At 65.9% G+C, this 55,563-nt stretch carries 56 protein-coding genes, 1 tRNA gene and 2 pseudogenes (2 of these 59 running past the window's edge); 21 read left to right on the top strand and 38 right to left on the bottom strand.

From position 1 onward, the window contains the following. The 6 genes and pseudogenes from QW887_RS01860 to QW887_RS01835 all read right to left on the bottom strand — a co-directional run. Position 1: a 1-nt sliver of a hypothetical protein gene (locus QW887_RS01860; protein ID WP_316173844.1), read on the bottom strand. It extends 530 nt beyond the left edge of the window; only 1 of the gene's 531 nt is visible here; its start codon straddles the left edge of the window (only 1 of its three bases is visible, at position 1); the stop codon falls past the left edge of the window. Positions 2-46: 45 nt separating this feature from the next. Next, positions 47-700 (bottom strand): tetratricopeptide repeat protein, encoded by a 654-nt coding sequence (locus tag QW887_RS01855; RefSeq protein ID WP_316170392.1) that lies wholly within the window; start codon positions 698-700, stop codon positions 47-49. A gap of 177 nt (positions 701-877) precedes the next feature. Then, positions 878-2,470: pseudogene (locus tag QW887_RS01850) on the bottom strand (class I adenylate-forming enzyme family protein). Positions 2,471-2,637: 167 nt separating this feature from the next. Beyond that, positions 2,638-3,462, bottom strand: coding sequence for a 3-methyl-2-oxobutanoate hydroxymethyltransferase (gene panB / locus QW887_RS01845; protein WP_315749907.1), 825 nt, complete (start codon positions 3,460-3,462; stop codon positions 2,638-2,640). A 2-nt stretch (positions 3,463-3,464) separates the two neighbouring features. After that, positions 3,465-4,052, bottom strand: a complete 588-nt coding sequence (locus tag QW887_RS01840; protein ID WP_316170390.1) for an NnrU family protein — start codon at positions 4,050-4,052, stop codon at positions 3,465-3,467. 189 nt (positions 4,053-4,241) lie between these two features. After that, complete coding sequence (locus QW887_RS01835; RefSeq protein ID WP_316173848.1) at positions 4,242-4,835, bottom strand: hypothetical protein; 594 nt, start codon at positions 4,833-4,835, stop codon at positions 4,242-4,244. A 161-nt stretch (positions 4,836-4,996) separates the two neighbouring features. Here QW887_RS01835 and QW887_RS01830 point away from each other — a divergent pair, with 161 nt between their 5' ends. The 3 genes from QW887_RS01830 to QW887_RS01820 all read left to right on the top strand — a co-directional run bounded on the left by QW887_RS01830 (position 4,997) and on the right by QW887_RS01820 (position 7,096). Further along, the gene (locus tag QW887_RS01830; RefSeq protein WP_316173850.1) at positions 4,997-5,728 is read left to right on the top strand and encodes an aspartate/glutamate racemase family protein; all 732 of its coding nucleotides are present in this window, start codon (positions 4,997-4,999) and stop codon (positions 5,726-5,728) included. A gap of 97 nt (positions 5,729-5,825) precedes the next feature. Further along, the gene (locus QW887_RS01825) at positions 5,826-6,692 is read left to right on the top strand and encodes a S1C family serine protease (protein WP_315712488.1); all 867 of its coding nucleotides are present in this window, start codon (positions 5,826-5,828) and stop codon (positions 6,690-6,692) included. Next, positions 6,689-7,096, top strand: coding sequence for a helix-turn-helix transcriptional regulator (locus QW887_RS01820; protein ID WP_316173852.1), 408 nt, complete (start codon positions 6,689-6,691; stop codon positions 7,094-7,096). The genes QW887_RS01825 and QW887_RS01820 overlap by 4 nt, the downstream gene beginning before the upstream one ends. A 42-nt stretch (positions 7,097-7,138) precedes the next feature. On the opposite strand, the gene QW887_RS01815 is transcribed toward QW887_RS01820, so the two are convergent. The 10 genes from QW887_RS01815 to QW887_RS01770 form a co-directional block, all read right to left on the bottom strand. Next, positions 7,139-7,714, bottom strand: a complete 576-nt coding sequence (locus QW887_RS01815) for a GDSL-type esterase/lipase family protein (RefSeq protein ID WP_316173854.1) — start codon at positions 7,712-7,714, stop codon at positions 7,139-7,141. 209 nt (positions 7,715-7,923) lie between these two features. Beyond that, positions 7,924-9,543 (bottom strand): peptide chain release factor 3, encoded by a 1,620-nt coding sequence (locus QW887_RS01810; protein WP_315749901.1) that lies wholly within the window; start codon positions 9,541-9,543, stop codon positions 7,924-7,926. A 140-nt stretch (positions 9,544-9,683) separates the two neighbouring features. After that, a complete protein-coding gene (locus QW887_RS01805; protein ID WP_315712493.1) occupies positions 9,684-10,691 on the bottom strand; it encodes an anion permease in 1,008 nt (335 codons plus the stop codon). 14 nt (positions 10,692-10,705) lie between these two features. After that, on the bottom strand, positions 10,706-11,350 hold the full coding sequence (locus QW887_RS01800) for a DUF47 domain-containing protein (RefSeq protein WP_315712494.1): 645 nt from the start codon (positions 11,348-11,350) through the stop codon (positions 10,706-10,708). Positions 11,351-11,493: 143 nt separating this feature from the next. Then, positions 11,494-12,462: a branched-chain amino acid ABC transporter permease gene (locus QW887_RS01795; RefSeq protein ID WP_315712495.1), complete on the bottom strand. Its 969-nt coding sequence runs from the start codon at positions 12,460-12,462 to the stop codon at positions 11,494-11,496. A 1-nt stretch (position 12,463) separates the two neighbouring features. Next, positions 12,464-13,327 carry a branched-chain amino acid ABC transporter permease gene (locus tag QW887_RS01790; protein WP_315712496.1) on the bottom strand — a complete coding sequence of 288 codons (864 nt, stop codon included), beginning with the start codon at positions 13,325-13,327 and terminating at the stop codon, positions 12,464-12,466. Between the two features lie 79 nt (positions 13,328-13,406). Further along, a complete protein-coding gene (locus tag QW887_RS01785; RefSeq protein WP_316173856.1) occupies positions 13,407-14,630 on the bottom strand; it encodes an ABC transporter substrate-binding protein in 1,224 nt (407 codons plus the stop codon). Positions 14,631-14,745: 115 nt separating this feature from the next. Beyond that, a complete protein-coding gene (locus QW887_RS01780; RefSeq protein ID WP_315712498.1) occupies positions 14,746-15,492 on the bottom strand; it encodes an ABC transporter ATP-binding protein in 747 nt (248 codons plus the stop codon). Beyond that, positions 15,485-16,240: an ABC transporter ATP-binding protein gene (locus QW887_RS01775; RefSeq protein ID WP_315712499.1), complete on the bottom strand. Its 756-nt coding sequence runs from the start codon at positions 16,238-16,240 to the stop codon at positions 15,485-15,487. Before QW887_RS01775 ends, QW887_RS01780 begins: the two co-directional genes overlap by 8 nt. 275 nt (positions 16,241-16,515) lie before the next feature. Then, positions 16,516-16,872: an ArsC family reductase gene (locus tag QW887_RS01770; protein WP_315712500.1), complete on the bottom strand. Its 357-nt coding sequence runs from the start codon at positions 16,870-16,872 to the stop codon at positions 16,516-16,518. 219 nt (positions 16,873-17,091) lie between these two features. Here QW887_RS01770 and QW887_RS01765 point away from each other — a divergent pair, with 219 nt between their 5' ends. Next, on the top strand, positions 17,092-17,286 hold the full coding sequence (locus QW887_RS01765; RefSeq protein WP_316173857.1) for a hypothetical protein: 195 nt from the start codon (positions 17,092-17,094) through the stop codon (positions 17,284-17,286). A 46-nt stretch (positions 17,287-17,332) separates the two neighbouring features. On the opposite strand, the pseudogene QW887_RS01760 reads toward QW887_RS01765, so the two are convergent. Continuing rightward, a pseudogene (locus QW887_RS01760) lies at positions 17,333-17,681 on the bottom strand (helicase-related protein); the annotation flags it as partial. Continuing rightward, the gene (locus tag QW887_RS01755; protein WP_316194108.1) at positions 17,678-18,271 is read right to left on the bottom strand and encodes a histidine phosphatase family protein; all 594 of its coding nucleotides are present in this window, start codon (positions 18,269-18,271) and stop codon (positions 17,678-17,680) included. The gene QW887_RS01755 and the pseudogene QW887_RS01760, both read right to left, overlap by 4 nt. A gap of 107 nt (positions 18,272-18,378) precedes the next feature. Between QW887_RS01755 and QW887_RS01750 the strand changes: the two genes are divergently transcribed. After that, the gene (locus QW887_RS01750; RefSeq protein ID WP_316194107.1) at positions 18,379-20,007 is read left to right on the top strand and encodes a tyrosinase family protein; all 1,629 of its coding nucleotides are present in this window, start codon (positions 18,379-18,381) and stop codon (positions 20,005-20,007) included. Beyond that, complete coding sequence (locus QW887_RS01745) at positions 20,004-20,408, top strand: hypothetical protein (protein WP_316194106.1); 405 nt, start codon at positions 20,004-20,006, stop codon at positions 20,406-20,408. Before QW887_RS01750 ends, QW887_RS01745 begins: the two co-directional genes overlap by 4 nt. Before the next feature lie 30 nt (positions 20,409-20,438). On the opposite strand, the gene QW887_RS01740 is transcribed toward QW887_RS01745, so the two are convergent. After that, positions 20,439-21,419: an oxygenase MpaB family protein gene (locus QW887_RS01740; RefSeq protein ID WP_315712506.1), complete on the bottom strand. Its 981-nt coding sequence runs from the start codon at positions 21,417-21,419 to the stop codon at positions 20,439-20,441. After that, on the bottom strand, positions 21,416-22,120 hold the full coding sequence (locus QW887_RS01735) for a glutathione S-transferase family protein (protein WP_315749889.1): 705 nt from the start codon (positions 22,118-22,120) through the stop codon (positions 21,416-21,418). Before QW887_RS01735 ends, QW887_RS01740 begins: the two co-directional genes overlap by 4 nt. A gap of 124 nt (positions 22,121-22,244) precedes the next feature. On the opposite strand from QW887_RS01735, the gene QW887_RS01730 reads away from it, so the two are divergent. Then, complete coding sequence (locus QW887_RS01730) at positions 22,245-22,619, top strand: hypothetical protein (protein ID WP_316170380.1); 375 nt, start codon at positions 22,245-22,247, stop codon at positions 22,617-22,619. 2 nt (positions 22,620-22,621) lie between these two features. On the opposite strand, the gene QW887_RS01725 is transcribed toward QW887_RS01730, so the two are convergent. Together QW887_RS01725 and QW887_RS01720 are read right to left on the bottom strand one after the other, a co-directional pair. Further along, the gene (locus tag QW887_RS01725) at positions 22,622-22,849 is read right to left on the bottom strand and encodes a hypothetical protein (protein WP_316164666.1); all 228 of its coding nucleotides are present in this window, start codon (positions 22,847-22,849) and stop codon (positions 22,622-22,624) included. Positions 22,850-22,928: 79 nt separating this feature from the next. Continuing rightward, entirely contained in the window at positions 22,929-24,008 is a 1,080-nt protein-coding gene (locus QW887_RS01720; RefSeq protein WP_316194105.1) for an Acg family FMN-binding oxidoreductase, read from the bottom strand. A 1,142-nt stretch (positions 24,009-25,150) separates the two neighbouring features. Between QW887_RS01720 and QW887_RS01715 the strand changes: the two genes are divergently transcribed. Then, positions 25,151-25,225, top strand: a tRNA-OTHER gene (locus QW887_RS01715). A 176-nt stretch (positions 25,226-25,401) separates the two neighbouring features. Further along, positions 25,402-26,742, top strand: coding sequence for a TROVE domain-containing protein (locus tag QW887_RS01710; RefSeq protein WP_316194104.1), 1,341 nt, complete (start codon positions 25,402-25,404; stop codon positions 26,740-26,742). Between the two features lie 83 nt (positions 26,743-26,825). Here the strand turns inward: QW887_RS01710 and QW887_RS01705 are convergent, their stop codons facing one another. After that, on the bottom strand, positions 26,826-27,806 hold the full coding sequence (locus QW887_RS01705; RefSeq protein ID WP_316194103.1) for a glycerophosphodiester phosphodiesterase family protein: 981 nt from the start codon (positions 27,804-27,806) through the stop codon (positions 26,826-26,828). 195 nt (positions 27,807-28,001) lie between these two features. Between QW887_RS01705 and QW887_RS01700 the strand changes: the two genes are divergently transcribed. From QW887_RS01700 to QW887_RS01680, 5 genes are all read left to right on the top strand, one after another. After that, entirely contained in the window at positions 28,002-29,381 is a 1,380-nt protein-coding gene (locus QW887_RS01700) for a 3' terminal RNA ribose 2'-O-methyltransferase Hen1 (protein ID WP_316194102.1), read from the top strand. A gap of 8 nt (positions 29,382-29,389) precedes the next feature. Continuing rightward, the gene (locus QW887_RS01695) at positions 29,390-31,951 is read left to right on the top strand and encodes a polynucleotide kinase-phosphatase (RefSeq protein ID WP_316194101.1); all 2,562 of its coding nucleotides are present in this window, start codon (positions 29,390-29,392) and stop codon (positions 31,949-31,951) included. Positions 31,952-31,985: 34 nt separating this feature from the next. After that, the gene (locus QW887_RS01690) at positions 31,986-32,399 is read left to right on the top strand and encodes a hypothetical protein (RefSeq protein ID WP_316194100.1); all 414 of its coding nucleotides are present in this window, start codon (positions 31,986-31,988) and stop codon (positions 32,397-32,399) included. Between the two features lie 55 nt (positions 32,400-32,454). After that, entirely contained in the window at positions 32,455-32,730 is a 276-nt protein-coding gene (locus QW887_RS01685) for a hypothetical protein (RefSeq protein ID WP_315749876.1), read from the top strand. 66 nt (positions 32,731-32,796) lie between these two features. Further along, positions 32,797-33,042, top strand: coding sequence for a cysteine rich repeat-containing protein (locus QW887_RS01680; protein ID WP_315749875.1), 246 nt, complete (start codon positions 32,797-32,799; stop codon positions 33,040-33,042). A gap of 800 nt (positions 33,043-33,842) precedes the next feature. Here the strand turns inward: QW887_RS01680 and QW887_RS01675 are convergent. Further along, complete coding sequence (locus QW887_RS01675; protein ID WP_316194099.1) at positions 33,843-34,187, bottom strand: Lin0512 family protein; 345 nt, start codon at positions 34,185-34,187, stop codon at positions 33,843-33,845. Between the two features lie 264 nt (positions 34,188-34,451). Between QW887_RS01675 and QW887_RS01670 the strand changes: the two genes are divergently transcribed. Together QW887_RS01670 and eutC are read left to right on the top strand one after the other, a co-directional pair. After that, positions 34,452-35,837, top strand: a complete 1,386-nt coding sequence (locus QW887_RS01670; RefSeq protein ID WP_315749873.1) for an ethanolamine ammonia-lyase subunit EutB — start codon at positions 34,452-34,454, stop codon at positions 35,835-35,837. Further along, a complete protein-coding gene (eutC, locus tag QW887_RS01665; RefSeq protein ID WP_315749872.1) occupies positions 35,837-36,628 on the top strand; it encodes an ethanolamine ammonia-lyase subunit EutC in 792 nt (263 codons plus the stop codon). Before QW887_RS01670 ends, eutC begins: the two co-directional genes overlap by 1 nt. A gap of 20 nt (positions 36,629-36,648) precedes the next feature. Here eutC and QW887_RS01660 read toward each other — a convergent pair whose 3' ends face one another. The 8 genes from QW887_RS01660 to QW887_RS01625 are packed head-to-tail and all read right to left on the bottom strand — an operon-like array spanning position 36,649 to position 45,034. Next, positions 36,649-37,368 carry an ABC transporter ATP-binding protein gene (locus tag QW887_RS01660; protein ID WP_315712527.1) on the bottom strand — a complete coding sequence of 240 codons (720 nt, stop codon included), beginning with the start codon at positions 37,366-37,368 and terminating at the stop codon, positions 36,649-36,651. Then, positions 37,361-38,116: an ABC transporter ATP-binding protein gene (locus QW887_RS01655; protein WP_315749871.1), complete on the bottom strand. Its 756-nt coding sequence runs from the start codon at positions 38,114-38,116 to the stop codon at positions 37,361-37,363. The genes QW887_RS01660 and QW887_RS01655 overlap by 8 nt, the downstream gene beginning before the upstream one ends. Beyond that, positions 38,113-39,114 carry a branched-chain amino acid ABC transporter permease gene (locus QW887_RS01650; RefSeq protein WP_316194098.1) on the bottom strand — a complete coding sequence of 334 codons (1,002 nt, stop codon included), beginning with the start codon at positions 39,112-39,114 and terminating at the stop codon, positions 38,113-38,115. The genes QW887_RS01655 and QW887_RS01650 overlap by 4 nt, the downstream gene beginning before the upstream one ends. Then, on the bottom strand, positions 39,114-39,986 hold the full coding sequence (locus tag QW887_RS01645; protein WP_316194097.1) for a branched-chain amino acid ABC transporter permease: 873 nt from the start codon (positions 39,984-39,986) through the stop codon (positions 39,114-39,116). Before QW887_RS01645 ends, QW887_RS01650 begins: the two co-directional genes overlap by 1 nt. A gap of 10 nt (positions 39,987-39,996) precedes the next feature. Beyond that, positions 39,997-41,247: an ABC transporter substrate-binding protein gene (locus QW887_RS01640; RefSeq protein WP_315712532.1), complete on the bottom strand. Its 1,251-nt coding sequence runs from the start codon at positions 41,245-41,247 to the stop codon at positions 39,997-39,999. 24 nt (positions 41,248-41,271) lie between these two features. Continuing rightward, positions 41,272-43,647, bottom strand: coding sequence for a xanthine dehydrogenase family protein molybdopterin-binding subunit (locus tag QW887_RS01635; protein WP_315749868.1), 2,376 nt, complete (start codon positions 43,645-43,647; stop codon positions 41,272-41,274). Beyond that, a complete protein-coding gene (locus tag QW887_RS01630; protein ID WP_316164653.1) occupies positions 43,644-44,177 on the bottom strand; it encodes a (2Fe-2S)-binding protein in 534 nt (177 codons plus the stop codon). The genes QW887_RS01635 and QW887_RS01630 overlap by 4 nt, the downstream gene beginning before the upstream one ends. Then, on the bottom strand, positions 44,174-45,034 hold the full coding sequence (locus QW887_RS01625) for a xanthine dehydrogenase family protein subunit M (protein WP_315712652.1): 861 nt from the start codon (positions 45,032-45,034) through the stop codon (positions 44,174-44,176). The genes QW887_RS01630 and QW887_RS01625 overlap by 4 nt, the downstream gene beginning before the upstream one ends. A gap of 264 nt (positions 45,035-45,298) precedes the next feature. Between QW887_RS01625 and QW887_RS01620 the strand changes: the two genes are divergently transcribed. After that, a complete protein-coding gene (locus QW887_RS01620; RefSeq protein WP_315712535.1) occupies positions 45,299-45,937 on the top strand; it encodes a helix-turn-helix domain-containing protein in 639 nt (212 codons plus the stop codon). A 22-nt stretch (positions 45,938-45,959) separates the two neighbouring features. On the opposite strand, the gene QW887_RS01615 is transcribed toward QW887_RS01620, so the two are convergent. From QW887_RS01615 to QW887_RS01595, 5 genes are all read right to left on the bottom strand, one after another. Next, entirely contained in the window at positions 45,960-46,166 is a 207-nt protein-coding gene (locus tag QW887_RS01615; protein ID WP_315712536.1) for a hypothetical protein, read from the bottom strand. Positions 46,167-46,362: 196 nt separating this feature from the next. Next, a complete protein-coding gene (gene ccoG / locus QW887_RS01610) occupies positions 46,363-47,808 on the bottom strand; it encodes a cytochrome c oxidase accessory protein CcoG (protein WP_315712537.1) in 1,446 nt (481 codons plus the stop codon). A gap of 37 nt (positions 47,809-47,845) precedes the next feature. Continuing rightward, a complete protein-coding gene (locus QW887_RS01605; protein WP_409998615.1) occupies positions 47,846-48,049 on the bottom strand; it encodes a DUF2892 domain-containing protein in 204 nt (67 codons plus the stop codon). A gap of 61 nt (positions 48,050-48,110) precedes the next feature. Beyond that, a complete protein-coding gene (gene trxC / locus QW887_RS01600) occupies positions 48,111-48,551 on the bottom strand; it encodes a thioredoxin TrxC (protein WP_315749863.1) in 441 nt (146 codons plus the stop codon). Continuing rightward, positions 48,548-49,834, bottom strand: coding sequence for an FAD/NAD(P)-binding oxidoreductase (locus QW887_RS01595; RefSeq protein ID WP_315712541.1), 1,287 nt, complete (start codon positions 49,832-49,834; stop codon positions 48,548-48,550). Before QW887_RS01595 ends, trxC begins: the two co-directional genes overlap by 4 nt. Positions 49,835-49,954: 120 nt before the next feature. Between QW887_RS01595 and QW887_RS01590 the strand changes: the two genes are divergently transcribed. The 4 genes from QW887_RS01590 to QW887_RS01575 all read left to right on the top strand — a co-directional run bounded on the left by QW887_RS01590 (position 49,955) and on the right by QW887_RS01575 (position 54,953). Then, the gene (locus tag QW887_RS01590; RefSeq protein WP_315827472.1) at positions 49,955-50,254 is read left to right on the top strand and encodes a metalloregulator ArsR/SmtB family transcription factor; all 300 of its coding nucleotides are present in this window, start codon (positions 49,955-49,957) and stop codon (positions 50,252-50,254) included. A 126-nt stretch (positions 50,255-50,380) separates the two neighbouring features. After that, on the top strand, positions 50,381-51,370 hold the full coding sequence (locus QW887_RS01585; protein ID WP_316194096.1) for an efflux RND transporter periplasmic adaptor subunit: 990 nt from the start codon (positions 50,381-50,383) through the stop codon (positions 51,368-51,370). Then, positions 51,367-54,588, top strand: coding sequence for an efflux RND transporter permease subunit (locus QW887_RS01580; RefSeq protein ID WP_316170374.1), 3,222 nt, complete (start codon positions 51,367-51,369; stop codon positions 54,586-54,588). Before QW887_RS01585 ends, QW887_RS01580 begins: the two co-directional genes overlap by 4 nt. A gap of 8 nt (positions 54,589-54,596) precedes the next feature. Beyond that, a complete protein-coding gene (locus QW887_RS01575; RefSeq protein WP_315712545.1) occupies positions 54,597-54,953 on the top strand; it encodes a carboxymuconolactone decarboxylase family protein in 357 nt (118 codons plus the stop codon). 8 nt (positions 54,954-54,961) lie between these two features. Here the strand turns inward: QW887_RS01575 and QW887_RS01570 are convergent, their stop codons facing one another. Next, positions 54,962-55,563 carry the 3' portion of a M20 family metallopeptidase gene (locus QW887_RS01570; protein ID WP_315827452.1) on the bottom strand. 613 nt of this gene lie beyond the right edge of the window, so only the last 602 of its 1,215 coding nucleotides appear in the window; its start codon lies off the right edge, out of view; it ends in the stop codon at positions 54,962-54,964.

Here is a 55,563-nt window from a genome sequence, read left to right as displayed (position 1 = left end):
TGATCGTCGTTCCAATCAACTCGGTTCGCCGTCGCGAGGTTCGCGATCAGCTCTTGGCGACTGCAGGCAATAGAGCCTGCAGCGCTTCGGCGCGCGAGCGCAGGCCCGGCGGGGTCTCACCATCCAGCGCAATCATGTCGAGCCATTGACGGGCCGCCGCGGCATCATTGGCCTTCCACGCCGACAGCGCCAGCAATTCGCGGGCGGCGTGGCGGAACGGCGCGCCAGGCGCCGTTTCGCCTTCGAGGCGCTGCTTGAGGTCGGCGTAAGGCGCCGTATCGGCCAGCAGGCCTGCCGCGCGCAGCCGCGCCATCGACTGCGGCTCGGTCCCGATGCTGCGGTCGGCAGCAAGCTCGTCGTAGATCTTCACGGCAGCCGCCTTGTCGCGCATGGCGGCCTCGGCAGCCTGGTGGAAGCGGGCCAGCATGCGGTATCCCGATGGGGCCCTGGCCGCGACATCGGCAAAGGCCTTCTCCGCATCGGCATGCTTGTTCTGCTCGGAGAGTTCGAGGGCCTTGTTGAAGGCTGAGCCCGCCTCGGCCGCCTTCTGGCCTTCGAGATACTGGTAGCCGCGCCAGCCGCCGACGCCGGCGATGATCAGCACGGCAAGGGCGATGATAAAGATCGAATAGCGGTCCCACAGCTTCTTGAGCTGTTCCCGACGGACCTCCTCGTCTACTTCATCAATAAATTCAGACACCTAAGGACATCCCGTCAGGTTCGCTGCGAGCGCGCGCGCATGCGTTTGAAGTGCCGCGCGAGCGGCCCGTTGCCCGCGCGCCGGCGCCGATACCGCATCGGCATGGCGGTGGCAAGGCGAGTCCAGCCGAATCAAGGCGTTACTCCCCGGTTCTGCCACAGGGTCCGAACGCGGCTATCACGCCGTCAAGGCTTCGCGCAACTGCCGTTTCATCACCTTGCCGTTGGCGTTGCGCGGCAGGGGGTCCGCGGTCACGGTCAGGGTTTCCGGAACCTTGTAATCCGAGACCCGCTCGGCACACCAGCTGCGCAGCGCTTCGGCGCTCATCGGCTCGCGGGTCACGACCACCGCGTGCACGCGCTCGCCGAGCACCGGACATGGCCGGGCGATGATCGCGCTCTCGACCACCGCCGGGTGGCTCGCCAGCACCGATTCGACCTCGGCCGAGTAGATCTTCAGTCCGCCGCGGTTGATCATGTCCTTCTGCCGGTCGAACACCCGGACGAAATTGTCGGCATCGACGGAGCCGAGGTCGCCGGAATGCCTATAGCCGGCGGTGAAGCTCTCGCCGGTGGCCTTGGGATTGTTCCATTAGCCCTTGATGACCTGGCCGCCGCCGATCCAGATCTCGCCGATCTCACCGCGCGGCAGCTCCCGCCCCTGCCCGTCCATCACCAGGATGCTGGCGCCCGGACACGGCAGCCCGACGCTGTCGATATGGCGCGCGGTCAGGCCCGCGGGCATCAACGTCGCCGGCGAGGTGGTCTCAGTCGAGCCATAGGCGTTGACCAGCCGCAGACCCGGGATCTTGGCGGCCAGCCGCTCGATGGTGGCGACCGGCATCGGCGCGCCGCCGAAGCCGCCGATCCGCCAGCATGAGAGATCATGACTGTCGAAGTCGCGCTGCAACAGGCAGAGATTGTACATCGCGGGGACCATGACCGTGTAGGTCACGCGCTCGCGCGCGGCGAGCTTCAGATATTCGCCGGCCTTGAACTCCGGCATGATGATCAAGGTGCCGGCGCAGCGCGCCATGCTGGTGATGTTGGCGACGACGCCGGTGACATGGCCGAGCGGCACGGCGGCGATCGAGCGGTCGGCCCGCGTCAGCCCCAGGCAGGTCTCGTAGATCATCGAGGAGTGGATGATGTTGCAATGGGCGAGCATCGCGCCTTTCGGCCGGCCGGTGGTTCCGGAGGTGTAGAGGATCATCGCGGTGTCCTCTTCGGCCACCTCGACGTGATTTTCGTGCGCGGCATGATCGGCCAGCGCTGCAAAATCGGACCGCGCCGGACGATCGTCGACGGCAATGCGCCCGGCCAGTTCCGGCGTTTCCGCAGCGGCCGGCAACCGGTCCGCCAACGCAGCCTCGTGCAGCAGCAGCCGGGCGCCGCAATCCTTCAGCACATAGGCGATTTCCGGCGTCTGCTGCCGCGTCGACAGCAGCACCGTGATCAGTCCGAGCTTCGCGGCAGCGAACAACGTGAGCACGAATTCGATGCGGTTGCCGAGCAGCAGCGCCAGCCGGTCGCCCTTGCGCAGGCCCCTCGCCTGCAGCCCGCCGGCGATCCGCGCGGCGGTCGCGGCGACCTCGCGCCACGACAGCCGCACAGCCCCGCAGACCAGCGCCTCGCCGTCGCCGTTGCGCTCCACCGCTTCTTCGACCATGGCCCAGATGTTCGCGGGCCGCTCCGTGAACAACGGAACTACGCGATCGCCGAAACGGGCTTCGCGCCGCATCGGCGGCGTTACATAGGTCGACCAGTCCATGGAGTTTCCCCGAGCTTGGCTTCTTGTCGTTGTTCGCCGCGATGCGGACCAGCCTGAAACATAACCAAGGGATGACGCGCTTGGCTATCTCCACCAGCGCCGGAGATTCATCCCGTGACGCCGCACGCACCACGGCGCCAACGGGCCGACCAAGCGAGAGCCGCCCGTCAGGTCTTTGACTTCATTCCGTAGACATGTTCCGCCGCCGGAAACGCACGGGTACGCACGTCGGCCGCGTAGCGTTCGATCGCCTCGTCGATCGCCGGACCCAGATTGCCGTAGCGGCGGACGAACTTCGGCGCCCGCGGCGACAGGCCGAGCATGTCCTCCAAAACCAGCACCTGACCGTCGCAGGCGGCGCTGGCGCCGATGCCAATGGTGGGGATCGCGATCTGCTGCGTGATCTTGCGCGCCAGCGGCTCGGCCACGGCCTCGATCACCACCGAGAACGCGCCGGCCTGTGCGATCGCCGCAGCGTCGTTCTCGATCGCGGCCCAATCCGCCTCGTCGCGGCCCTGCGCCCGGAACGAGCCGAGCGTGTTGATCGATTGCGGCGTCAGGCCGACATGGCCCATCACCGGGATGCCGCGCTCGCTGAGGAAGGCCACCGTCTCGGCCATCCGCGCCCCGCCCTCGAGCTTGACCGCGCCGCATTGCGTCTCCTTGAGGATCCGCACCGCCGCATGAAACGCCTGCTCCTTCGTGGCCTCGTAGCAGCCGAACGGCATGTCGACCACCACCAGCGCCTGGCGCGAGCCGCGCATCACGGCGCAGCCCTGCAGGATCATCATCTCCAGGGTCACCGGCACGGTGGTCTCGAAACCGTGCATCACATTCCCGAGGGAATCGCCGACCAGGATCACATCGCAATGGCGATCCACCAGCGCCGCGGTATGGGCGTGGTAGGACGTCAGCATCACGATCGGCTCGCCGCCCTTGCGGGCGCGGATCTCGGGAGCCGTCTTGCGCCGGACGGTCGACTGCACCGACATCGCTACCTCCCGATGACAGGAATGCCGAGCACGACGGGATGGAACGCGAAGGCCAGCGCCAGATAGACGACGATGCCGACCACCACCGCGATCACGTCATTGCCAACGCCGCCGACGGGGATCGGCGGGCCGCCGGCGTCGGCGCGGCGCTTCAGCGAGATGCGGTCGAACACCGCCCATGCCAGGATCGAGCCGAACAGGATGATGCCGCCGAGATCGCCATTGGCGAGCAGATGCCCGAACGCCCACAGCTTCACGCCGGCCAGCATCGGATGCTTCAGCACGGTGTAGATGCGGCCGCGGATGTAGGCGGCGACGATCATGATCACCGCCGGCAGCATCAAGGCGAGATTGATGTGCTTGAGCGCCTTCGGCGGCGTCCAGACCTGGATCCAGCCGCCGTCGTGGCGGTACGCGGCAAAGCCCCACACGATCAGGGCGAGGCCGGCAAGGGCCACGACAGTATAGACGAGCTTATACGTGCCCTCGCCCAGCCGCGCGATGACCTTCGCGCGCGCCTCGCGCCGGGTCGTGAACACATGGGCGCCGAGAAACAGCACCAGCCCCACCACCATCACCAGAAGTCCCACGGCGTCCCCCTTCGCTTGCACGCGACCTGTGCGTGGGCATCGGTATCATTTCCGGGGGCCGCCTCGCAACGTGGCGCATTTCAACGTCAGGCACTCCCGCCCGCTCGCCGTCGTTCCGGGGCGGCTCGAAAAGCCGAAGTGGCATGACGGGCTATGCGGTCGGGAGGTGGAGCACAGCGGACGACGCCATCACCGTTCCGACGTGTTCTTCAGATCGCGATTCTCGACATAGCGGATCGCGATCGGCCGGCCGGCGAGCGCACCGCCGAGTCCTTTTGTGAACTTCAGCGGCAGGCAGCCGTCGAGCGAGGCATTGATCGTCTTCAGATAGGTCGCACGCGTGTCGGCCGGGGCGCCTGAGGTCACGAAGGTCACGCGTGGCGGCGCGATCATCTCGCCGGTCCGCTTGAAGCTGAAGCGCACCGTCATCTGCATCCCGGCGCGGGCGCTGTCCTCCGTTGGCGGCGTCCAGCACGCGCGCAGCGCTGCGAACAGATCGCCGATCGTGTCGAGATCGTGATCCGGCTTCTGATATTTGGCTTCCTGATCCTTGGCGGGCCGGCTCTCGATCGTGAGTTGCAGGTTCTGGCCATAGGGATAGTTCATCTCGGGAATACACGGCCACGGCCCGAAGACGCTGCAGAACGACGGCGTGCACGGCTGCTCGTCGAGCACGCTGCACGGCGTGTGCGCGAACGGCACCGGATTGATCTGCTGGCGGCGCGCGTCGGCGGCGGCCGGAGCGGCCACCATCAGCAGGAGGAGCACGACGACACGGAGCATGGGAATCTCGGGCTGGGATGGACTCCAAGCTGGATCCGATCGCGGAATTCGCAAGCTCAATCCCGTTCACGTCTGCGCGTTCCGCGCCGCGAACGGCTCTCGACCGTAACAGCGGAACTCGGCTAGAACACGGCGGGATGCGACAGCAGACGGACGCGACAATGAGCCGCCACAGCGAGACCGTGATCAACGTCATCAACCCGAACATGACGGCGACGATGACCGAATTGATCGCCAAGGCGGCCCAGGCGAGCGCAAGCCCGTCGACGCGGATCGTCGGCCGCACCGCGCGGTTCGGCGCCGCCTCGATCGAGGGCCATTACGACGAGGCGATTGCCACGGTCGGCATGCTCAAGGAGGTCGAGGCCGGAGACGCAGAAGGCTGCCACGCCCATGTGATCGCCTGCTTCGGTGATCCCGGCCTGCTCGCCGCGCGCGAATTGTCGGCTGTGCCGGTGCTCGGCATCGCGGAAGCTGCGATGCATGCGGCGAGCTTCGTCGCCACCCATTTCAGCATCGTGACCACGCTGTCGCGCACCAAGGTGATCGCCGAGCACCTCGTGCGCAATTACGGCATGGAGCAGCATTGCCGCAGGGTGCGCGCGGTCGACGTTGCCGTGCTCGACCTCGACAAGCCCGAAGCCAATGTCCGCGGCACGCTGCTCGGCGAATGCCGGGCGGCGCTGCGCGAGGACGGTATCGGCGCCATCGTGCTCGGCTGCGCCGGCATGGCCGATCTCGCGCACGACCTCTCCACCGAGCTCGGAATTCCCGTGATCGACGGCGTCGCCGCAGCGGTGCGCTTCGCCGAGGCGCTGATCGGACTGGGGCTGAAGACGTCGAAGCACGGCGATCTCGCCTTTCCGCTGCCGAAGGCGCGGACGACGCTCTGACTTCAACTTGTAGCCCGGATGAGCGCAGCCTGCCCACCTGGGGAGTTCCGCAACGACCATCGACGCGCCACATTGGGATCAACCCATGGAGCCGTCGATGCCCGATCTGTCCACCCTCTCCTCACTGTCCTCCGCGCTGGCCGCCGCTGTTGCCGCCGCAGCGCCATCACTGGTCTCGGTCCATTCGCACCGCTCGCGCGCCACCGGCTTCGTCTGGAAGCCGGGCCTCGTCGTCACGGCGGACGAGACGCTTGCCGAGGAGGGCGAGATCGTGCTCGCCTTCGCCGACGGCACGACCCGCCCCGTCACGATCGCCGGGCGTGATCACACCACCGACATCGCCTTGCTCCGCGTCCAAGGCAAGGATGTCGCGGCCGCCTCGCTTGCCGGCGGCGTGCCGCCGCTCGGTGCTCTGGCCATCCTCGTCGCCGCCGATCAGGGCAAGCCGGCCGCGGCGTTGGCGATGGTCTCGCAATCGGCGGGCGCCTGGCGCAGCCTGCGCGGCGGCGACATCGATGCGCGCATCGAGCTCGACACCAGGCTGCGGCACAGCGCCGAAGGCGGTCTCGTGCTCGACGCTGCGGGCCACGCGATCGGAATGGCCGTGCGCGGCCCGCGCCGGACGCTCGTGATACCCGCGGCCACGATCGAACGGGTCGCCAGCAAGCTCGAGACGCATGGTCGCATCGCTCGCGGCTATCTCGGCGCCGGCCTGCAGCCGGTCCGGCTCGACGATGGACTCGGTGCGATGATCATGAGCCTCGACAAGAGCGGCCCGGCCGCGGCCGCCGGCCTGCGCCAGGGTGACGTCATCACCGCTCTTAACAAGGAGCCGTTCAGGGGCATGCGCGCGATGATGCGCGAACTCGGTTCGGACAGCGTCGGCGCCGTCGTCGAGGTCGCAGCGCTGCGTGCCGGCGAGCCGGTGCAGTTCGCCCTGACCATCGGCGAGAGGCCGGCGTGAGCGAGGAGGCGCGCGCGCCGATCAGGATCGCGATCGCGGTCGACGATGCCGAGCTGGCCGACCGGCTGGCGGCGCTGCTCGGCGATGTCACGGGCCTGACGCTGGTCGCGCCCGGCGAGAGCGCCGACGTCGCCGTCGCGCCGTTGCATGGCAGTGATGAGGCGCGCAGCGGCGACGACAGGATCGACGGCCAGACGATCGATGATTTTCAGCTCACCGCGCGCGAGCGCGACGTCCTGGCGCTGATGGCCGAGGGCTGCTCCAACAAGGAGATCGCGCGCAGCCTCGGCATCTCCGTACATACGGCGAAGTTCCACGTCGGCTCGCTGCTCGACAAGCTCGATGCAACGGGCCGGACGGATGCGGTAGCGCATGCGGCGCGACGGGGAATCATCGAGCTGTGAGACCGCAGGCCGGCGCGGCGCGCTTCACGACCTCACGGCGAGCTACTTCCGCAAGCCGCTCATCACGCGCGGCAGCAGCGATGCGGCCAGCATGCGATAGCCCTCCGGGGTCAGATGCACACCGTCGACCTGATGCGGCAGGCCACGGAACATGCCGTTCTCGACCATCACGACCTTGATGCGGCGCTGCGCGGCCTTGGCCAACATGGCGCTGATGCTGCTGGCGCGCTGGTCGCCGACCCCTTTGCGGGCGTCGTTACCGCCGGGCTGCAGCACCAGCACGCGGGTTGATCCATCGACCGCGCTGTCGAAGCGGGACAGCATCCCGGCTGTGGTATCACCGTTGATGCCGGCGTTGGCGACGCTGACCCGAACGCCCTTGCCGTGGAGCATGGCCTCGAGCTGGGCCGGAAAATCCTCGCCGCGATTGACGCCCTTGCCATAGGTGTTGCTGGCGCCCAGCGCGACCACCTCGGCGGCGTCTGCCGCTCCGATCGCCGCGAACGCCAAGCCACACACAGCTAACAGTGCCACCATCTGGCGCCGGACAAGGCGGCCCAAAGATCCCGCTGGCATTTTCTTTTCCCCCCGCTTGGTGTGAGAGGAAGCGTAGCTCACCAGTCGTCTGGTGAAAAGCGCGCGGCGCTACGGGTCTCATCACGCAGCATGCGCCAAGTCGACTGTGGAAGAGTCCTGTTTCTCTCTACCCGTCATTCCGGGGCGCCCGCAGGGCGAGCCCGGAATCCATTGAGCGACAGAACAAGGGGCAAAATGGATTCCGGGCTCATCGCTTCGCGATGCCCCGGAATGACCGGAGAGCAGCAGCGTCAGGCCTTCTTCTTCACGTCCTTGACGTTGGAGAACACGATGCCTTCCGCGCGTTCCTTGGTGTAGCCGAGATAGAACTCGTTCTTGGCCAGGAACACCGGATCGCCGTCGACGTCGTCGGCGACGCCGGAATTGTTGGCGGCGATGAACGCCTCGAGCTTCTTCTTGTCGTCGCACGAGATCCAGCGCGCCAGCGAGAACTCGGAGATCTCGAATTCGACCGGCAGCGAGTACTCGGCATCGAGCCGCGCCTTGAGCACGTCGAGCTGCAGCGGTCCCACCACGCCGACCAGCGCCGGCGCACCGTCACGCGGGCGGAACACCTGCACGACGCCCTCCTCCGACATCTGCTGCAAGGCTTCCTTCAGCTTCTTCGCCTTCATCGCATCGGTGAGGCGGACGCGGCGGACGATTTCCGGGGCAAAGCTCGGCACGCCGACGAAGGTGAGATCCTCGCCCTCGGTCAGGGTGTCGCCGATGCGCAAGCTGCCATGGTTGGGAATGCCGACGACGTCGCCGGCGAAAGCCTCGTCCGCCACCGAGCGGTCCTGGGCGAAGAAGAATTGCGGGCTCGACAGCGGCATGGTCTTGCCGGTGCGTACCAGCTTCGCCTTCATGCCGCGGTTGAGCTTGCCCGAGCACAGCCGCGCGAACGCGATGCGGTCGCGGTGGTTGGGGTCCATATTCGCCTGGATCTTGAACACGAAGGCGCTCATGCGCGGCTCGGCGGCGTCGACCTTGCGCAGGTTCGACTCCTGCGCGCGCGGCGACGGCGCGTAGCGGCCGAGGCCTTCGAGCAGATCGCCGACGCCGAAATTGCGCAGCGCGCTGCCGAAATAGACGGGCGTCAGGTGGCCCTCGCGGAATGCCTCGAGGTCGAACGGCTTGCAGGCTTCCTTGACCAGCTCCAGCTCGTCGGTGATCTGACTCATGTCGAGATTGGCGTTGATCTTGCCGAGCTCGGCGATGTCGATCTGCTGCGCCGCGCCGGTCTTGGCGCCGCCGCCTTCGAGCAGGCGCACGCCGCCGTCGCGGATGTCATAGGTGCCGATGAAGTCGCGGCCGCGGCCCACGGGCCAGGTCATCGGCGTGGTGTCGAGCGCCAACGTCTTCTCGATCTCGTCCAGCAGATCGAAGGTGTCGCGGCTCTCGCGGTCCATCTTGTTGATGAAGGTGATGATCGGGATGTCGCGGAGGCGGCAGACCTCGAACAGCTTGCGCGTGCGCGCCTCGATGCCCTTGGCGGCGTCGATCACCATGACGGCCGAGTCGACCGCGGTCAGCGTGCGATAGGTGTCTTCGGAAAAGTCCTCGTGGCCCGGCGTGTCCAGCAGGTTGAAGACGAGCCCTTCGAACTCGAAGGTCATCACCGAGGTGACGACCGAGATGCCGCGCTCGCGCTCGATCTTCATCCAGTCCGAGCGGGTGTTGCGGCGCTCGCCCTTGGCCTTGACCTGGCCGGCGAGGTTGATGGCGCCGCCGAACAGCAGCAGCTTCTCGGTCAGCGTCGTCTTGCCGGCGTCCGGGTGCGAGATGATGGCGAAGGTGCGCCGGCGCGCGACCTCGTCGGAGAGCGCGGAGCGGGACGGCTGTTCGGTCGTCAAACTTGTATCGGACATGAGGCGGCGGACGTCGTTTCGGGGCCAGAGAGCGGGCGATTTGATGGGAAAGGCGCGGGATCACGGCCGCCGCGCGCCCTCCATATAGGCGTTTTGCACCGCAACTCCAACCGGCGAGTTGCCCCCTCGCCCGCCCCGGATCAGTGCCGGAGCACCGACACCAGCCAGAACGTCAGCGCCGAGACGATGGCCGAGGCCGGAATCGTGAAGATCCAGGCATAGACGATCGATCCGGCCACGTTCCAGCGCACCGCCGAGGCACGGCGAGCGGCGCCGACGCCGACGATGGCGCCGGTGATGGTGTGGGTGGTCGACACCGGCACGCCGAGGAACGTCGCCAGGAACAGCGTGATGGCGCCGCCGGTCTCGGCGCAGAAGCCCTGCATCGGGTTGAGCTTGGTGATGCGCAGGCCCATGGTGCGGACGATGCGCCAGCCGCCCATCAGGGTGCCAAGCGCCATCGCCGCCTGGCACGACAGCACGACCCAGAACGGCACCGTGAACTGCTCGCCGAGATGGCCCTGCGAGTACAACAGCACGGCGATGATGCCCATCGTCTTCTGCGCGTCGTTGCCGCCATGGCCGAGCGAATAGAGCGAGGCCGAAGCGAATTGCAGGATGCGGAAGGCGCGGTCGACCGCGAACGGCGTCGAGCGCACCGAGGCCCAGGACACGATCGCGACCAGGATCATCGCCAGCACCAGCCCGACCAGCGGCGACAGCACGATCGCCAGCACGGTCTTGGACAGGCCGCTCCAGACGGTGGCCGAGATGCCGGCCTTGGCGACCCCTGCCCCGACCAGCCCGCCGATCAGCGCGTGCGAGCTCGACGACGGAATGCCGGCCGCCCAGGTGACGAGGTTCCAGACGATGGCGCCGACCAGCGCAGCGAAGATCACCTGCGCGTCGACGATCGCGGGATCGATGATGCCGGTGCCGATGGTCTGGGCGACGTGGAGGCCGAACACGCCGAACGCCACGAAGTTGAAGAATGCGGCCCAGAACACCGCATATTGCGGCCGGAGCACGCGGGTCGAAACGATGGTCGCGATCGAGTTGGCGGCGTCGTGCAGGCCGTTGAGGAAATCGAAGGCGAGTGCGACGGCGATGAGGCCGACCAGGATCGGAAGGCCGAGTTGAGCGTCCACGGCGCGGCCCTACCCTAGACCTGTTCGATCATGATCGAATTGATCTCGTTGGCGACGTCGTCGAAGCGGTCGGCGACCTTCTCCAGATGGTCATAGATCTCGGCGCCGACGATGAAGTCCATCGTGTTGGCGTTGCGGTGCTTGAGGAACAGCTCCTTCAGCCCGATGTCGTGGAGATCGTCGACCCGTCCCTCGAGCTTGGTCATCTCCTCGGTGATCGCGGTGATCATCGGCACGTTCTGGCCGATCGCCTGCAACAGCGGCAACGCCTTTCCGATCAGGTTGGCGCAGTCGACCAGCAAGGTGCCCATCTCGCGCATGGTCGGCTCGAACTCCTTGACCTCGAACAGCACCACGGCCTTGGCGGTCTGCTGCATCTGGTCGATGGCGTCGTCCATCGAGGTGATCAGGTTCTTGATGTCGCCGCGGTCGAACGGGGTGATGAAAGTGCGGCGGACAGCGGTCAGCACTTCGCGGGTGATGTTGTCGGCCTCGTTCTCGAGCTGGCTGACGCGCTGGCAATGCCTGAGGATGTCGTCGCCGCCCTGCAGCATGTCCTGCAGCGCATGGGCGCCTTGAATCACCACCTTGTTGTGGCGGGCGAACAAATCGAAAAACCGCTCCTCCCGCGGGAGGACGGCGCGAAACCAGTGCAGCATGGGACGAGATCCATCCATTCCGAAACGGGCCAGGGCCGGCCCGTCACAGAACTGTCATACTCCGGATCGCGCACCAGCAGAAGCGGTGGCCGGATCATCCACCGCTTTCTGCCCTTTCGACGATCTCTTTTCAGATCAATTACTTAGAGGGATCGCTTGAACAGATGGGCGATTTCCCCGACGACGCCGCGGCGGAAGGTGAGCACGCAGGCGACGAAGATCACGCCCTGGATCACCGTCACCCACTGGCCGAACCCGGACAGATATTGCTGCATGCCGACGATCACGAACGCGCCGACGACGGGGCCGAACACGGTGCCGAGCCCACCGACCAGGGTCATGAGCACGATCTGGCCGGACATCCCGACCTCGACGTCGGTCAGCGAGGCATTCTGGGCGACGAACACCTTCAGCGCACCGGCGAGGCCCGCCAGCGTCCCCGACAGGATGAAGGCGAGCAGCTTGTAATGGTCGGTCTTGTAGCCCAGCGAGATCGCGCGCTGCTCGTTCTCACGGATCGATTTCAGCACCTCGCCGAACGGCGAGTTGATGGTGCGGAAGATCAGCAGGAAGCCGGCGAGGAAGCCGACCAGCACGACGTAATAGAGCACCGTCGGCTTGGACAGGTCGAGGATGCCGAACATCCGGCCCTGCGGAATGCCCTGGATGCCGTCCTCGCCATGGGTGAACGGCGCCTGCAGATAGATGAAGTACAGGAGCTGCGACAGCGCCAGGGTGATCATCGCGAAATAGATGCCCTGGCGTCGGATCGAGATGTAGCCGGTGATCACCGACAGGACGAACGATCCGGCGACGCCCGTCAGGATGCCGAGCTCGGGCGGCAGCCCCCACACCTTCAGCGCGTGGGCACTGCAATAGCCGGCCGTTCCCAGGAACATCGCATGGCCGAACGACAGCAGGCCGCCATAGCCGATCAGGAGGTTGAAGGCGCAGGCCAGCAGCGCGAAGCACAGCGCCTGCATGACGAAGAACGGGTACAGCCCGGTCCACGGCACGATCGCCAGCAGCGCTGTCATGATGACGAACACGATCATCTCGTCGCGCATCGCGCGCGGGGTGATCGGCAGGGTTGCGTCGGTGATGGATGTCATGTCAGGCCGCCCGTCCGGTCAGACCCGTCGGCTTCACCAGCAGCACCAGGACCATCAGAACGAAGACCACGGTGTTGGAAGCCTCGGGATAGAAATATTTGGTCAGTCCCTCAATCACGCCGAGCAGGAAGCCGGTGATGATCGAGCCCATGATCGAACCCATGCCGCCGATCACGACCACCGCGAACACCACGATGATGATGTGCTCGCCCATCAGCGGCCGCACCTGGTTGATCGGCGCCGACAACACGCCGGCCAGCGCCGCGAGCCCGACGCCGAGGCCGTAGGTCAGCGTGATCATGCGCGGCACGTTGATGCCGAACGCCCGCACCAATGTCGGATTCTCGGTGGCCGCGCGCAGGTAGGCGCCGAGCCGGGTCCGCTCGATCAGGAACCAGGTCGCCAGACAGACGACCAGGGAGAATATGACGACCCAGCCGCGATAGACCGGCAGATACATGAAGCCGAGGTTCATGCCGCCGCGGAGCTGATCCGGGATCGCATAAGGCAGGCCGGACGAGCCGAAGAAGTTCTGGAACACGCCCTGGATGATCAGCGCCAGTCCGAACGTCAGAAGCAGTCCGTAGAGATGGTCGAGCCCGGCAATCCATTGCAGCATGGTGCGCTCGAGGACCATGCCAAAGATGCCGACGATGATCGGCGCCAGCAGCAGCGCCCACCAATAATTGATGCCGCCGAGGTTCAGCAGAAAATAGGCGCAGAACGCGCCCATCATGTAGAGCGCGCCATGGGCGAAATTGATGATGTTGAGCATGCCGAAGATGACGGCAAGCCCGAGACTGAGCAGCGCGTAGAACGAGCCGTTGATCAGTCCGACCAGGAGCTGTGCGTAGAGGGCCTGCATCGTCTTGTTTCTGTTTTCTCTCGGCGTTTCCCAGAAGATGGCGGCCCCGGCGACGTTCAGCCGCCGGAGCCACAGCGGTTCATTTCTTCAACAAGGCGCACGCGCTCTTGTCGAGCGGCGTGAAGGCCTGGTCGCCCGGTACCGAGCCGACCAGCTTGTAGAGATCCCACGGGCCCTTGGACTCCGAGGGCTTCTTGACCTCGAACAGATGGGCGGTGTGGATGGTGCGGCCGTTCGGCTGGATCTCGCCCTTGCCGAACAGCGCATCGTCGGTCGGGATCGACTTCATCTTGTCGACGATCTTGACGCCGTCATGCGGGTTCTCGCCGAGCGCCTCCAGCGCCTTGAAGTAATGCATCAAGCCGGCATAGACGCCCGCCTGCACCATGGTCGGCGGCGCGCCGTTCTTCATCCGCTTGGCGAACCGCTCGGAGAAGGCGCGGGTCTGGTCGTTCATGTCCCAGTAGAAGGTCTCGGTGAAGTTGAGGCCCTGCGCGATGTCGAGCCCGATCGACTTGACGTCGGTCAGGAACAACAGCAGCGCGGCAAGCTTCTGGCCGCCCTTATTGATGCCGAACTCGGCCGCCTGCTTGATCGTATTGGTGGTATCGCCGCCGGCATTGGCGAGGCCGATGACCTTGGCGTTCGACGACTGCGCCTGCAGCAGGAAGGAGGAGAAGTCGGAGGTGTTGAGCGGATGCTTGACGCCGCCGATCACCTTGCCGCCATTGGCGGTCACGACCGCCGTGGTATCGCGCTCCAGCGCGGCGCCGAAGGCGTAGTCTGCCGTCAGGAAGAACCAGGTCGAGCCGCCCGCCTTGACCAGCGCCTGGCCGGTGGTGTGCGCGAGCATGTAGGTGTCGTAGGTCCAGTGCACCGTGTTGGGCGAGCACTGCGCGTTGGTGAGATCCGAGGTCGCAGCGCCCGAATTGATGTAGACGCCGTTCTTTTCCTTGACGACGTTGTTCACCGCCAGCGCCACGCCCGAGTTCGGCACGTCGACGATGACGTCGACCTTGTCGACGTCGAACCACTGCCGCGCGATCGAGGTGCCAATATCCGGCTTGTTCTGGTGATCGCCGGAGATGACGTCGATCTTCCAGCCCTTCGCGGTGAGGCCGGAATCCTCGATCGCCAGCTGCGCTGCGAGCGTCGAGCCGGGACCGCCGAGATCGGCATAAAGACCCGACTGATCGGACAGCGCGCCGATCTTGACGGTCTTGTCGCCGGCCGAAGCGACGCTGCCAGCGGCGAGAGTGAGTGCCGTTCCCAGCAGCAGCGACGCGATGAATTTGCTCTTCATTTCCAACTTCCAGAACTTTCCAAGAAAACTGCCAAGAGAACTGCCAAGAGATTCTACCAAGAAAACCGCGAGAAAACCGCGGAAGGAACTGCCAGGTCAGCGCCGCTGGCGCTGGTCAGACGCCGAGATAAGTATGCAGCTTGTCCATGTTGGCCGACAGATCGGCATTGGCGAAGCCGTCGATGACCTTGCCGTGCTCGACGACGTAGTAGCGATCAGCGACCGTCGAGGCGAAACGGAAGTTCTGCTCGACGAGGAGAATCGTGAAGCCTTCCTTCTTCAGCCGCGCGATGGTGTGGCCGATCTGCTGGATGATCACGGGCGCGAGACCCTCGGTCGGCTCGTCCAGCATCAGGAAGCTGGCACCGGTGCGCAGGATGCGCGCGATCGCCAGCATCTGCTGCTCGCCGCCGGAAAGCTTGGTGCCCTGGCTCTTCAGCCGCTCCTTCAGATTCGGAAACAGCTCGAAGATCTGGTCGAGCGTCAGCCCGCCCGGCCGCACAACCGGCGGCAGCAGCAGGTTCTCGCGGACATCGAGGCTCGCGAAGATGCCGCGCTCCTCCGGGCACAGCGCGATGCCGAGCCGCGCGATCTTGTCGGAGGTCATGCGGATCAGCTGCTGGCCGTTGAACTGGACCGAGCCGGTGCGCTTGCCGATGATCCCCATGATCGACTTCAGGGTCGTGGTCTTGCCGGCGCCGTTGCGCCCGAGCAGGGTGACGACCTCGCCGGCATTCACGTTGAAGTTCATGCCGTGGAGAATGTGGGATTCGCCGTACCAGCTCTCGAGGTTGTTGACGTCGAGAATGGTGCTGGTCGCAGCCGCCTGCCCTGGCTTCGTGGCCGTCATCACCTCAGGCATGTCCGGCTCCCAGATAGGCTTCCTTGACGCGCTCGTCCTTGGAGAGCTCAGAATACGGCCCTTCCGTCAGCACCTGCCCGCGCGTCAGCACGGTGATGGTGTCGGAGAGGTTGGCGACGACGCTGAGATTATGCTCGACCATCAGGATCGTGTATTTGGCGGAGATGCGCTTGATCAGCGCGGCGATCTTGTCGATGTCCTCATGGCCCATGCCGGCCATCGGCTCGTCCAGCAGCATCATCTCCGGATCGAGCGCCAGCGTGGTCGCGATCTCCAGCGCACGCTTGCGCCCATAGGGCATTTCGACTGCCGGAATATTGGCGAACTCGCTGAGACCGACGTCGTCGAGCAGCTCGAGCGCCCGGCTGTTGAAGCGGTTCAGAACGCTCTTGGAGCGCCAGAAATCGAACGACGAGCCATGCTGGCGCTGCAGGGCGACGCGGACGTTCTCCAGCGCCGTCATATGCGGAAACACCGCCGAGATCTGGAACGAGCGGACTAGGCCAAGACGCGCCACGTCGGCCGGCGCCGTCGCCGTAATGTCCTGACCCTTATAGAGAATCTTGCCGGCCGACGGCGTCAGGAACTTCGTCAGCAGGTTGAAGCACGTGGTCTTGCCGGCCCCGTTCGGGCCGATCAGCGCGTGAATGGTGCCCCGGCGGATCTTGAGCGAAACATCGCGAACGGCAAAAAATCCCGCGAATTCCTTCGTCAATCCGTGGGTCTCGAGAATGAACTCGTCAGCCAAAGATTCCCCCCAAGCCGGCGCCGTCAGCGCCTGGCCCTCGCTTCTTCCTGTACGGCGGCTCTGCCGGACGGCTGGACGATTCCTCGTCGCCACCCGCGACCGCTTCGCGCCGGAATATGCCGTCAATCGAGGGAGTTAGGCAAGGCGGAAAGCTGGGCAACGACGTCGCAAGGCGGCCGGCGGACCTTGCGTTGAAATCGGCCGGTATTTCCCGCTGACATAGAAAATCATACCACCGGCATTTTCCTGCACGCGCGCGGCGATCGCAGCTCCAACTACTTCGCAGCCTTCACGTCCTTTGCGTAGAGATCCGGCTTGAAGCCCACCACGCGGCGGCCGCCGAGATCGAGCACCGGGCGTTTGATCATCGAAGGCTGCGCCAGCATGAGCGCGATCGCCTTGCTCTCGGTGAGTCCGTTCTTGTCTGCGTCGGGCAACTTCTTGAACGTCGTCCCGGCGCGATTGAGCAGCACCTCCCAGCCGAGCTCGTCGCTCCATGCCTTGAGTTTAGCTTTGTCGATTCCGGCGGTCTTGTAGTCGTGGAATTCGTAAGCGACGCCGTGATCGTCGAGCCAGGCCCGCGCCTTCTTCATCGTGTCGCAGTTCTTGATTCCGTAGATCGTGATGCTCATGCCCCGCGTCCTCAAACAATCGTGTCCGACCGCGGCGGATGTCCCGCGTTGCGACAATCGGCGGTGCATTTTGCAGCGCGATTCACCCGCTTTTGATTCAGCCGATGCCGCACGTTCCGCGGTCGGAATTCGCTCCGACCTTTGCCACGAAACTGTCGGCTGAGCATTACATTTTCTTCGCATCCCCGGCGTATCTGGCGCACGAACAGGAGACCGCGAATGGGCAAGATCATGGTCCGTTGTCAGCAGACCGGCCGCAGCATCGAGACAGGGATGGAAATGGACGCCGCGCGCTTTCAGCGCATGCCCGTGTTCTTCTCGCGCGCCTACTGCCCGCACTGCCGCATCTACCATGAATGGTTCGCCGCCCATGCCTGGGTCGAGGAGACGCGCGAGCGCATTGCACTGGCGTGACCGCACAGAATAATGGATGCCACGCGCAACGCATCTCCACACGCCGTCAGGACAGCAGCGCGGCGATATCCTCCTCCGTCAGCGCCTTGCCGACATTGCCCTCGCGATCGAACAGTGAATCGGCCAGCGCCTGCTTGCGCTCACCGATCTTCTCCTCGATCGTCCCGGCGGCGACCAACCGATAGACGAAGACCGTCTTGTCCTGGCCGATGCGGTGGGCTCGATCGATCGCCTGCTCCTCCACTGCGGATTCCACCAGGGGTGGTAGATGATGACGGTGTCGGTCGCCGCAGGTTCAGCCCGCCGCCGGCCTTGAGGCTGGTCAGGAATACCGGGCTGTCGCCCTTCTGGAACGCCGTGATCGCACGCTTGCGATCGCGCGTATCGCTTGTCAGCCCCCGTCCATCGGATCGCTCTTCAGCGGCTTGTCGGAATCCCCCGGCATCAGGCAGGGATAGAGCTCGCTGAACGTGAATTCCGCCCCGCCGTCGGCGCGATCGAAACGCAGCACCACATCGAAGCGTTTGCCGGACCAGTGGGTCGGTAACTGGTCTTCATTGCTCACCGGCAGCCGTGGCAGGATGTCGGAGATGATCGCCTTGTGCTCCCACGCCACCAGCGCGGTGCCGGACAGCGATAGCAGGGCTTCGACCAGCGCCGCCTCCTGCCCCTTCGCAAAGGACGTGTTCGGCTTGTCGAGGCCGACGCGCGCAGCCAAATCGAGCACCGTCTCATAGGGCCGGCGGCTCGGGTCGGAGCCGTTCTCGGTGCTGTCGGGATCGGCGGCATAGACCGCCTGCGGTGTCGGATAATCCGTGCCGCCCAGTCCGCTGCCGAACAGCGCCGTCCAGGCCCCTGCCCGCTCCCAGCCGAAGATCACCAGCGACTTCGAGTCCGGCTTGCCCTCGTGGGTCAGGCCCGGGCCTGTCGCGTCGCCATCGGGCTTCTCGGCATGGCGGATGATCAGCAGCGTCAGCGCGTTCATCGGCAAACCTCTCAGGTGGCATCATACATCCATCACACGCAATTGCTACTTGAGATTGCAATCGCGAGAACGCATCATGGCGTTTTTCCAACCAGGATTCATTTCAGATGAGCATGGGATTGCGACAGACCCGCCGGACATTCCTGGCGACGGCCGCGGTGGCGGCAGCCAGCACGGTCATCTCGCCGAGGCCGAGCCGCGCCGCCGCGAAATATCGCCGCCACAGCGTCACCAGCGCGGAAGGCCAGAAGATGCTGGCGAGCTACGCCAAAGGCGTCGCCGCCATGCTGCAGCTCCCCGCAAACCATCCGCAGAACTGGTTCCGCAACGCGTTCATCCACCTGATGGACTGCCCGCACGGCAATTGGTGGTTCTACGTCTGGCATCGCGGCTATCTCGGCTATTTCGAGCAATCGATCCGCGCGCTCAGCGGCGACGACGATTTCGCGCTGCCCTATTGGGACTGGACCGAGCTGCCGGAAATTCCCGCCGGCATGTTCGACGGCGCCCTGACGCCGACCGACAAGGCGTATCAGCCGTTCACCGCGAATCTCGCGGTCTTCACCGCGTTGATCAAGCCGGCGCTGACCGATTACTGGAACGGCCTGTCGAAGGATCAGCGCGGCCAGCTCGAGATTCGCGGCTACAAGTCGATCGACGATCTCTGGAACGACGTCACCGGCTTCTCGCCCTCCGCCAACGCCGGCATCTCGGGCAACGAGGCGTTCGCGACCACTTGCGCCTCACGCTATCTGTCGCGCGACAATCCGAAGCTCGACGCCAAGACCGCCTACGACGTCTCGCCCTTCGTGATCATGGCGGGCCTGCTGCCGACCGACTTCTACAACGTCGACAACTATCTGAGCTTCACCAGCTCGAAGACCGCCTCACACAACAACCAGCCGAACGGCGCGACCAAGTTCTCGACCTTGGAAGGCCTGCCGCACAACAAGGTCCACAACTACATCGGCGGCGTCGGTCCGCTCGATCCCGGCCCCTACGGCAACATGACCAACTTCCTGTCGCCGGTCGATCCGATCTTCTTCCTGCACCATTCGAACATGGACCGGCTCTGGGATGTCTGGACGCGCAAGCAGCAGCGGCTCAAGCTGCCCTATCTGCCGCAGGGCGCCGACCTGAAGACGTTCTCCGACGAGCCGTTCCTGTTCTACGCCGACGGCAAGGGCGGCTATGTCGGCCCCAGCAAGGCCGGCGACTACATCTCGACCGACCGCTTCGACTACGACTATGCGCCGGGCTTCGGCGAGGACATCGTCAATCCGCCCGCGGTCGCCGCGGCGCCGCAGGCCAAGCCGCAGCAGGGCTCGGTCAAGGCCAACGTGGGCACGGTGAGGATCCCTGGCGATGCGCTCGAAGCGCATCTGGCGGCAGCGCGGCCGCAGCCGCTGATGGCGCAGATCACGCTGCCTCGCCCGAGCGGCTATTCGACCGTGCGCGAATTCGACGTCCTGGTCAACGCGCCCGCCAACGTCAGCAACGTCACGGCTGACAGCCCCTATTATGCAGGCACCATCGCCTTTTTCGGATCGATGATGCCGGGCATGGCCATGACCACCGATGCGAGTTTCGCGGTGCCGCTGCCGACGAAGCAGGAGGCCTTCTCCGCCCTGCGGGCCGCGCCCAACCAGCCGCTGAGCATCCGCGTCGTGCCCTCGGGCGGCGTCGGCACCGCGCCGACGCTGAAAGCGCTCTCGGTCGGACCGCTGCGCCGATGAACGGCAGGCGCGCCGTGCTGCGGACCTGCGCCGTGCTGCTCTGTGCCGTGCTGCGGCCGACCTCGTCCTTGGCCGCGGAGCCGTTCAGAGCCGTCGATCTGGTCGTGCCGCGGCCACTGGATGCGAGCGAGGCTCCCGTCGTCGAGATCAGCCTGGGCGCACTGGGGCGAGGCCAGGAGGTGACGGTGACGACGGCGTCCGGGATGCCGCTCGGGACCATCTCGCCATTCGGCCTTCGCACTGGCGCGGAGGCCGGCACCTACGCGCTTCCGGTGCCGAAGGAGGCGATCAAGAGTGGACGCCTGTCGATCCGTCTCAGCATCAGCCAACCCGGCGGCAGCCGCGCGCCGACGCCGCAGGAGGTTCGCGGCATCACGCTCAGGCTTGCTCCGCGGCCATGATCCGTCGTCTGCGCCGCAAGCGCGCCGGACTCAGACCGTCCCGCTCCGTGCACGTTCTGCGCGCTGCTCGAACGGGCTCGCCATGCTGGGCTGTCCGATCCAGACGCGGTTGAGCAGCCGCGTGAACGGCGGACACGTCGTCCCCTCGATACGCGCCATTGCCTCCTGATAGGGGCCGACGGTACGCAATCTCTCCGGCAGCATCGCATAGGCGCGCGGCAGAAACCGCCTGGCGCGCGCCGCGCTGCGGCGTTCGCGCTCGCCATAGGGCAGCGCGAACGCAAGCCGCAGCCGCTCCGGCAGCATCTCGGCCGTCAACGCCGTGAACCAGCGCGGCGGTCCGATAAGGGTCGCCTCGCCGGAGAAGATACGCTGCGCGATCTCGCGCGCCGCCGGGCCGACCGTGAGCGTCTCCGACGCCATCATCTCGGCCGTATAGGCCTTGAACGACGCCCAGTCCGGCGGCATGGCCTCGTGTGGAATTCCGAACAGGCCCGCGAACCGCGTCGCCTCGCGCCAATATTGCTCGCGCTCGGCATCGTCGAGCGGGCGGCACAGCAGGCCGTAGGACATCATCGCAGTCTCGACCAGCGTGGCATGGACCCAGCGCAGCGCGTCGACGTCATTGGCGCGATAGCGCGAGCCGGCCGTAAACGGTCCAACCGTCTCCGGCATCACGCCGTCGACCGCGGCGTGCCGCCGATACAGCCGCCGCGCCACAGCGACCGCCTGCGCGCGCGTGCCGAACACCATGGTGTAGACGATGCTGAAGGTGCGGTGGAAACGGCCGAGCGGATCGGCGAACACCTTGGACTGCTCGGCAATGCCCGCCGCCACCCAGGGATGGGCGAGCTGCAACAGCAGCGCGCGGCCGGCGCCGAGAAACAGCGCGGCCTCGCGATGCACGCGCCACATCACGCTGTCGGACGGCAGCACGGCATCGCCCGGCGTGGCCGGCGCGGACAGCACCTCGGCCAAGCACCGTTCGAAATCGGCATCGCTGACGATCACGGCCGCTGCGGGATCTCCAGCCCGCGCTGTACCGCCGGTCGCGCCAGCCCGCGTTCGAGCCAGGCCGGCACGTGCTTCAGCTCATCAAAGGCGACGATGTCGCGCGCGCCGTAGAACCCGATCAGGTTGCGCACCCAGCCAAGCGTCGCGATGTCGGCAATCGTGTAGTCGGCGTCCATGATCCACTGCCGGCCATCGAGCCGCGCCTCGAGCACGCCGAGCAGCCGCCTGCTCTCCGCGACATAGCGCTGCAACGGCCGCTTGTCCTCGTACTCGCGGCCGGCGAATTTGTGGAAGAAGCCGAGCTGCCCGAACATGGGACCGATGCCGCCCATCTGGAAATGCACCCACTGGATCGTCTGCCAGCGCCGCGCCGGATCGTTCGGCAGGAATTTTCCGGTCTTCTCGGCAAGGTACTGCAGGATCGCGCCGGATTCGAACAGGCCGAGCGGCTGGCCGCCGGGACCGTCGGGATCGATGATCGCGGGAATCTTGCCGTTCGGATTGAGCGAGAGGAATTCAGGGGTCTTCTGGTCGTCCTTGCCGAAATCGATCGTGTGCGGCTCGTAGGCCAGGCCGGTCTCCTCCAGCATGATCGAGACCTTCACGCCGTTCGGGGTCGGCAGTGAATAGAGCTGGATGCGGTCGGGATGCTGCGCCGGCCAGCGCGTGGTGATCGGAAAGCTGGAGAGATCGGACATCGTGGCTCTGGCTCGCTTTGTCGCTGAGGCCTCAATCTAAGCCCGTGAGCCGCCGCTGCAAGGTTCGATGCGGAACCGCATGCGGCCGACGGTCTTATGTTGCTGCATCGTGCAGAAAGCCAGCATGCCGAGCCCGACCTACCAGTTGATCATGCAGGCGATGATCACGCGCCAGCCGGTGCTGTGCCTGTATGGCGGCTTCGCCCGCGCGATCTGCCCGATCATCCTCGGCCACACCGCCGGCCGCGAGCGCGTGCTCGCGTTCCAGTTCGCGGGCGGCGCGAGCAGCGGCCTGCCGCCGGGCGGCCAATGGAAGTGCTTCGATGTCGCTGACATCAGCGAGGTCGAGCTGCGCCAGGGGCGCTGGCATTCCGGGGGCAGCCATCGCCAGCCGCAACACTGCGTCGCCGACGTCGAGCTCGACGTCAATCCGGACAGCCCCTACGACCCGAAACGATCGATTACGCCGCAGCGCGGTGAGATTCGGCGGAAGCGCTGACGCTACTGCGGCTCGCGCAGGCGCACGCGCAGCAGCGCCGGCAGTTTCGAGGTGGCATCGTGCTGCGCGAGCTTCGCCGCGACCCGGCGCATCAGCGACGACGCGCCCTGCTTGGCAAACAGCTTCATGCCGCGATAGCTGAAATCCACCACCACCTCGTGATGGCGCATGCCCTTGCCGCCCTTGACCAGGCCAAGGTCGCGCACCAGGCAATAATGCCCGTCGCTCATACGTGCCAATCGGGTGTTCTCGAACATGCAGCGAAGCAATGCACCGAGTCGCAAATCCGTCAAGATTGACAGGAACGACTCATGAACCGAGCACGTCTGCGACCGGCCGCCGCGGCGCGAACGGCAGCGTAGGACCATAGCCGAAACGCAACATGAGATCCGGCCGCCGTGTCGTTCCGATCACGCGCGCCAGTTCGGGACGCAGCGCAGCCACCTCTACCGGCTGGTTGATGAAGGCAAGCTTGAGGCCTAGGCGCGTCGCTTCGAGCGCAAAGCGCTGGCACGCCTGCCCGACCCTGATCCAGTGCGAGGGATCGGCGTTCTCGGCTGCGAACACGGCAAGACCGGCAGATGAGCCGATCTGGCGCGCATATTTGTCGTTCTCTGCCGCCGCATCGAAGAGGTGGTCGAACGCGATGCCGCCGAGCGCGGTCGGCAACGACGGATTGCCGCTCGCGGGTGCAAACAGGCCGTCACCCGTTGCCATCGCGCTGCGCGGATTGAAGCGCAGCCAGGACTTCAGCTCGCGCATGAACGCGACGTCGCGCATCTGGGCGTCGTTGCCGGCGACGACGAGGTCGCGGATGGCCGCAATCACGGTACGATCCGTAATGAGTATGAGATCGACGCCTCGCGTGGCTGCTGCCACCTGCAACGCCGCAAGATCGCCTGACGGCACGGCGCGTCCGTCGTAGTCGGCACGTGTCGACTGTCTGCGGACGATCGCAGGCAATAGCGGATCGTCATGCGGCTCGGCGTTCATAAAGCTGTAGCGCACCGTCTGCCCGTCGATGGCAACCTCGCCTCTTCGGCCGCTTGCAGCCGCCGCGATCGCGAGATTGGCGGCCGCGCAGCCCAGGCTGACGAACAGATGATGGTCGTCCGGATCGACCACCGGCGTGCGGCGTGACGGATCGGGCATGATCTCGATCGCATCCTGCGTCACGCGAAAGCGCCATGGCTGCGTGTTGTGACTGTTGGCTGCGAGTGTCGCGTAACGGATGACATCGGTGATCTCGGGCGACAGCGGTGCGCGCAACCGGGCGATATAGTCGTCATACGCGCGCATCGTGCCGGTCGCGGCGCGCCAGGTGCCGGCGCCGAGCGCGGCCACCGCAAGCGCGCTGCCGCCTCCTATCAGGACCTGCCGTCGGTTCATAACTCTGCGCCCGCAATTCTCGCCGCGACCTCGATATCCTCACGATAAGCATGTTCCGCATCGGCGCGTTGTTGCAGATCAAGGCCGCGGCAGCCGGCAAGAACATCGACTCCATGCTGTTGACAGCACCAACAAAGCGGCGTATGTCCCGCGGCCTCGCGAGCGACTGCGCCCGCGACAAACATGAGCGAGACGATGTCCTTCGGCTACGAACACTTCATCCGCACGTCCAACGGCGTCATGCCGGTGGATGGCGCACGCCATGCTCGGGGGAGCGATCTTGCTTGAGGCAAGATCAACAGTCCGCATCACACGGACCCTCCCGAGCCAGCCGCTCCGGAGGGTTTTTTGTTGCCCTCGGGCGAACCGGCTGCACGGCGAAACCAACGGAAGTCCCGGCTGTCAGCCGGAACGGGAGACCCGGATCCCGGGGCTCGCGCAGGTGATGCGCGTGCCCGAGCGCGCGGGGCCTGTCGGAGGGAACGAGGCGGCAACGCCGGACACCGATGGCAGAGCGAGCTTCGAGGAGCTCGCAACATGCGGCGCCGAAGAGCGCCGCAGACAAGCTATTTGAATTCCCGGCCGCTTGCGGCCGGGAGCTGCTGGTGGTGAAGGTGTCGGCTCCTTCGTGCCATTGGTGATGCGGGTTCGAATCCCGCCTATGGCGTCACGTACCGTGGAGGCGGCCATGCGAGGGCCGTCGAGTCGCGGGTTGCGGTTGTTCTTCTTTCGGATGACCTGCGTTGGCGTCATTGATCGCCGAGACCGCCTGTTCCCCAGCATGCCATCAACGCCACTCGGTGACCGCCGGGCGGCCAAGGCGGTGGTGAAGATGTCTGTTACTTCGTTGAAACCGAGCGCCCCATTGGGGCAGCGACAGCATCGCTTATTCCCCGCCGAACGTATCCACGAGCCGTGGTGAAGACGACTGTTACTTCGCCTTGCACGCCAGAGGTCGCGGGTTCGACTCCCGCCCGGTGTCCTGCCGGTAGCTCAGAGGTCAGAGCGCTGTCCGGTCTCTCAGCGACCGGGTCTCAGTCGTCGCCTGTTCCCGGCTCGTGATCCATCTCAACCGCTGACCCTCATCGAACAGGCGGTCACGTCGTTACGGCGCAGCTACCTGCTGCGCCGCCTTCTTCCACGCGCCGTGGTGAAGAGTGCTGATACTTCGATTGCGGATCGAGAGGTCGTGGGTTCGACTCCCATCCGGCGTTCCATGCGCCGGTAGCTCAGCGGCAGAGCGCTATCCGCTCCATGCCAGTGGAGCGGAACTCAGCATTCGCCCGTTCCCGGCGCGCGGTCCCCTGCCGCGCATGGTCTCCGAGACGAGATCATGCGTGACGGCCGGTGCTCCGGCCATTCCATCCATCATCAACCCAGAGAGGAGGCCATCATGGTCAGGCTCAACAAGTTCCTGCGCGCCTTCACCCATGAGGGTGCGCCGTCCCGGCAGCTCGCGCCCGAGCAGGCGCTGCAGCGCACGCTGATGAGCTGCCTGCTGTGGGAGGACCAGTTCTACGAGGACGGGATCGCGATCGCCGAGCGCATCAAGGCGCTGGTGCCGCTGGTCGAGCCGCGCGAGGTGGCTCAGCTCGCGGTCCGTGCACGCGAGGAGATGAAGCTGCGGCATGCGCCGCTGCTCGTCGCCCGCGAGATGGCGCGGCTGCCGACGCACCGTGCGCTGGTCGCCGAGACGCTGTCGCGCATCATCCAGCGGCCGGACGAGATGACCGAGCTGCTGGCGATCTACTGGGCGGATTCTCTGGGTCCGCAGCAGCAGCGCAAGCGGCAGCCGGTCTCGGCGCAGGTCAAGAAGGGGCTGGCGAAGGCGTTCGCCAAGTTCGACGCCTATCAGCTCGCGAAGTATGACCGCGAGGTACCGGTGCGGCTTCGCGACGTGCTGTTCCTGGTGCACGCCAAGCCCAGGGATGCCGCCCAGGAGGCGGTGTGGAAGCAGCTCGCCGATGGCGGGCTGCCGTCGCCCGACACCTGGGAGGTCGCGCTCTCGGCCGGTGCGGACAAGCGCGCGAGCTTCGAGCGGCTGCTCTCGGAGAAGCGGCTCGGAGCGCTGGCGTTGCTGCGCAACCTGCGCCTGATGCAACAGGCCGGGGTGTCGCGGTCGATTATCGCGGCCGCGATCGAGACGATGCGGACGGACAGGATCCTCCCGTATCGGTTCATCACGGCGGCCCGGCACGCGCCGGACTTCGAGCCCGAGCTCGAGGCCGCGATGCTCCGGTCGATCAAGGGCTACGCGCGGCTTCCGGGCCGCACGCGGCTGCTGATCGACGTCTCCGGCTCGATGTTCGCATCGCTGTCGGCGAAGTCGGAGATGACGCGCGCGGACGCGGCGTGCGGGCTGGCGATCCTGGCCCGCGAGGTCTGCGACGAGGTGGAGATCTTCACGTTCAGCGACAAGGTCGTGAAGGTGCCGCCGCGGCGTGGCTTTGCGCTGCGCGACGCGATCCTCGGATCGCAGCCGCATTCCGGGACCTATCTCGGGCGTGCGGTGGGCGAGGTCGACCGCAAGGGAGACCGCCTGATCGTCTTCACCGACGAGCAGAGTCACGATGCGGTGCCGGCGCCCAAGGCGCGCGGGACCATGGTCAACGTGGCGTCGTACCAGCACGGGGTCGGCTACGGACCCTGGACGCGGGTCGACGGCTTCTCCGAGGCCGTGATCGCCTGGATCGCGGCGCATGAGGAGACTCTGCGCGGCGCGACCCTGCACTGACGACAACGGACCCGGACGCGTCACGGACGCGCCCGGGTCTTCCGTTAATCAGGCACATTCGGCGCCGACTTGCGCTGCCTGCTTCAAGGCGTCTGCTTCAGCAGCGGCGCCACGGTTTCGATCTCGTCGGTCATGACGCCGCCGGTAAAGTTCTTGGGCAACCTGGCGATGTCGTCCGGTGTGTCCAGCCCGGCCGAGAAGGCCTCACCACTATAGGAGCCGACGACGAAGACGCTGCTTTCGGCGCGCGTCATGCGCGCGAGGAATCGGTCCGGCCAGCCCCACAGCCACGGCGCGACATTGATCGGGACCAGCACCATCATGTTGTGGCACGCGGACGGCACCAGGCCGGTCCAGCCATAACCGAGATAACGGACCAGGCAGCTCTTCAGCATGCCGCGCGACATGACCTTGAGATCCGGCAGAGACGCCCTGAGCGTCGCGATCGGCGCGTCGCCGCCATAGACCGTCAGTCGCGCCCGTCGCGCGCCAGGCAAGCGCGCCAGAGCATCCGCCAGCAGTCGGCCTTCCGCCGGATCATTGCTCTTGACGTTGATCAGGAAAGCCTTGTCCGGAAAGGCTGCGAGCACCTCGTCCAGCGACGGCATCAGGCCGACGCCCTTGCCGCGGAATGGAAAGGTGCGGCCGCCATCGGCGGTGTAGCCATAACCGATATCGAGCTGCCGTAACGCCGTCATCGCATGCTCGCGCGTGACGCCCTTGCCATCGGTGCGACAGTCGAGCGTCCAGTCATGGAACACCGCGAACTGGCCATCGGTGGTTGGGTGCACGTCGAATTCCACGATATCGGCGCCGGCCAGAAAGCTGGCGTGCATCGAGGCGATGGTGTTCTCGAGATACTCATGCGTCGGCGGCAGCATCCGCGCCGCGGTGCAGGTTTCGCTCGTCAGGCCGGTGCGATCGAACTGCTGTGACAAACCGCGATGAGCCAGGAGATGCAGCCGCCCAGCCTCCTTTGTCACCTGCAGATTGGCGTTGTTGAAGAACATGAAGCCGGCGCAGATCAGCACCAGCAGCCCGGCGATTTTCAGGACTCTGCTCATGCGATGTCAATTCCATGACGATTCGAGCCGAATTGCGTCCCTGCCCTCGTTCTGCGCAAGAGCCGTCTTGCGGAGATGGTGCACCTTTTGTCCAACGCTCCCAGAGCCGATGCGAAAGCGAATGCGAGAACGGCCACCGCCAAACTTTGGCTTCGAAGCACTGGATCGCTGTTCCTTCATCCGGTATCTGACCTCATGTTTCTGTCCATCGCCACCACCCATCAGCCTGCCACCGATCTCGGCTACCTGCTCAACAAGCATCCGGAGCGGCTGCACGAGCTCGAGCTCACCTTTGGCAAGGCGCTGATCTTCTATCCCGAGGCCAGCGAGAGCCGCTGCGAGGCGGCGCTGGTGCTCGACGTCGACCCGATCGGCCTCGTCCGCGGCAAAGGCCAGAGCGACGGGCTGCTCGACCAATATGTCAACGACAGGCCCTATGCCGCGTCGTCGTTCCTGTCGGTCGCGCTGAACAAGGCGTTCCGGACCGCGATGAACGGCGTCAGCAGCGCGCGCCAGGAGCTCGCCGACAGCGCCATTGCACTCGAAGCGGTTGTGACACCCCTGCCCCTGCGCGGCGGCGAAGCCGTGCTGCGGCATTTGTTCGAGCCGCTCGGCTGGCAGGTCGATCTCACCGCGATCCCGGGACCGCAAGGCGATCCGTCGAGCCGCTACGTCCGGCTCACCTTGCGCGGCACCGCGCGGCTCAGCGCGCTCCTCAATCATCTCTACGTGCTGATCCCCGTCATGGACGACGCCAAGCATTATTGGGTCGGCGACGAGGAGATCGACAAGCTGCTCAAACGCGGCGAAGGCTGGCTCGACGCCCACCCCGCCAAGGAGCTGATCGTGCGCCGCTATCTGCGCCATCGCGGCGTGCTCGCGCGCGCGGCGCTGGCCCGGCTCGCGCCGGAGACGCAGGACGAGGCCATCGAGCCCGAGGCGCGCAGCGAGTCAGAAGAGACACTGGAGGCGCCGACCCGCCTCAACGACCTGCGCATGGCCGCCGTGGTCGAGGCGTTGCGGGCGAGCGGCGCCAAAATTGTCGCCGACCTCGGGTGCGGCGAAGGCAGGCTGCTGCAGCTCCTGGTCCGCGAGCGCTGGGTCGACAGGCTGATCGGGCTCGATCCCGCCGTCCGCGAACTGGAGCGCGCGGCCAAGCGGCTGAAGCTGGGCGCGCCCGGCGCGCCGCCCGAGGGTCGCGTCATGCTGTTGCACGGTTCGCTCACCTATCGCGATGCGCGCTGGGCCGAGGCCGATGCGGCGGCACTGGTCGAGGTGATCGAGCACCTCGATCCCGACCGACTGCCGATGCTCGAGCGCGTGGTGTTCGGCGCAGCGCGGCCGCGCGCGGTGATCGTTACCACGCCGAACGCCGAATACAACGCACTGTTTCCGAGCCTGCCCGCCGGGCAGTTCCGCCACCGCGACCATCGCTTCGAATGGTCGCGCGCCGAGTTTGCCGACTGGGCGCAGCGGATCTGCGCAACCTTCAACTATCAGGCCGCCTTCTCCGGCATCGGCCATCACGACGAGAGCCATGGCGCGCCGACGCAAATGGCCGTCTTCACCCGCTGAGCAATTCCATGAACATCGACATCCCCGATTTCGCGCTGATCGTGCTGATCGGCTCGACCGGCTCCGGCAAGTCGACCTTTGCTGCGAAGCATTTCCTGCCGACCGAGGTGATCTCCTCGGATCATTGCCGCGCGCTCGTCGCCGACGACGAGACCGACCAGGGCGTCTCCGCCGACGCGTTCGACATCGTCCGCGAGATCGCCGGCAAGCGGCTGAAGCACCGCCGGCTCGCGGTGATCGACGCCACCAATGTGCGCCCCGCCGACCGCAAGGGCTGGGTCGAGCTGGCGCGAAAATGGCATGCGCTGCCGGTCGCGATCGTGTTCGATCCCGGCATCGACGTCTGCATCGACAGAAACAAGTCGCGGCCTGAGCGCAGCTTCGGCGGCCCGGTCGTGCAGCGCATGGTCTCGGAGGTCCGCCGTGGCTTCGGTGGCCTGCAGCGCGAAGGCTTTCGTCAGGTGTGGAAGCTCGACAGCGTCGCGCGCATCGAGGCCGCCACCATCGCGCGGCAGCCGCTGTGGACCGACAAGCGGCACGACACCGGGCCGTTCGACATCATCGGTGACGTCCATGGCTGCGCTGATGAGTTGCAGGCGCTGCTGGCGAAGCTCGGCTATCAGGTCAGATGGCGCGATGACGACGGCCGGCGCGCCGTCAGCGTCACGCCGCCCGCAGGCCGCAAGCTCGTGTTCGTCGGCGATCTCGTCGACCGCGGCCCGCAATCGCCGGACGTGCTGCGCATCGTCATGGGCATGGTCTCGGCAGGCACTGCCTATGCCGTGCAGGGCAACCATGACCGCAAGTTCGGACGCTGGCTCGCCGGTCGCAAGGTCACGATCGCGCACGGCCTGCAGGCCACGATCGACCAGCTCACCGGCGCGGATCGAAGCTTCCGGGACAGCCTGCCCGGCTTCCTCGACGGCCTGCGCAGCCATGTCTGGCTCGATGGCGGCCGGCTCGCGGTGGCGCATGCCGGGCTGAAGGAGGAGATGATCGGCCGCGGCTCCGGCGCGGTGCGCGAGTTCGCGCTGTATGGCGAAACCACCGGCGAGATCGACGAGTTCGGCCTTCCCGTGCGCGCCGACTGGGCCGCGAACTATCGCGGACCGACCACCGTGGTCTACGGTCACACGCCCGTGCTCAATGCCGAATGGGTCAACAACACGCTGTGCATCGACACCGGTTGCGTGTTCGGCGGCCGGCTGACGGCGCTGCGCTGGCCGGAGCGTGAGCTCGTCGAGGTCGAGGCTGAGCGCGTCTGGTGCGAGCCGGTGCGTCCGCTCGCGCCTCGCGCCGGCAGCGCCTCCGCGCAGGCCGAGGCGGATCAGCTGCTCGATATCGATGACGTGAGCGGCCGCCGATGGATCGACACCAGGCTGCGCGGCCGCATGGTCGTGGCTGAGGAGAACGCGGCCGCTGCGCTGGAGGTGATGAGCCGTTTCGCGCTCGCGCCGCAATGGCTGGTCTATCTGCCACCGACCATGTCGCCATCGGAGACCAGCGCGCGCGACGGCTGGCTGGAGCGCCCCGAGGAAGCGTTCGCGCATTTCCGCGCCCGCGGCGTCGAGCAGGTGGTGTGCGAGGAGAAGCACATGGGCTCGCGCGCCGTCATCGCGCTGTGCAGGAGCGCCGATATCGCCGGGGCCCGCTTCGGCGTCGCGGGCGGCGAGAGCGGCGCGATCTGGACCCGCACCGGCCGCGCGTTCTTCGACGATCCCGCAATGAGCGAGGCGCTGCTGGCACGGCTGCGCGATGCTGTCGACAGCGCCGGCCTCTGGCAGGAGCTGCAATCCGGCTGGCTGCTGCTCGACGCCGAGATCATGCCGTGGTCGGCGAAGGCTGGCAGCCTGATCGAGAGTCAGTACGCGCCGGTCGCGGCGTCATCGGTTGCAGGGCTCGAAGCGGCGGCAGACGCGTTGGCGCGCGCCGCCGCGCGCGGTCTTGATGTCGCGGCACTCGGCGATCACCTCCGCGATCGGGTGACGCGGGCGCGGCGATATGGCGAGGCATGGGCACCCTATGTCTGGCCGGTCCGCGGCATCGACGATCTCAAGGTCGCGCCGTTTCACCTGCTCGCCAGCGAGGGCCAGGTCTGGTTCGATCAGGACCATGTCTGGCACATGACGCTCGCCGATCGGCTGGCCGCCGCGTCAGCATCCGTGGTCACCCGCACGCAGTGGCGCACCGTGGCTCTGGCTGACGAAACGGCCATCGCCAACGCCATCGCATGGTGGGAGCAACTCACGGCCGGCGGCGGCGAAGGCATGGTGGTGAAGCCCAAGAACTTCGTCGCGCGCGGACCGAAGGGTCTGATCCAGCCGGCGCTGAAAGTGCGCGGCCCAGAATATTTGCGCATCATCTACGGCCCGGAATATGATGCGCCGGAGCACATCGCCCGGCTGCGCCAGCGCAAGCTCGACGGCAAGCGCAACCTCGCTTTGCGCGAGTTCGCGCTCGGCCATGAGGCGCTGACCCGCTTCGTCGCCCGCGAGCCGCTGCGCCGCGTGCACGAATGCGTGTTCGCGGTGCTGGCGCTGGAGAGCGAGCCGATCGATCCGCGGCTGTGAGCCGCTCAAGAACCAACAAGGCCGATCTTCTGCGATGTACAAGCCGATCTTGCGTGATTGGATATGGGCCGACGGACGCGGACCAGAGCTGCGACGAGGGCACTTTTTTGGCCATGGATTGAACTTGATCGCCCTCGATTATCTGAACCCGGACTGGGCTGCCGAAGACGATATGCGACACTTGATTCTTCACAAGGCTCAAGTGCACCAAGTCACGCCAGAGGAAGTCCATGACTATTCCCGCGAAATAGTCAGTTGGGGGCCCGCGATCGATCAAGCCGCCGTGGTGGACCTGGGAAAGTCGGACTGGCTGCTGAGCTTCGCCCAGCGGCATCTGGCCCGCTGCCGACATTTTCGCATCATGTTCTATGACGAATATGTCGACGTCATCTGCGAGAGTATCACAGCCGCCCATGGTGCCTACGCTCCGGGTTGCGGCACCCAGTGACGGGCGCTCTCAAGCCAAAACGTGACTTTGAGCAACCGAGTTGCGGAAGGAAGCCATGGGGTCGTTCATCACCAACCTGCACATTCGTGACGTCGCACCTCACGCGGTCATCGAGGCGCTCAAGTCTCTCCGCGTCGTTCCGGCCTATGTGCGTGGCTCGCCCGCCGATGCCTGGACCAGCATTTTCCCCCAAGCCGCGTTTCAAGATGAAGCGGGCCTGCGCGATGACCTCACCCTGGTCCGCACTGTCCATGCCAGACAGCTTCGAGTTCCCCATCCAGCGACGCACCAGACCAGCCCCACGCGGCCATGGACTCCCCCTTCGGCTTGATCCTGCGCAACGAACGGACGCACGACACACGCCACCGTGCCTACACCGCTCCCCAAGGAGGCTTGAATGAGGACGTCCGTGCAACTCGCCATCGTCATCGCCGCCACCGTGGCCATGCCCGCTTTCGCTCAGGGAACCGGGCCGGTGGCAACGCAATGCGCCGCTGACATCCAGAGCTTCTGCTCCGGCAAGCAGCACGGCGCAGGCCAGGTTCGCGCCTGCCTCGAGAGCAACCGCGAGAAAGTCTCGGCGGATTGCCGCCAGGCCCTCGACACTACGGGACCCGGCCGAGGCAAAGGCCCAAGACGCTGAGTATGCGCATCGGCTGGCCTGGCCCCGTTCCGGGTGCAAGCCAGCCGGCAACTTTCACAGCGATCGGGCCAGGCCCGGGCAAGATTGTCTGCGCCGAGACGATGCGATCTTCGGCGCCAAACGCAGAAGGTCGGCACCCGCCTGATCCCATGGTGACAATGAATCAGTCCGCGGCCGTGGCCGCGACCTCAGGGCAGCGCACCGCCGGCGGGAAAAGGCGCGCGGCGAAACACTCGTTTCAACAGCCCCTGCAATGCGATCGCGGTTCGCACGCCTGGTCCACGAAAATTTCGCTTTTGTTTTTCCGAATTCTGTGAAATACTCCGCCCGTCCCGCCTCGCCATGAGGGGCGCTTCGCGATCGTCACGAACGTGGAGGCGGGATGCGATGGGCGCAGCTCTGCCGCAGCATGGCCTTGCCGTGCGGACGAACGGCAGGATGCGCCGGCGAAATCGTGTGGTCCTGGCCTCCCGATGCTGAGGTCAAGCCGGCTGAGATGATGATCGGCCGGCGACGGGGGCAACAAAGCCCGGTCCCCGAGGAGAGCACGTATAAGCCGGAAAACCGTTGCGCAGGGAAGGCCGGGATCGTCCGGCTGAGCCTGTGGTTCCTGCCCCGTGCACTTCTTCACGCACGGGGGCCGCGGGTATCAGCGGATACCCGGCCTTCCCTGCGCCCTCTGTTCAAAGAGGGACACCGTACGATCATCACCCGGGCGCGCAACGCGCCGCGGGATCGCGATGACATGCTGTTTGACATTCATATCAGAACGCCACGCGCATGACCCCTGCACGTGAGCGTCACTTGCCGTCGTCGAGATGGACCAGCACCGCCGCGTTGGCGATGATGATGGCGTCGCTGTCGGCCTCGGCCGCAATCTCCAGCCCGCCTTTGACCGCGGTCACGGTCACCGTGCCATAGGGCAGCTCCTTGGCCACTGCAGCGGTGTCGACAGCCTCCGGGTTCGGCACGCCGATGGTGACGTCCACGAACATGTCCTGCGGCGTCTTGCCGACCATGCGGAAGAAGCCGAGGCTGGAATGGCGGATCGCGTCCGACACCGCGCGCTTGGCCGCCTTGGTGGCGTCGCGGCCGTGGACGTCGACGCCCATGCCCATCTCGGTGATACAGCGGACGCGCGCCATGTCGTGTTTCCCTCGGTTGCTTGCCTCGTACGCCATGCGACCTTAGCCAACGGCGCGGCCGACGCAAGCCGGGTGGACATCAAGCGCCCCCGCCACAGAAAATGGTCATCTGATGCCGACATATATCGTGCAAGATGATGCGCTGGACGAACCTGAGAACAAGGTCTTCGAATGATGTTCCTCCCCGTCTTTCCCGTGATGGCGATCCATCGGCCGGATCCGGCTGGCATGGCTGACCACGAGGAACATTGAAGGAGAACGCCAATGGGTTTTTCACACACGCTGGGCGGCGCGCGCTACCGGTTCGACGACCTCAGAACCTTGCTTGCGAAGGCAACGCCGTTGCGCTCGGGCGACGTGCTGGCGGGCCTCGCCGCGGAGGATGCCGCCGAACGCGTGGCGGCACGGATGGCGCTCGCCGAGCTGCCGCTGCGCCATTTCCTCAACGAGGCCGTCATCCCCTACGAGACCGACGAGGTCACGCGGCTGATCGTCGACCAGCATGACGGCAAGGCGTTCGCTCCCGTCGCAAGCCTCACGGTCGGCGACTTCCGCGAATGGCTGCTGTCGGATGCGGCCGACGCAGATGCACTCAGCGGCGTGTCGCCAGGGCTGACGCCGGAGATGGTTGCTGCGGTCTGCAAGATCATGCGGCTGCAGGACCTGGTGACGGTCGCGGCGAAATGCGAGGTCGTGACGCGCTTCCGCTGCACCATCGGCCTGCCGGGCCGGATGTCGACACGGCTGCAGCCCAACCACCCGCTCGACGATCCCAAGGGCGTCGCGGCCTCGATCCTCGACGGGCTGATGTACGGCGTCGGCGACGCGACGATCGGCATCAACCCGGCGAGCGACGACGTCGAGACGATGGTGCGGCTGCTCGACTTGATCGAGACCTTGCGGCTTGCCTCGCATGCACCGATCCAGTCCTGCGTGCTGGCCCATGTCACGACGGCGCTGAAGGCGATCGAGCGCCGCGCGCCGGTCGATCTCGTGTTCCAGTCGCTGGCCGGCAGCGAGGAGGCCAATCGCGGCTTCGGCATCACGCTGTCGCTGCTCGACGAGGCGCTCGCCGCGGCCGAAGGCCTGCAGCGCTGCCCCGTCGGGGGCAACGTGATGTATTTCGAGACCGGACAGGGCAGCGAGCTCTCCTCCGGCGGCCATTGCGGCGTCGACCAGCAGACCTTGGAAGCACGCTGCTACGCGGTCGCGCGGCGCTATCGGCCGCTGCTCGTGAACACCGTGGTCGGATTCATCGGTCCGGAATATCTCTACGACGGAAAGCAGATCATACGCGCGGGCCTGGAGGATCATTTCTGCGGCAAGCTGCTGGGGCTGCCGATGGGCTGCGACGTCTGCTACACCAACCACGCCGAAGCCGACCAGGACGACATGGATGCGCTGCTGACCCTGCTTGGCGTCGCCGGCTGCACCTACATCATGGGTGTGCCGGGCGCTGACGACATCATGCTGAACTATCAAAGCACCTCGTTCCATGACGCGCTCTATGTGCGCAAGGTGCTCGGCAAGCGCGCGGCGCCGGAGTTCGAGACCTGGCTCGCGGCCACCGGCCTCAGCGATGCCAAAGGCGAGCTGCGCTTCGAGCCGGCGCGGCTGATGCCGGCGCTGCCGCTGCTGGAGGCCAAGTGATGGGCGGCTCCGACAAGAGCGACTCGCCGGCAACGTCGTCATCGGACGATTGGCGCTGGCTGTCACGCTATACCGAAGCGCGGATCGCGTTGGGACGCTGCGGTCCTGGCCTGCCGACATCGGCACATCTCGCCTTCCAGGCTGCCCACGCCGAAGCGCGCGATGCCGTGCTGAAGCCGTTCGACGCCGAGCGCTTTGCCGCCGAGGCGACCGCGCATGGCTGGCCGGCCCTTGCCGTGCACAGCCGCGCTGCCGATCGCGCGACCTATCTGCAGCGTCCCGATGCAGGGCGCCTGCTGTCGCCGGCGTCGGAAGCGCTGTTGTCCGAGCCGCGCGCGCCGGCAGACATCGTGCTGGTGGTGGCTGATGGCCTGAGCAGCCGCGCGGTCCAGGTCAACGCCCTGCCCGTGCTCGACATGTTGATGCCGCGCCTGGCTGCAACCGGCAGACGGCTGTCGCCGGTGATCGTTGCTTCGCAGGGCCGCGTCGGGCTCGCCGATCATGTTGGCGAGCTGTTCGGCGCGTCGGCCTCGATCATCTTGATCGGCGAGCGCCCGGGCCTGAGCGCGGCCGATTCCCTTGGCCTCTATCTCACCTGGATGCCGCGCCGGGGCCGCGTCGATGCCGAACGCAACTGCATCTCCAACGTCCGCCAGGGCGGCCTCGCACCGGCGGATGCGGCGAGCCAGGCGGCCGAACTGATCCAGCGCATGTTCCTCCACCAGGCCGCCGGCGTCAGCCTCGCCCGGCTGCCGCAGCTGCCGGCGCCGGATGGAGATGGCGCGTCATGATGCCGGCGCAGTCCGAAACATCACACCGCGCAATAGCGGTCCTGGATATCCTTGTCGGCCAGCAGCGCCGCGGCGCTGCTCTCATGCACGACCTCGCCCTGGTCGATGATGACGGCGCGATCGGCGAGCCGCAGCGCCCATTCGACGTTCTGCTCGACCAACAGCAGCGTCTTGCCCTGGTCGCGCAATCGCCGGAACAGCACGCCCATCTCTTCGACGAGCACCGGCATGATGCCTTCGGACGGCTCGTCGAGCAGAACCATGCGCGGCCGCGCGATCAAGGCCCGCGCGATCGCCAGCATCTGCTGCTCGCCACCCGACAGCGTGACGCCCTCCTGATCCAGCCGCTCGTTCAATCGTGGAAAGGTCTCCGCAACCTCGGCGAACGCCGCGCGCTCCTCGATATCGGCGCTGGCGGCGACCAGCCCAAGCCGCAGGTTCTCGCGCACCGACAGGCCCGGCACGATGCGGCGCTCCTCCGGAACATAAGCGAGCCCGAGATGAAAGCGCTTGTGGGCCGCAAGCGGCAGCAGATCATGGCCGGCAAAGCGCACGCGCCCCGCGGCCCGGGGCATCAGCCCCATGACGGTGCGCAATGTCGTGGTCTTGCCGGCGCCGTTGCGGCCGACGAGCGCGACCACCTCGCCCTCGCTCACGCGCAGCGAGATGCCGTGCAGGACGTGGCTGGCGCCATACCAGGCCTGGAGGCCGTCGAGCTCGAGCAACGCGGTCTCAGCCATAGCCTTCACTCTGTCCCAGATAGACCCGGCGCACGTCGGGGTTGGATCGGATGTCCTCAGGACGACCGTCGGCGAGCAGCCGGCCGTGATGCAGCACCAGCACCCGCTGGCTCAGGCCGAGCACCATCTTCATCTTGTGCTCGACCAGCAGCACCGTGCGCTTCTCCGCCAGCCGCTCCAGCAGCGCCACCATCTCCTTGGTCTCTTCCGGCCCCATGCCCGCGGTCGGCTCATCGAGCAGCAGAAGCTCCGGTTCGGAGACCAGCGCAATGGCGATCTCCAGCGCGCGCTGCTGGCCGTGGGCGAGATACTTCGCGAGCTCGCCACACCTGCCGATCAGGCCGACCGCCATCAGGGCCGCATCGGCGCGTTCGCGGAGTTCGGCAAGATCGGCGCGCTTGCGCCAGATGTCGTAGCTTACCCGCATGGCCTGGGCGGCGACCCGGACATTCTCGTGCACCGACAAATCGGGAAAGATGTTGGTGATCTGGTACGAGCGCGAGATGCCCTGATGCACGAAGCGATGCTGTGGCAGGCCGTTCAGCTCGCGGCCCTTGAACCGCAGGGTGCCGCTGCTCGGCGACAGCGTGCCGGAGAGAATGTTGAAGAAGGTGCTCTTGCCTGCCCCGTTCGGGCCGATGATCGAGGTCAGCTCACCGGCCGCGAACGCGACTGAGATGCCTTCGAGCGCGACGAAGCCGCCGAAGCGACGGCCGATCCCATCCGCGCGCAATAACTCGGTGCTCATCGGCGTTGCCTCGCGATCGGCAGCACATCGAGGAACGTGCCCCAGATGCCCTTGGGCAGGAACAGCACGAACACGACGAAGATGGCGCCGACCACGATCTGCCAGTGCGGCGTCCACAATGACACGACGTCCTCTAGGATCAGGAAGACCGCGGCCCCGACGAACGGCCCGAAGAAGCTGCGTGCGCCACCGAGCAGCACCATCATCACGATCATGCCGGAGGTCTGATAGTGCAGGATGTCGAGCGGAACGATGGACAAATGCAGGGCCGACATGCAGCCGCCGACGGCGGAGATGGCGCCCGACAGCATGAGCACGATCAGCTTGCAGCGCTCGACGTCGTAGCCGCAGGCCCGCGCGCGCTGCTCGTTCTCGCGGATCGCCTCGATGACCGCGCCGAATGGCGAGTTGAGGATGCGCGACTGCACCCAGATCGCGATCGCCGCGAGCACCATCAGCACGTAATATTTGTTCACCGGATCGAGGAAGTTGATCTGCGCGCCGAACAGACCGATGTGGTCGACCGTGAAGCCGCGCAGCCCGTTCTCGCCGCCGGTGAAGGAGGAGGCCTGCAGCGCCACGTAGTAGACGAGTTGCGCCAGCGCGAGCGTGACCATGGAGAAATAGATGCCGCGGGTGCGCGTCGAGATCGTTCCGATGAATGCGGCGAGCGCCATGCTCGCCGCGATCGCCAGCGGCACCGCGGCAAACCACGGCAGGCCCCAGCGGCCGATGGCGATGCCGGTCAGATACGCGCCGGTGCCGAAGAAGGCGGCGTGGCCGAACGACAGCAGCCCGGTGTAGCCGAACAGCAGATTGTAGCCCATCACCACGACGCCGTAGATCAGGACGTTCACGGCGAGCGCCTTCGACGGCAGCAGCCAGGGCAGCAGCGCCAGCGCGACCAGCGAGACCAGCACGCGGTGGTCCGCGAGAAGCGCGAAGAGGCGCTGCGCCTGAGGAAGCGGCGGTGCTTCGCCGGTCGAATGCACCGTCATCACGCTCTCCCCTTGAGGCCGAACAGACCCTGTGGCCGGATCAGCAGGACCGCGGCCATGAGCGCGAACATCACGATCGTCGCCATCTCGGGCGCAAACAGCGCGACCATGCTGATGCAGATGCCGACCATCAGCCCCGCGACCACGGCGCCGACGATCGAGCCGAGGCCGCCGATCACGGTGACGACGAAGGCCTCCGCCAGCACCAGCGTTCCCATCTCGGGATTGACGCTGCGCATGGGTCCCGCCAGCACCCCGCCGAGCGCGGCAAGGCCGACGCCCAGGCCGAAGATCGCGAGCCACGCCTTGCCGATGTCGACCCCGAGCACCCGCATGATCAGGGGATCACGGGCGCCGGCCCGCACGATCAGGCCGACCCGGGTCTTCTCCAGCATCAGCCAGAGCACCAGCAGCACGACGGCGACCAGCGCGATCACGAACAGACGATATTTGGGGAAGAAGCCGACGCCGAGATCGACGACGCCGATCAATTGGGACGGTGTCGGAAACGGAATACCGTCGCTGCCGAACACGATGCGCACCCCCTCGACCAGGATGTAGCTGAGACCGAAGGTGAGCAGCAATGGATCATCGATCGACCGGCCATACAGGCGCCGGACCAGGACGAGTTCGATCAGCATGCCGAACGCGCCGACCAGAATTGGGGCGAGCAGCAAGCCCCACCAGAAGCTGCCGGTCAGCGATGCCAGATACAGACCGGCATAGGCCCCGATCATGAACAGCGCCCCATGGGCGAAATTGACCACGCCGAGCATGCCGAACACGATGGTCAGGCCGAGCGCAGTGATGACCAGCACCGCCCCAAGGGCGATGCCGGAAAACAGCTGCATGATGATCAGCGAGAGGTCCATGCGATCAGGATCAGGTGGCGTGGCCGAGTTCGCCGCAGCTGCGCAGCATCTCGTCCGCCCCGGGATCGCTGGCCACGATCGCGAACAGGTCGTTCTCGCTCGCCATCGCCGACTTCTTCTTGGATTCCAGCACAAGCACCGACTGCACCGACTGGTGGTCGCATTTGCGGTAATGCTGCGGGCCCTTGGTCAGATCGTATTGCAGCCCCTCCAGCACCGCGATGACCTTGTCGGTGTCGGTGCCACCGGCGGCCTGCATCGCCTGCAGCAGCGAGCCGACGCCGGAGTAGCCATAGGCGCCGTAGTCGGTCGGGATCGCGCCGCCATTGGCGGCCCGGAACGCCTTGTTGAACTCGGCCGCGGTCTTGTTCTGTGTCTCAAGACCCCAATAATAGTTGGCGCCGCCGACGACGCCCTCGAACACGTCGGGCCCGACGGCGAGGCGCTGATTGTGTAGGATCACCGGCACCACGATCTTCATCTGCTGCTTGATGCCGAAATCCACCGCCTGCTTGATCGCGTTGGCCTGGTCGCGGCCGAAATTGCTGATGCACAGCACGTCCGGCCGCAGCGACATCAGCCGCGGCATGAAGGTCGAATAGTCGGCCGCACCGAACGGATGCAGGATCTCGCCGACGCTCTCGGCACCGATCGCCGTCTGCGCCCGCTTGAAGCCGCGCAGCATCTCATGGCCATAGGCATAGTCGGCCACGAGGTGGGCGACCTTCATGCCCTTCTTGATGGTCTGCCGCGCCACGGCGGCCGTGGTCATGTGCGGGTTCAGCGCCTCGTGGAAGGTGTATTTGCTGAAATCCTTGACCTCGTTGATGGTGTCGGACTGGCTGATCGACACGTAGATCACGCCGCGAGCGCGCGTCACCTCGTTGACGGCAAGCTGGACGGCGCTGGAGAGCGCGCCGACGATAGCGTGCACCTTGTCCTTCTCGATCAGCTCGAGCGTCCGCGTCGCCGCCTCGCCGGCGTTGAGCTTGTCGTCGCGCACAAGCAGTTCGACCTTGCGGCCGGCGACGCCGCCTTTGTCGTTGACCAGCTTGACGGCGAGTTCGGCGCACTTGACCTGGTCACGCGCCTCGGCGGCGAACGGACCGGTCAGCGGCGTCGGAAAGCCGATGCGGATGGTGTCATCGGCGGCACGCCCCAGGCGCGGCATCGCGAGCGTGGCGACACCTGCCGACATCCCCATCAGCGCCGTGCGGCGGGATATTCCTGCGCGTCGCAACTTCGTCTCGTAGACTTGCATGATGTCCTCCCTCACCTTGTTTTCTTAGTATCGATTGAGCGTCTTGAGCACGCGCGCTGGCGTGATCGGAATGGTGTTGATGGAGGCGCCGAAGGGCATCAGCGCATCATTGACCGCATTCAGCACACAGGCCGACGCGGCCGCGGTGCCGGCCTCGCCGCAGCCCTTTGCGCCGAGAATGGTGTCCGCCGTCGGCGTCTCGACGTGATCGATGGTAATGTCTGGCATCTCCATCGCCATCGGCACCAGATAGTCGGCCAGCGATCCGTTGAGCAATTGGCCGGTCTCACTGTAACGGCATTCCTCGAACAGCGCAGCGCCAAGACCCTGTACGACACCGCCGCGCAACTGCTCGTCGACCAGCATCGGATTGATGATGCGGCCGCAATCCTCGACGACATAGTGCTTCAGCAGCTTGATGAAGCCGGTTTCGACATCGACTTCAAGGTAGCTGCCCTGGATGCCATTAGTGAAGGCAAAGGGGTAGCCCTGCGGCGCGAAATGATGGCTGACCGTCAGTTGCGCCTGAGTGCCCGGTGGCAAGGTGTCGGACCGGAAATAGGCGATGCGCGCGATCTCAGCGACCGGCAGACGCGGCTGCCCCGTCGCGACACTGACGATCTGGCCATCGATGACGTCGAGCGCAGCAGGCTGCTCCTGCAGCACCAGCGCGGCGATCTCCAGAATGTTCGCCTTGAGCTTTCGCGCGGCCTGCAGCGCCGTCTCGCCGCCGATGCCTGCACCGCGGCAGGCCCAGGTCGCACCACCATGCGGCGTGACCTCGGTATCGCCGGTGATGATCTTGACACGCTCCTGGGCGAGACCAAGCTGGTCGGCGACGATCTGGCTGATGATCGCCTCGGTGCCCTGGCCCTGCTCGGTCACGGAGATCGCACAGCGCACCTCGCCCGACGGCGTCAGGCTGACGGTCGCGCCATCCTGCGAGGAAATGCGCGCGCCGCCGACGCCGTAGAACGCAGGGCTCGGGTTGGTGATCTCGACGAAGGTCGCAATGCCGATGCCGCGATAGATGCCGCGCCGACGCAGCTCGGCCTGCTCGGCGCGGAGCGCGTCATAGTCCATGATCCCGCGCAGCCGCCGCAGGCAGACTTCGTGCGACAGCGCCTCGAACCTGTAGCCGGTCGGCGATGCCGTCGGATAGGCGCTGTCGACAATCACGTTCCTGGCGCGCATCGCGAATGGATCGAGCCCGACGCGGGCAGCAGCGAGATCCACCATGCGCTCGGTGACCGCGCAGGCGATGGGATGTCCAACCGCGCGATACTGGCTGGTCTGCACCTTGTTCTGGAACACGACCTCGAGCGCGGCGCGGTAGGATTTGAAATCATACGGCGCACCGATCAGGCGGATGACCTGATTGCCTTCGACGACGCTGGTGCGCGGATAGGTCGAGAACGCGCCGATCGCCGTGGCATCGTGGACGTCCATGGCAAGGATCTTGCCGTCGGCGTCGACGGCCATGCGCGCGCGGACGTGGTGATCGCGGGCATGAATATCCGACACGAAGGACTCGATGCGATCGGCGACGTATTTGACCGGGCGCCCGAGCAGGATCGACAGCCCGACAACCGCCATGTCCTCGTGGTAGACATGCAGCTTCATGCCGAACGACCCGCCGATATCGGGCGCGATCACGCGCACGCTGGCTTCCGGGATGCCGTAGTGGCGAGCGTACAGATCCTGGAACTGGTAGGGCGTCTGCGTGGCGTGGTGCACCGTCAGCGCGCCGCTCTCGGAATCATAGTCCGCGACGATGGCCCGCGGCTCGAGCGTGACCGGGGTATGACGGCCGAAGCTGAATTCTTCCTCGATCACATGCGCGGCCGACGCGAAGGCCTCATCGACGCGGCCGCTGTCGAGCTGCGTGCGGAAACAGATGTTGGACGCCGCAACCGGATTGACCAGCGGCATCCCCGGCCGACGCGCGGCGTCGAGATCGACCACCGCCGGCAGCTCCTCGTAGTCGACCGAGATCAGCTCCAGCGCATCCTCCGCGATCGCCCTGCTCTCGGCGACCACGGCAATCACGGCCTGCCCAGCCCAGACGACGCGATCCAATGGCAACGGCAGCTGCGGCTCGGACATCATGCCCTTGAAATGATCGAGCGTCCCGGTCCACGGTGTGCAGATCTTCGCCAGATCGGCGCCGGTCGCAACCAGATGCACGCCCGCAAGCGCCCGCGCCGCATCGACCTCGATGCCGGTGATCCGTGCATGAGCATACGGGGTGCGCAGGAAGGCGGCATACAGCATGCGCGGCAGGCGAATGTCGGTCACATAGCGCCCGCGTCCGGCGAGCAGCCGCTTCGCATTCGGTCGCGGCACGGAGCGGCCGATATAGGAATTCGGGCGGTCCAGCGACGTCAGCGGCGGGCTCATGGCGACGAGCCCTCCGCGCCCTGCGATGCCGTTGCTGCCCGTGCCGCGGCGACCGCGGCGATGGCGTCGACGATCGCTTCATATCCGGTGCAGCGGCAGAAATTGCCCGAGAGCGCGTCGCGAATGGTCTCGCGACTCGGCCGTGCCACGTGGGTCAGCAGCTCATGAGCGGTGATCAGCATGCCCGGCGTGCAGAACCCGCATTGCAGCGCATTGCGCCGATGAAACTCGGCTTGCAGGTCGGCGATCACGCCGCTCTCCGAGAGCCCCTCGATCGTATCGATCCGCGCGCCATCGGCCTGCACGGCGAACATCAGGCAGCCATGCACGGCAGCGCCGTCGAGCTGAACCAGGCAGGCGCCGCAGGCCCCCATCTCGCAACCGGCATGCGTGCCGGTCAGCTCGAGCTGCTGGCGAAGACAATCCACCAGCGTGTCGCGAGGCGCGACGTCACACGCCACCTTGCGGCCGTTGACGATGAGGCGAATGCGGACCTGCTCCTCGGTCTCGATGTCGACCGGCGGGCTCATGCGGCTTCTCCGATCCGTCCCAGCAGCCGGCCGAGCAGAACGCGCGCCAGATGCAGACGCATCGCCGCCGGAACATCGTCGCTGTCAGCGGGCGCGAGATCGGCGTCGAGCGCAGCCTGCGCCGCCGCAATCCGTGCAGCATCGATCCGGTTGCCGGTGAGCGCTGTCTCCGCATGCCTCGCACGGGTCGGGACGTCGCCGACCGAAAAGAATGAAATGCCTATGCGCTCGATCAGATCGCCCTGGCAGGTCGCGAGCAGGCCGCAACCGACCAGTGCATAGTCGCCGCGCCGGCGGGCCAGCTCATCGAACGCAATGCGCTGGCCGGCTTGGAAGAGAGGAACATGAACCGCGACGAGGATCTCGCCGGGCGCGATCGCCGTCTCGAAAAGATCGATGAAGAAGTCATCGGCTTTGACGCGGCGCCGGCCGGACGCGCCGGCAATCTCAATCTCGGCGTCGAGCGCCAGCACCATCGCCGGAAACTCGGAGGCTGGGTCGGCCAGCGCGACACTGCCGCCAAAGGTCCCGCGATTGCGGATGGCAGGATGCGCAACGAACGGCGCTGCGGCGCGCAACAGCGGCGCAAACTCAGCGATCAGCGGATCGGTCAGCATCTCGCAGTGCCGGGTCAAGGCGCCGATCCGCAACCATTCGCCGTCCCGCGTGATGCCGCGCAGCTCTGCAATGTGGTTGATATCGATCAGAATTCGCGGGGCCTGAAGACGCAACGCCAGCGCCGGAACCAGGCTCTGACCACCAGCAATGAAGCGCACATCGTCGCCCGCGCCCGCATGAGCTTCGAGCGCCTCGCCGATCGTGTGTGCACGAAAATAGCTGAAAGCCCTCGCTTTCATCCGTTTCCTCACCGCCAGGGCTCGCCAGCCCGGATTCCCAAATTTGTGACCATCTGGTCTCAAAAGAGTTGCACGCAGCGGCACCGCGGTCAACCAGAAACGAACGATTGGTCACAAATCAGCTTTCGGCTATCAAGCAGGCTGTCGCCGCAATCGATAGAGACCATGGCTAGGACCCCGAAGACAGCGAGCGCTGAGACAACAGGCCGAGTTGATGGACGCCCGCGCAGGTCCGAGAACCGTCCTCAGGCGAGGCGCCGCAACATGCGCGCAGCCGACCGCGAGCGCGTGATCGTGGATGAAGCGATCCGCTTTTTCGCCGAGCGCGGCTTCGAAGGCCAGACGCGAGAGCTCGCCAAGCGCATGGGCATCGCGCATTCGGTGATCTACCGGCACTTCCCCAGCAAGGAAGCCCTGATCGAGCGCGTCTATCAGGAGGTCTATCTCAGCCGCTGGTCGCAGGACTGGGGCCCGCTGGTCCGCGATCGCAGCCTTCCACTCAAGGCGCGACTGACCGGCTTCTATCTCGACTACGTGGCACGCGTGTTCGAATACAACTGGGTGCGGATCTTCGTGTTCTCCGGCATGAAGTCGTTCGGCATCACCGGCCGCTATCTCGACCTCGTCCGGCACGAGATCATCGAGCCTGCCGCGATCGAGCTGCGGCATGAACTGCAGCTGCCAGACGCCGCCACCTGCCCTCTCGGCAGCCGCGAGACGGAGATGTTCTGGGGACTGCACGGACGCATCTTCTATCTCGCGATCCGAAAGTTCATCTACGAGACACCGGTTCCATCAGATCTCGAGCAGACCGTGCGTGATGCGATCGACCTCTTCATGGACGGCGCCAAGCTGGCGCTCCCTCGGCTCCTGCGCGACGATCAGGCCGGACCAGCACGATGATCCGGCCCGTCGTCGATGACCGTCACGCCGTCCGGCCGCGCCCGCCCTTGATCTTCGCGGCGACGAGATAGGACAGCGGCATCGCGACGACGAATCCGACCAGCGCCGCCAACGGCAGGTCCTTCATTGGACTCGCAACCAGCCCCTGCACCGTCAACAATGCCGTCACCGCGCTGCCTGCAAGCACGGTGCCCAGCATGACCCAGATGAGAATTGCGACCTTGAACATCTGTCTTTCTCCGTCAGTAGGAAAGCTTCCGATCCCTTGACGCGAGAATGCTCTGCCTGCGGCTTCGAGCCGGCATTGATTTGGAACAACCGGACTCAGCAATCGAGGGAGGAGCGACCGGTCCTCCCTCGATCAATCCCGATGAGCCGACAGAATGTCGCCGACGCCTTACAGTCGGCGATCGAACGACGCTGCTCTATCGTGTCCCCGGAACGAAGTGATCGCGCTTGCTGACCGACGTCCCGGTCGCCGGATCCGTGATCTTGATCTCGATGTCGACCGGCGCGGAAGGCAGGTCGGCCCCCTTGGCCTCGATCGACATGCGGATCTCGCGGGTCTGATCCTGGCCGACGTCGATCACCATACGACCGTCCTGCTCGCGCGTCTCGCCGGCCACCGTCACCTTGGCGTTCGGAAGCCCCACGACGTCCAGCACGAAGTCGCGCGGCCCGCGCTTGTTGAGCAGACGGACCGTGTAGTCGTTGCGGACGCCGCCATCCGACAACTGCACGAACAGCGGGTTACGTTCATGCAGCACGTTGATGCCCATCGTGCCGCGCGTCACCAGCGAGTACAGCATGATCCCGCCGACGATCGCGATGAAGGTCGCATAGATGATCGTGCGCGGTCGGATGATCCGGTAGATCTCGGGCTTGCCTTCCTTGCGGCGCTGGACGTTGATGTCGGTGTCGTAACCGATGAGGCCCGTCGGACGGCCGATCTGGGTCATCACGCTGTCGCAGGCATCGATGCACAGGCTGCACTGGATGCAGCCGAGCTGGATGCCGTGGCGGATGTCGACGCCGGTCGGGCAGACGTTGACGCATTGATGGCAGTCGATGCAATCCCCGGCGGGTGCGCCCTGCAGCCGTGCGGCTTCCGCCTTCTTGACCGACATGCGCGGCTCGCCGCGGTCGCCCTTGTAGGTGACGTTGAGCGCCCACTCGTCGGTCAGCGCCGCCTGGATGCGCGGCCACGGGCACATGTAGATGCAGACCTGCTCGCGAGCGTGGCCGGCGAACACATAGGTCGTCGCCGTCAGGATGCCGATCCAGAGATAGGCGGTGAACGGCGCCTGGAAGGTGGCGAGGTCCTTCACCAGGGTCGGCGCATCGTCGAAATACAGCACCCAGGCGCCACCGGTCCACCAGCCGATCATGATCCAGAGGAAATGCTTCAGCGCGGCCTGGCGGATGTGGGTGAAGGTCCAGCCGCGCTTGTCGCTGAGCATGCGCTCACGGCGGTCGCCCTCGGCCCAGCGCTCGACGGCGTAGAACAGGTCGGTCCACACCGTCTGCGGACAGAGATAGCCGCACCACAGCCGGCCGGCGACCGCGTTCATCAGGAACAGGGCGACCGCCGCGATGATGAGCAGCCCGGTGAAGTAGTAGACCTCCTGCGGCCACAGCTCGATGAAGAAGAAGTAGAACCGGCGATGCGGGAAATCGACCAGCACCGCCTGGTTCGGCATGCCGGGTCCGCGATCCCAGCGGACGAAGGGCAGCAGGTAGTAGATGCCGAGCGTGATGCACAGGATCGTCCACTTGATGCGCCGGAAGCGGCCGTGCACGGCCGCCGGATAGACCTTGTCGCGCGCCTTGTAGAGCGGCCCGACGATATAGGTTTCGTCCGAGTCAGCCATGATATCCCCGCTTCATCTTGCCGTCCTTCCGACCGATTCAGGAGAACGCGTTGCCGCTTTTGAGCCCCAGCTTCTTGAAGACGATCGCCGCCGGGCAGAAGCCCGTGAACGAGGCCTGGATCATGTTCACGCCCGCAAAGCCCGCCAGCAAGAACCAGTAGGGACTGACGTACCAGCCCAGCGTCAGGCTGAGCAGGACGACGACGCCCGCGAAGGTGAGAACTGCTTTGTCGACGTTCATGACATACTCCTTCATGGTTGCATTTGAGCGTAATCAAGCAAGTGCCGGCCCGGCCGTACGGCTACTGCCGCAGGCCGGACAGTGTCCAGGCGACGATTCGTTGCGAGTCCATCGCACCCGAGATTCGCGCCAGCTCCCGCCCCTGCTGCAGCAGCAGCATGGTCGGAATTCCGGAGATGCCGAACCGCGCCGACACCTCCGGCGCCTCGTCCGAGTTCAGCTTCAGAAGCTGCACACGCGGCTCCAGCTCTTGCGCAGCGCGCGCGAACATCGGCGCCATCGCACGGCACGGGCCGCACCACGGCGCCCAGACGTCGACGAGCAGCGGCAGACTGCTGTGCGCGACATGGCGTTCGAACGCGGCCTGGTCGACCTCGATCGGATGGCCGCTGAACAGCGGCGTATGACACTTGCCGCATTTCCCCTGCGTCGGCGCGCGGTCCGCGGGCAGACGGTTGATCTGCCCGCAATGGCCGCACACGATCTGCAAACCGTTGCTCATGTGCCGGTCCTGACTTCCTTGATCTTGGCGATGTTGAGCCGGTCGAGCAGGAACTTTTCGTAGAACGGCTCGGGCGTCCCGCGCCTCATCTTGCGCAGGAAGTACTTCTCGAAGGCGACCTTGGCGTAGTGCACCCACTCTCCCTTCGACGACCAGTTGACGTTGCGCGGCGGGATCTGCGGCTGGGCCAGGAAGGCGACGCCGGAATCACCGAAATCGGCAAGACAGATCGCGTTCCAGGTCGGCTCGGCTTTTGGCTCCTGGCCGCGCAGCAGCGCCCCGATGTTCAAGGCCGTCGCCGTCACCATCGATTCGATCATGAAGCCGGTCTTGGGCACGCCGACCGGCACCGGCGTCGGCCCGATCGGCGGAATCGCAACGCAGACGCCGATGGCAAACACGTTGGGGAAGGTCGGATTACGCTGATGCTTGTCCACGACGACGAAGCCGCGGGGATTGGTGAGCTTGTCGATGCCGCGGACGGCTCCCACGCCGCGAAAGGCGGGCAGCATCATCGAATAGGCAAACGGTAGCTCGTGCGTCTTGCGGACGGTGCCGTCGTCGGCGACCTCCTCCACGAACATGCGGCCATCCTCGACCTTGGTGACGCGCGCGCTGGTGATCCACTTGATGTGCTTTTCGCGCATCTCGCTTTCCAGCAGACCCTTGGTGTCGCCGACGCCGTCGAGGCCGAGATGGCCGATATAGGGCTCGGAGGTCACGAAGGTCATCGGCACCTGATCGCGCATCTTGCGCCGGCGCAGCTCGGTTTCCAGGATGAACAGGAATTCGTAAGCGGGGCCGAAGCATGAAGCGCCCTGTACCGCACCGACGATCACCGGCCCGGGTTTCTCGGCGAGCCTGTCAAAGGCCGCCTTGGCATGAGCGGCGTGGTCGACGTGGCACACGGATTGCGTATGCCCATCGGGTCCAAGCCCCGGGATTTCGTCGAAGGCGAGTTCGGGACCGGTGGCGACGACGAGATAATCGTATGCCACCATGCCGCCGTCCGTCAGCTCGACCTGGTTCTCGGCCGGATGCACGCGCTTGGCGCCCTGCGTCAGCAGCCGGATGCCCTTGCGCTGCATGACGTCGACCAGATCGATCTCGATCTCGTCGCGCTTGCGCCAGCCCACGGCCACCCAGGGGTTGGATGGCACGAAATGATAGGAGGAGCCCTGCGAGACGACGGTCACGCGATCCTCCTTCCTCAGTTGCGGCAACATTTCATAAGCCATCAGCGAGCCGCTCAGCCCCGCCCCGATCACCACGATTTCCGCCATTGGGATCCTCCATCCGCACTTGATTCATTCTTGCTTCATGTCACCGCGGCGCCGCCGCCGGCCTTGACTATATATTCGAATATCTGTATATACGCAACTATGAAAATTAACGCTGACATCATGGAGGCGGCGGCGGACCAGGCCAGCGACCTGCTGAAGGCGCTGTCGAACCGCCATCGCCTCCTGATCATCTGCCAGCTGGTCGACGACGAGCGGTCGGTCGGAGAACTCGCCGAGTTTCTCGGCCTGCGCGATTCGACCGTGTCGCAGCACCTGGCGCTCCTGCGCAAGGACGGCCTGGTCACCGCCAGGCGCGAGGGGCAGACGATCTACTATTCGATCACAAGCGATCCGGCCCGCGAGGTCCTCAAGACGCTCTATCAGGTGTACTGCGGGCCGAGACCGTCACCGAGACTATGAGGATGCCGGACCGGCATCTTGACCGATATCAAACGGGAACTCCCATCCAGGTGAGATGTCTGCAGCCGGCTGCGGACGGCTCGCCCGAACCTCACAAATCGAATCAAACCAGACAGGAATAGGCTGATGCGCAGATTATCGGTCCTGAGCTTGATCGCCGCGATGGCGTGGCAGGCAGCACCGGCCCTTGCGGAGACGCTGACGGTGGCGCCGCGGCAGGTCGCCGACGAGAAGGCGGTGTTCGCGACGGTGGAGAGCATCAGCGTGGTCCCTGCCCGCGGCCGCATCGGCGGCACCATCGTGCAGCTTTCGGTGCGCGAAGGCGACCCAGTCAGGCGCGGCCAGCCCATCGCCTTGATCGGCGACGACAAACTGGCCCTGCAGATCAAATCGCTCGACGCCCAGATCGAAGCGCTGCAGGCGCAAGCGAACCAGGCGCAGATCGACTTCACCCGCACCGAGGGCCTCGTCGAGCGCGGCACCCTGCCCCGCATCAAGCTCGACGAGACGCGCACGGCGCTGAACGTCGCCGAGAACGGGCTGCGGGCTAAGACCGCCGAGCGTGCCGTGGTCAACCAGCAGATGACTGAGGGCCAGGTGCTGGCTCCCGATGACGGCCGCGTGTTGAAGAAGTTGGTTGCCGTCGGATCTGTGGTTCTGCCCGGAGATCCCGTGGTCACGGTGGCGCAGCAGAACTTCAAGCTGCGACTGCGCGTGCCCGAGCGCCACGCTCTCTTTCTCAAGGCCGGCGACAAGGTCCGGGTCGACGGTGCCGAGTTCGGCGACAGCGCCGACAAATGGGGGGTGATCGACCTGGTCTATCCGCAGATCGAGGAAGGCCGTGTCGTGGCCGACGCGATCGTCTCCGGTCTCGGCCAGTATTTCGTCGGCGACCGGCTCCGGGTCTGGATCTCCGGCGGCCAACGCGATGCCTACGTGATCCCGCAGCGCTACGTCACAACGCGGTTCGGCATCGATTATGTCCAGTTGCAGCAAGGGACGCAGAAGGTGAGCGTTCCGGTGCAGCGCGGCCGCGCTCTGCCGAGCGCCAATCTCCCCGATGGACTCGAAATCCTGTCCGGCCTGCGCGCCGGCGACCAGTTGGTGCAGCCGTGAAACTCGGACTCTCAGGCAAGCTTACCCAGGCGACCATCGCCTCGCCGCTGACGCCGCTGTTCCTGCTCGCGGCGCTCGTGGTCGGCCTCATCGCCGTCGTCGTGATCCCGCGCGAGGAAGAGCCGCAGATCAGCGTGCCGATGGTCGACATCCGCGTCAACGCCGACGGCCTGCGTGCGCCTGACGGCGTCGAGCTCGTGACCAAGCCGCTGGAGACCATCGTCAAGGCGATCGATGGCGTCGAACACGTCTACAGCCAGACCGAGGACGACCGTGTCATGGTCACCGCGCGGTTCCTGGTGGGGACCAAGTTCGAGGACGCGATCCTGCGCGTCCACGAGAAGCTACGCGCCAACCTCGACCGCATCCCCGTCGGCATTCCCGAGCCGCTGATCGTCGGCCGCGGCATCAACGACGTCGCCGTCACCGTGCTGACGCTGTCGCCGAGGCCGGAGGCCGCCGGGCGCTGGTCGGACAAGGACCTCTACGAGCTCGCCGACAAGCTGCGTGCGGAGCTGACCAAGGTCGACAATATCGGCCTGACCTATATCTCCGGCGGCGGCGCCCAGCAGATCCGGGTCGAGCCCGATCCGGAAAAGCTGTCGCTGTTCGGCGTCACCCTGCAGCAGCTCGTCGCCAAGGTGAAGGACGCGAACCGCTCGTTCCTGGCCGGAGACGTTCGCGACGGCGGTATCGTGCGCAACGTCGCCGCGGGCCAGACGCTCACGGGCATCCCGGACATCGGCCTGCTGCTGATCTCGACGCGCGACGGCCGTCCCGTCTATGTGCGCGACGTCGCCACCGTCGTCATCGGGCCCAACCTCGCAGAGCATCGCGTCTGGGACGACGCCCGCACCGACAAGGGCGACTGGCACCGGGTGCCGGCGGTGAGTCTTGCGCTCGCCAAGCGCGCCGGCGCCAATGCCGTGGTGGTGTCTCACGACATCGCGCAGCGCCTCGAAGGGCTGAAGGCCAGTCTCATTCCGAGCGACGTCGCAGTCACGGTGACGCGCGACTACGGCGAGACCGCCAACGAGAAGGCCAACGAGCTGCTGTTCCATCTCGGCCTCGCCACGATCTCGATCGTCGTGCTGATTGCTGTCGCCATTGGCTGGCGCGAAGCCCTCGTCACCTTCGTGGTGATTCCGACCACGATCCTGCTGACGATGTTCGCCGCCAATCTGATGGGCTACACGATCAACCGGGTCAGCTTGTTTGCCCTGATCTTCTCGATCGGCATCCTGGTCGACGACGCCATCGTCGTGGTCGAGAATATCGCGCGCCATTGGGGCATGCATGACGGCCGGCCGCGCCTGCAGGCCACCATCGAGGCGGTCGCCGAAGTCGGCAACCCCACCGTTGTCGCGACCTTGACCGTGGTCGCCGCCCTGCTGCCGATGCTGTTCGTGTCGGGACTGATGGGCCCCTACATGGCGCCGATCCCGGCCAACGCCTCGGCGGCGATGCTGTTCTCGTTTTTCGTCGCCATGGTGGTGGCGCCGTGGCTGATGCTGCGGCTGGCGCCGAGGTCCACCAGCGCCTCGGCGGACTCTCATGACGCGCATGGCGAAGGCCGTCTCGGACGCATCTACCGCAGCGTCGCGCGCCCGATCGTCGCCAGCAAGCGCTCCGCCTGGATCTTCCTGCTCGGCGTCGGCATCGCCACCTTGCTGTCGATGACGCTGTTCGCCACCAAGTCCGTCACCGTCAAGCTGCTGCCGTTCGACAACAAGTCGGAGATCGCGGTGATGGTCGATCTGCCCGAAGGCGCGAGCCTGGAGGATACCGAGCGCACGCTGTTCGCGGCCGCCGACATTGCGCATGGGCTGCCGGAGATCACGACCGTGCAGAGCTATGCCGGCACGGCGGCCCCGTTCAACTTCAACGGTCTCGTGAGGCACTACTATCTGCGGGAGCGGCCCGAGCTCGGCGAGCTCCAGGTCAATCTCGCCGCGCGCGGCGACCGCAAGCGCGCGAGCCACGACATCGCGCTCGAGCTGCGCCAGCGGCTGAAGAGCATCCCTGTGCCGGCCGGCACCAGCATCAAGGTGGTCGAAGTGCCGCCCGGGCCTCCGGTGCTCGCCACCCTGCTGGCGGAGATCTACGGTCCGGACGCGGCGACCCGGCGCGCCGTCACCACCGAACTCAAGAAGGTCTTCGCCGACGTTCCCTTCATCGTCGACATCGACGATTCCATCGGTCAGCGACGGCCGCGTCTGCGACTGTCGATCGACCAGGACAGTCTCGAGTTCTTCGGTGTCGAGCAGCGCGACGTCTACGACACGATCCAGACGCTGTTCGGCGGCGTCTCGGTCGGCTACTCGCATCGCGGCGAAGACCGCAATCCGATCGAGATCGCCGTGCGTCTGCCGAAGCACGACAAGAGCTGGAGCCAGGCCCTGGCCTCGACGCCGGTGCCCGCCAACACGGTGCCCGGCAGCAAGACCGTCGTCGAACTCGGCCAAGTCGTGAAGGCCACCATGGAAGAGGGGTCGCCGATGATCTTCCGCCGCGACGGCCGCTTTGCCGACATGGTGATGGCAGAACTCGCCGGCCGCTTCGAGGCCCCGCTCTACGGCATGCTCGCGGTCGCCGACCGGATCGACGCCCATGACTGGGGCAAGCTGCCGAAGCCCGTGATCGGCTTCCACGGCCAGCCCAAGGACGAGTCCCGTCCGACGCTGCTGTGGGATGGCGAATGGGAGATCACCTACGTGACCTTCCGCGACATGGGCGCCGCATTCGGCGCGGCCATCCTCGGCATCTACGTTCTGGTCGTGGCGCAGTTCAAGAGCTTCCGGCTGCCGCTGGTGATCCTGACGCCGATCCCGCTGACCCTGATCGGCATCCTGCTCGGCCACTGGTTGCTGGGCGCGCCGTTCACGGCGACGTCGATGATCGGCTTCATTGCTCTGGCCGGCATCATCGTCCGCAACTCGATACTGCTGGTCGACTTCATCCGGCACAGTGGCGGCGAGGGCAAGACCCTGCGCGACGTCGTGTTGGAGGCCGGCGCCGTGCGCTTCAAGCCGATCCTGCTGACGGCGCTCGCGGCGATGATCGGTGCTGCGACGATCCTGCTCGACCCGATCTTCCAGGGGCTGGCGATCTCGCTGCTGTTCGGCCTGGCCTCCTCCACCCTGCTCACCGTACTCGTGATCCCCGCGATCTACATCGCACTGCGCGAGCCCGGCAAACCCACCACGAAGATGTCGTAGGAGCTATCATGACCAAGCTGTACAGCGAGATCTGCAAGGACATCTCGGGTAACCTGAAGACGCTGCGCAAGGACATTCCGGACGTCATGCAGGGCTTCTCTGCACTGGCGAGGGCCGCCGCCGCTGATGGCGCGCTCGACAAGAAGACCAAGGAGCTGATCGCGCTGGCGATCGGGGTTGCCGTTCGGTGCGACGGCTGCATCGGCTTTCACGCGGAGGCGCTCGTCCGTCTCGGTGCAAGCCGGCAGGAGGTCGAGGAGACGCTCGGCATGGCGATCTACATGGGCGGCGGACCGTCGTTGATGTATGCCGCCGATGCGATTGCGGCGTTCGAGCAATTCCAGCAACAGGCAGCCGCCGCCTGAGCGCGGGTTCAGCCGCAGATATCGAGAATGGCCAGCATGTAGATGCGGATCATGTCGAGATAGTCGGGAATGTCGACGCGCTCGTCCGGCATCGTGTTGTAGCGGCCGCCCGGTCCGCAGACGATGCCCTCCATGCCGCCATAGGTATAAAGATGGCCGGCATCGGTGCCATAGAAGCAGCTCGGCGTCACCGGGCCTGTCGGCTGGGCGGCGCCGCGCACGACACGATAGGCATTGTTGACGGCACGGACGATCGGGCTGTCCGGCGCGACCTCGAACGGCGGCATGGTCGGCACGCCGGCGCGGTCCTCCGACATCAGATGGGCCTTCAGGCCGGGAAAACGCCCCTCCAGCGCATCGAGCTCGCGCCGCATGTCCGCGAGCGCGCCCTGCTCGGTCTGCCCAGGAGCGTAACGGCCGGAGCCCTTGATGCGGACGAAATCCGCGACCTGCGGCGTCCGCCATTCGTGCAACTCACGACCGAGCGCGCCGTGCACGACGCCGACATGGACGCGATTGATGGCCTCATGTGCCGGCGAACGCGCGCCGGAGAACCGCATCGCATTGAGGCGCGGAATGAGATCGCAGGCGGCGGTGATGGCGTCCACCG

Origin of the sequence: Bradyrhizobium sp. SZCCHNRI3052 (genome assembly GCF_032484895.1) — a bacterium.
GTDB lineage: Bacteria > Pseudomonadota > Alphaproteobacteria > Rhizobiales > Xanthobacteraceae > Bradyrhizobium.
The sequence above is the reverse complement of the archived record's forward strand: the minus strand, read 5'-3'. Positions and strand labels throughout refer to the sequence as shown.

What these genes read in the sequence shown, in the direction of transcription:
- panB (WP_315749907.1), bottom strand. Translation starts at nt 3,462, where the DNA reads ATGTCGGTGCAGTCGACCGTCCGGCGCAAGACGGCTCCCGAGATCCGC.
- QW887_RS01835 (WP_316173848.1), bottom strand. Translation starts at nt 4,835, where the DNA reads ATGCTCCGTGTCGTCGTGCTCCTCCTGCTGATGGTGGCCGCTCCGGCC.
- QW887_RS01830 (WP_316173850.1), top strand. Translation starts at nt 4,997, where the DNA reads ATGAGCCGCCACAGCGAGACCGTGATCAACGTCATCAACCCGAACATG.
- QW887_RS01825 (WP_315712488.1), top strand. Translation starts at nt 5,826, where the DNA reads ATGCCCGATCTGTCCACCCTCTCCTCACTGTCCTCCGCGCTGGCCGCC.
- QW887_RS01810 (WP_315749901.1), bottom strand. Translation starts at nt 9,543, where the DNA reads ATGTCCGATACAAGTTTGACGACCGAACAGCCGTCCCGCTCCGCGCTC.
- QW887_RS01800 (WP_315712494.1), bottom strand. Translation starts at nt 11,350, where the DNA reads ATGCTGCACTGGTTTCGCGCCGTCCTCCCGCGGGAGGAGCGGTTTTTC.
- QW887_RS01795 (WP_315712495.1), bottom strand. Translation starts at nt 12,462, where the DNA reads ATGACATCCATCACCGACGCAACCCTGCCGATCACCCCGCGCGCGATG.
- QW887_RS01790 (WP_315712496.1), bottom strand. Translation starts at nt 13,327, where the DNA reads ATGCAGGCCCTCTACGCACAGCTCCTGGTCGGACTGATCAACGGCTCG.
- QW887_RS01785 (WP_316173856.1), bottom strand. Translation starts at nt 14,630, where the DNA reads ATGAAGAGCAAATTCATCGCGTCGCTGCTGCTGGGAACGGCACTCACT.
- QW887_RS01780 (WP_315712498.1), bottom strand. Translation starts at nt 15,492, where the DNA reads ATGCCTGAGGTGATGACGGCCACGAAGCCAGGGCAGGCGGCTGCGACC.
- QW887_RS01770 (WP_315712500.1), bottom strand. Translation starts at nt 16,872, where the DNA reads ATGAGCATCACGATCTACGGAATCAAGAACTGCGACACGATGAAGAAG.
- QW887_RS01765 (WP_316173857.1), top strand. Translation starts at nt 17,092, where the DNA reads ATGGGCAAGATCATGGTCCGTTGTCAGCAGACCGGCCGCAGCATCGAG.
- QW887_RS01755 (WP_316194108.1), bottom strand. Translation starts at nt 18,271, where the DNA reads ATGAACGCGCTGACGCTGCTGATCATCCGCCATGCCGAGAAGCCCGAT.
- QW887_RS01750 (WP_316194107.1), top strand. Translation starts at nt 18,379, where the DNA reads ATGAGCATGGGATTGCGACAGACCCGCCGGACATTCCTGGCGACGGCC.
- QW887_RS01745 (WP_316194106.1), top strand. Translation starts at nt 20,004, where the DNA reads ATGAACGGCAGGCGCGCCGTGCTGCGGACCTGCGCCGTGCTGCTCTGT.
- QW887_RS01735 (WP_315749889.1), bottom strand. Translation starts at nt 22,120, where the DNA reads ATGTCCGATCTCTCCAGCTTTCCGATCACCACGCGCTGGCCGGCGCAG.
- QW887_RS01730 (WP_316170380.1), top strand. Translation starts at nt 22,245, where the DNA reads ATGCCGAGCCCGACCTACCAGTTGATCATGCAGGCGATGATCACGCGC.
- QW887_RS01725 (WP_316164666.1), bottom strand. Translation starts at nt 22,849, where the DNA reads ATGAGCGACGGGCATTATTGCCTGGTGCGCGACCTTGGCCTGGTCAAG.
- QW887_RS01720 (WP_316194105.1), bottom strand. Translation starts at nt 24,008, where the DNA reads ATGAACCGACGGCAGGTCCTGATAGGAGGCGGCAGCGCGCTTGCGGTG.
- QW887_RS01710 (WP_316194104.1), top strand. Translation starts at nt 25,402, where the DNA reads ATGGTCAGGCTCAACAAGTTCCTGCGCGCCTTCACCCATGAGGGTGCG.
- QW887_RS01705 (WP_316194103.1), bottom strand. Translation starts at nt 27,806, where the DNA reads ATGAGCAGAGTCCTGAAAATCGCCGGGCTGCTGGTGCTGATCTGCGCC.
- QW887_RS01700 (WP_316194102.1), top strand. Translation starts at nt 28,002, where the DNA reads ATGTTTCTGTCCATCGCCACCACCCATCAGCCTGCCACCGATCTCGGC.
- QW887_RS01695 (WP_316194101.1), top strand. Translation starts at nt 29,390, where the DNA reads ATGAACATCGACATCCCCGATTTCGCGCTGATCGTGCTGATCGGCTCG.
- QW887_RS01690 (WP_316194100.1), top strand. Translation starts at nt 31,986, where the DNA reads ATGTACAAGCCGATCTTGCGTGATTGGATATGGGCCGACGGACGCGGA.
- QW887_RS01685 (WP_315749876.1), top strand. Translation starts at nt 32,455, where the DNA reads ATGGGGTCGTTCATCACCAACCTGCACATTCGTGACGTCGCACCTCAC.
- QW887_RS01680 (WP_315749875.1), top strand. Translation starts at nt 32,797, where the DNA reads ATGAGGACGTCCGTGCAACTCGCCATCGTCATCGCCGCCACCGTGGCC.
- QW887_RS01675 (WP_316194099.1), bottom strand. Translation starts at nt 34,187, where the DNA reads ATGGCGCGCGTCCGCTGTATCACCGAGATGGGCATGGGCGTCGACGTC.
- QW887_RS01670 (WP_315749873.1), top strand. Translation starts at nt 34,452, where the DNA reads ATGGGTTTTTCACACACGCTGGGCGGCGCGCGCTACCGGTTCGACGAC.
- eutC (WP_315749872.1), top strand. Translation starts at nt 35,837, where the DNA reads ATGGGCGGCTCCGACAAGAGCGACTCGCCGGCAACGTCGTCATCGGAC.
- QW887_RS01660 (WP_315712527.1), bottom strand. Translation starts at nt 37,368, where the DNA reads ATGGCTGAGACCGCGTTGCTCGAGCTCGACGGCCTCCAGGCCTGGTAT.
- QW887_RS01655 (WP_315749871.1), bottom strand. Translation starts at nt 38,116, where the DNA reads ATGAGCACCGAGTTATTGCGCGCGGATGGGATCGGCCGTCGCTTCGGC.
- QW887_RS01650 (WP_316194098.1), bottom strand. Translation starts at nt 39,114, where the DNA reads ATGACGGTGCATTCGACCGGCGAAGCACCGCCGCTTCCTCAGGCGCAG.
- QW887_RS01645 (WP_316194097.1), bottom strand. Translation starts at nt 39,986, where the DNA reads ATGGACCTCTCGCTGATCATCATGCAGCTGTTTTCCGGCATCGCCCTT.
- QW887_RS01640 (WP_315712532.1), bottom strand. Translation starts at nt 41,247, where the DNA reads ATGCAAGTCTACGAGACGAAGTTGCGACGCGCAGGAATATCCCGCCGC.
- QW887_RS01635 (WP_315749868.1), bottom strand. Translation starts at nt 43,647, where the DNA reads ATGAGCCCGCCGCTGACGTCGCTGGACCGCCCGAATTCCTATATCGGC.
- QW887_RS01630 (WP_316164653.1), bottom strand. Translation starts at nt 44,177, where the DNA reads ATGAGCCCGCCGGTCGACATCGAGACCGAGGAGCAGGTCCGCATTCGC.
- QW887_RS01625 (WP_315712652.1), bottom strand. Translation starts at nt 45,034, where the DNA reads ATGAAAGCGAGGGCTTTCAGCTATTTTCGTGCACACACGATCGGCGAG.
- QW887_RS01620 (WP_315712535.1), top strand. Translation starts at nt 45,299, where the DNA reads ATGCGCGCAGCCGACCGCGAGCGCGTGATCGTGGATGAAGCGATCCGC.
- QW887_RS01615 (WP_315712536.1), bottom strand. Translation starts at nt 46,166, where the DNA reads ATGTTCAAGGTCGCAATTCTCATCTGGGTCATGCTGGGCACCGTGCTT.
- ccoG (WP_315712537.1), bottom strand. Translation starts at nt 47,808, where the DNA reads ATGGCTGACTCGGACGAAACCTATATCGTCGGGCCGCTCTACAAGGCG.
- QW887_RS01605 (WP_409998615.1), bottom strand. Translation starts at nt 48,049, where the DNA reads ATGAACGTCGACAAAGCAGTTCTCACCTTCGCGGGCGTCGTCGTCCTG.
- trxC (WP_315749863.1), bottom strand. Translation starts at nt 48,551, where the DNA reads ATGAGCAACGGTTTGCAGATCGTGTGCGGCCATTGCGGGCAGATCAAC.
- QW887_RS01595 (WP_315712541.1), bottom strand. Translation starts at nt 49,834, where the DNA reads ATGGCGGAAATCGTGGTGATCGGGGCGGGGCTGAGCGGCTCGCTGATG.
- QW887_RS01590 (WP_315827472.1), top strand. Translation starts at nt 49,955, where the DNA reads ATGGAGGCGGCGGCGGACCAGGCCAGCGACCTGCTGAAGGCGCTGTCG.
- QW887_RS01585 (WP_316194096.1), top strand. Translation starts at nt 50,381, where the DNA reads ATGCGCAGATTATCGGTCCTGAGCTTGATCGCCGCGATGGCGTGGCAG.
- QW887_RS01575 (WP_315712545.1), top strand. Translation starts at nt 54,597, where the DNA reads ATGACCAAGCTGTACAGCGAGATCTGCAAGGACATCTCGGGTAACCTG.